63 protein-coding genes and 1 pseudogene (2 of these 64 only partly in view) are annotated in these 56,117 nt (G+C 47.1%); 33 read left to right on the plus strand and 31 right to left on the minus strand.

The window, feature by feature from the left end:
- A protein-coding gene (locus tag KNQ05_RS05670) for an NUDIX domain-containing protein (protein WP_088837061.1) crosses the window boundary here: on the minus strand, positions 1-163 show its 5' end (the start). It extends 275 nt beyond the left edge of the window; 163 of the gene's 438 nt are visible here — the first part of the coding sequence; its start codon is at positions 161-163; its stop codon lies beyond the left edge, outside the window.
- Positions 164-448: 285 nt separating this feature from the next.
- On the opposite strand from KNQ05_RS05670, the gene KNQ05_RS05675 reads away from it, so the two are divergent.
- Positions 449-1,132, plus strand: a complete 684-nt coding sequence (locus KNQ05_RS05675; RefSeq protein WP_214804653.1) for an ABC transporter permease subunit — start codon at positions 449-451, stop codon at positions 1,130-1,132.
- A 2-nt stretch (positions 1,133-1,134) separates the two neighbouring features.
- Positions 1,135-2,037 carry an ABC transporter ATP-binding protein gene (locus KNQ05_RS05680; RefSeq protein ID WP_088837059.1) on the plus strand — a complete coding sequence of 301 codons (903 nt, stop codon included), beginning with the start codon at positions 1,135-1,137 and terminating at the stop codon, positions 2,035-2,037.
- Between the two features lie 121 nt (positions 2,038-2,158).
- Here KNQ05_RS05680 and KNQ05_RS05685 read toward each other — a convergent pair.
- Positions 2,159-2,272 (minus strand): annotated as a pseudogene (locus tag KNQ05_RS05685) (helix-turn-helix domain-containing protein); the annotation flags it as partial.
- Positions 2,273-2,542: 270 nt separating this feature from the next.
- Here KNQ05_RS05685 and KNQ05_RS05690 point away from each other — a divergent pair.
- From KNQ05_RS05690 to KNQ05_RS05700, 3 genes are all read left to right on the plus strand, one after another.
- Positions 2,543-2,749 carry a helix-turn-helix transcriptional regulator gene (locus KNQ05_RS05690; RefSeq protein WP_088838481.1) on the plus strand — a complete coding sequence of 69 codons (207 nt, stop codon included), beginning with the start codon at positions 2,543-2,545 and terminating at the stop codon, positions 2,747-2,749.
- A complete protein-coding gene (locus tag KNQ05_RS05695; RefSeq protein ID WP_088837058.1) occupies positions 2,746-3,441 on the plus strand; it encodes a DUF3169 family protein in 696 nt (231 codons plus the stop codon). Before KNQ05_RS05690 ends, KNQ05_RS05695 begins: the two co-directional genes overlap by 4 nt.
- Positions 3,442-3,825: 384 nt before the next feature.
- Positions 3,826-4,269 carry a hypothetical protein gene (locus KNQ05_RS05700; RefSeq protein WP_088837057.1) on the plus strand — a complete coding sequence of 148 codons (444 nt, stop codon included), beginning with the start codon at positions 3,826-3,828 and terminating at the stop codon, positions 4,267-4,269.
- A 33-nt stretch (positions 4,270-4,302) separates the two neighbouring features.
- On the opposite strand, the gene KNQ05_RS05705 is transcribed toward KNQ05_RS05700, so the two are convergent.
- The 3 genes from KNQ05_RS05705 to KNQ05_RS05715 form a co-directional block, all read right to left on the minus strand.
- Positions 4,303-4,809 (minus strand): GNAT family N-acetyltransferase, encoded by a 507-nt coding sequence (locus tag KNQ05_RS05705; protein WP_214804655.1) that lies wholly within the window; start codon positions 4,807-4,809, stop codon positions 4,303-4,305.
- Positions 4,810-4,821: 12 nt separating this feature from the next.
- A complete protein-coding gene (locus KNQ05_RS05710) occupies positions 4,822-5,064 on the minus strand; it encodes a hypothetical protein (RefSeq protein ID WP_214765984.1) in 243 nt (80 codons plus the stop codon).
- 268 nt (positions 5,065-5,332) lie between these two features.
- Positions 5,333-5,512: a hypothetical protein gene (locus tag KNQ05_RS05715; protein ID WP_088837054.1), complete on the minus strand. Its 180-nt coding sequence runs from the start codon at positions 5,510-5,512 to the stop codon at positions 5,333-5,335.
- 70 nt (positions 5,513-5,582) lie between these two features.
- Here KNQ05_RS05715 and KNQ05_RS05720 point away from each other — a divergent pair, with 70 nt between their 5' ends.
- Complete coding sequence (locus KNQ05_RS05720) at positions 5,583-6,119, plus strand: hypothetical protein (protein WP_214804657.1); 537 nt, start codon at positions 5,583-5,585, stop codon at positions 6,117-6,119.
- A 16-nt stretch (positions 6,120-6,135) separates the two neighbouring features.
- Positions 6,136-6,621, plus strand: a complete 486-nt coding sequence (locus KNQ05_RS05725) for an NUDIX hydrolase (protein ID WP_214804659.1) — start codon at positions 6,136-6,138, stop codon at positions 6,619-6,621.
- A gap of 4 nt (positions 6,622-6,625) precedes the next feature.
- Here the strand turns inward: KNQ05_RS05725 and KNQ05_RS05730 are convergent, their stop codons facing one another.
- Positions 6,626-7,273 carry a hypothetical protein gene (locus tag KNQ05_RS05730; protein WP_214804661.1) on the minus strand — a complete coding sequence of 216 codons (648 nt, stop codon included), beginning with the start codon at positions 7,271-7,273 and terminating at the stop codon, positions 6,626-6,628.
- A 90-nt stretch (positions 7,274-7,363) separates the two neighbouring features.
- Here KNQ05_RS05730 and KNQ05_RS05735 point away from each other — a divergent pair, with 90 nt between their 5' ends.
- The 3 genes from KNQ05_RS05735 to KNQ05_RS05745 all read left to right on the plus strand — a co-directional run bounded on the left by KNQ05_RS05735 (position 7,364) and on the right by KNQ05_RS05745 (position 9,010).
- The gene (locus tag KNQ05_RS05735) at positions 7,364-7,660 is read left to right on the plus strand and encodes a hypothetical protein (protein ID WP_251131961.1); all 297 of its coding nucleotides are present in this window, start codon (positions 7,364-7,366) and stop codon (positions 7,658-7,660) included.
- Positions 7,661-7,682: 22 nt separating this feature from the next.
- A complete protein-coding gene (locus KNQ05_RS05740) occupies positions 7,683-8,549 on the plus strand; it encodes an NAD-dependent epimerase/dehydratase family protein (RefSeq protein WP_214804663.1) in 867 nt (288 codons plus the stop codon).
- A gap of 92 nt (positions 8,550-8,641) precedes the next feature.
- Complete coding sequence (locus tag KNQ05_RS05745; protein ID WP_214804665.1) at positions 8,642-9,010, plus strand: hypothetical protein; 369 nt, start codon at positions 8,642-8,644, stop codon at positions 9,008-9,010.
- Between the two features lies 1 nt (position 9,011).
- Here the strand turns inward: KNQ05_RS05745 and KNQ05_RS05750 are convergent, their stop codons facing one another.
- Together KNQ05_RS05750 and KNQ05_RS05755 are read right to left on the minus strand one after the other, a co-directional pair.
- Positions 9,012-9,443, minus strand: a complete 432-nt coding sequence (locus KNQ05_RS05750) for a DUF4362 domain-containing protein (protein ID WP_214804667.1) — start codon at positions 9,441-9,443, stop codon at positions 9,012-9,014.
- A gap of 49 nt (positions 9,444-9,492) precedes the next feature.
- The gene (locus tag KNQ05_RS05755; protein ID WP_214804669.1) at positions 9,493-10,128 is read right to left on the minus strand and encodes a hypothetical protein; all 636 of its coding nucleotides are present in this window, start codon (positions 10,126-10,128) and stop codon (positions 9,493-9,495) included.
- A gap of 123 nt (positions 10,129-10,251) precedes the next feature.
- On the opposite strand from KNQ05_RS05755, the gene KNQ05_RS05760 reads away from it, so the two are divergent.
- The 4 genes from KNQ05_RS05760 (at position 10,252) to KNQ05_RS05775 (ending at position 15,008) form a co-directional block, all read left to right on the plus strand.
- A complete protein-coding gene (locus tag KNQ05_RS05760) occupies positions 10,252-11,019 on the plus strand; it encodes an SDR family NAD(P)-dependent oxidoreductase (protein WP_088837043.1) in 768 nt (255 codons plus the stop codon).
- A 79-nt stretch (positions 11,020-11,098) separates the two neighbouring features.
- Complete coding sequence (locus KNQ05_RS05765) at positions 11,099-11,956, plus strand: SDR family NAD(P)-dependent oxidoreductase (protein ID WP_214803634.1); 858 nt, start codon at positions 11,099-11,101, stop codon at positions 11,954-11,956.
- 6 nt (positions 11,957-11,962) lie between these two features.
- On the plus strand, positions 11,963-13,009 hold the full coding sequence (locus tag KNQ05_RS05770; RefSeq protein ID WP_214769291.1) for a phosphotransferase: 1,047 nt from the start codon (positions 11,963-11,965) through the stop codon (positions 13,007-13,009).
- Between the two features lie 583 nt (positions 13,010-13,592).
- On the plus strand, positions 13,593-15,008 hold the full coding sequence (locus tag KNQ05_RS05775) for an NAD-dependent succinate-semialdehyde dehydrogenase (protein ID WP_029329917.1): 1,416 nt from the start codon (positions 13,593-13,595) through the stop codon (positions 15,006-15,008).
- Positions 15,009-15,054: 46 nt separating this feature from the next.
- Here the strand turns inward: KNQ05_RS05775 and KNQ05_RS05780 are convergent, their stop codons facing one another.
- Both KNQ05_RS05780 and KNQ05_RS05785 read right to left on the minus strand, forming a co-directional pair.
- A complete protein-coding gene (locus KNQ05_RS05780; protein WP_214765962.1) occupies positions 15,055-17,067 on the minus strand; it encodes a Na+/H+ antiporter in 2,013 nt (670 codons plus the stop codon).
- 83 nt (positions 17,068-17,150) lie between these two features.
- Positions 17,151-18,038 carry a helix-turn-helix transcriptional regulator gene (locus KNQ05_RS05785; RefSeq protein WP_214804671.1) on the minus strand — a complete coding sequence of 296 codons (888 nt, stop codon included), beginning with the start codon at positions 18,036-18,038 and terminating at the stop codon, positions 17,151-17,153.
- An 85-nt stretch (positions 18,039-18,123) separates the two neighbouring features.
- Here KNQ05_RS05785 and KNQ05_RS05790 point away from each other — a divergent pair, with 85 nt between their 5' ends.
- On the plus strand, positions 18,124-18,645 hold the full coding sequence (locus KNQ05_RS05790; RefSeq protein ID WP_214804673.1) for a dihydrofolate reductase family protein: 522 nt from the start codon (positions 18,124-18,126) through the stop codon (positions 18,643-18,645).
- Positions 18,646-18,754: 109 nt separating this feature from the next.
- Here KNQ05_RS05790 and KNQ05_RS05795 read toward each other — a convergent pair whose 3' ends face one another.
- Entirely contained in the window at positions 18,755-19,687 is a 933-nt protein-coding gene (locus KNQ05_RS05795) for an NAD(P)-dependent alcohol dehydrogenase (protein ID WP_214804675.1), read from the minus strand.
- Between the two features lie 143 nt (positions 19,688-19,830).
- On the opposite strand from KNQ05_RS05795, the gene KNQ05_RS05800 reads away from it, so the two are divergent.
- Together KNQ05_RS05800 and KNQ05_RS05805 are read left to right on the plus strand one after the other, a co-directional pair.
- Positions 19,831-21,042, plus strand: a complete 1,212-nt coding sequence (locus tag KNQ05_RS05800; RefSeq protein WP_088837036.1) for an MFS transporter — start codon at positions 19,831-19,833, stop codon at positions 21,040-21,042.
- A gap of 100 nt (positions 21,043-21,142) precedes the next feature.
- Positions 21,143-21,802, plus strand: a complete 660-nt coding sequence (locus tag KNQ05_RS05805) for a hypothetical protein (protein WP_214804677.1) — start codon at positions 21,143-21,145, stop codon at positions 21,800-21,802.
- A gap of 45 nt (positions 21,803-21,847) precedes the next feature.
- On the opposite strand, the gene KNQ05_RS05810 is transcribed toward KNQ05_RS05805, so the two are convergent.
- From KNQ05_RS05810 to KNQ05_RS05820, 3 genes are all read right to left on the minus strand, one after another.
- Positions 21,848-22,453: a GNAT family N-acetyltransferase gene (locus tag KNQ05_RS05810; RefSeq protein ID WP_214804679.1), complete on the minus strand. Its 606-nt coding sequence runs from the start codon at positions 22,451-22,453 to the stop codon at positions 21,848-21,850.
- 199 nt (positions 22,454-22,652) lie between these two features.
- The gene (locus tag KNQ05_RS05815; RefSeq protein WP_214765949.1) at positions 22,653-23,861 is read right to left on the minus strand and encodes an iron-containing alcohol dehydrogenase; all 1,209 of its coding nucleotides are present in this window, start codon (positions 23,859-23,861) and stop codon (positions 22,653-22,655) included.
- 219 nt (positions 23,862-24,080) lie between these two features.
- Positions 24,081-24,755, minus strand: coding sequence for a bifunctional 4-hydroxy-2-oxoglutarate aldolase/2-dehydro-3-deoxy-phosphogluconate aldolase (locus tag KNQ05_RS05820; RefSeq protein ID WP_214804681.1), 675 nt, complete (start codon positions 24,753-24,755; stop codon positions 24,081-24,083).
- Between the two features lie 189 nt (positions 24,756-24,944).
- On the opposite strand from KNQ05_RS05820, the gene KNQ05_RS05825 reads away from it, so the two are divergent.
- On the plus strand, positions 24,945-25,712 hold the full coding sequence (locus tag KNQ05_RS05825; protein ID WP_214769309.1) for an IclR family transcriptional regulator: 768 nt from the start codon (positions 24,945-24,947) through the stop codon (positions 25,710-25,712).
- A gap of 64 nt (positions 25,713-25,776) precedes the next feature.
- Here KNQ05_RS05825 and KNQ05_RS05830 read toward each other — a convergent pair whose 3' ends face one another.
- The 3 genes from KNQ05_RS05830 to kduI form a co-directional block, all read right to left on the minus strand.
- Positions 25,777-26,733, minus strand: coding sequence for a sugar kinase (locus KNQ05_RS05830; RefSeq protein ID WP_214804683.1), 957 nt, complete (start codon positions 26,731-26,733; stop codon positions 25,777-25,779).
- 41 nt (positions 26,734-26,774) lie between these two features.
- Positions 26,775-27,791, minus strand: coding sequence for a 2-keto-3-deoxygluconate transporter (kdgT, locus tag KNQ05_RS05835; RefSeq protein WP_088837029.1), 1,017 nt, complete (start codon positions 27,789-27,791; stop codon positions 26,775-26,777).
- 449 nt (positions 27,792-28,240) lie between these two features.
- Positions 28,241-29,071 carry a 5-dehydro-4-deoxy-D-glucuronate isomerase gene (gene kduI, locus KNQ05_RS05840; RefSeq protein ID WP_214765941.1) on the minus strand — a complete coding sequence of 277 codons (831 nt, stop codon included), beginning with the start codon at positions 29,069-29,071 and terminating at the stop codon, positions 28,241-28,243.
- A gap of 786 nt (positions 29,072-29,857) precedes the next feature.
- Between kduI and KNQ05_RS05845 the strand changes: the two genes are divergently transcribed.
- The gene (locus tag KNQ05_RS05845) at positions 29,858-30,469 is read left to right on the plus strand and encodes a hypothetical protein (RefSeq protein ID WP_214804685.1); all 612 of its coding nucleotides are present in this window, start codon (positions 29,858-29,860) and stop codon (positions 30,467-30,469) included.
- Positions 30,470-30,570: 101 nt separating this feature from the next.
- Positions 30,571-33,801, plus strand: coding sequence for an ABC transporter permease (locus tag KNQ05_RS05850; protein WP_214804687.1), 3,231 nt, complete (start codon positions 30,571-30,573; stop codon positions 33,799-33,801).
- Positions 33,802-33,849: 48 nt separating this feature from the next.
- Here KNQ05_RS05850 and KNQ05_RS05855 read toward each other — a convergent pair whose 3' ends face one another.
- The 3 genes from KNQ05_RS05855 to KNQ05_RS05865 form a co-directional block, all read right to left on the minus strand.
- A complete protein-coding gene (locus KNQ05_RS05855; protein ID WP_214804689.1) occupies positions 33,850-34,311 on the minus strand; it encodes a hypothetical protein in 462 nt (153 codons plus the stop codon).
- Between the two features lie 22 nt (positions 34,312-34,333).
- Positions 34,334-34,801 (minus strand): hypothetical protein, encoded by a 468-nt coding sequence (locus tag KNQ05_RS05860; RefSeq protein ID WP_088837024.1) that lies wholly within the window; start codon positions 34,799-34,801, stop codon positions 34,334-34,336.
- An 89-nt stretch (positions 34,802-34,890) separates the two neighbouring features.
- The gene (locus KNQ05_RS05865) at positions 34,891-35,190 is read right to left on the minus strand and encodes a putative quinol monooxygenase (protein ID WP_214804691.1); all 300 of its coding nucleotides are present in this window, start codon (positions 35,188-35,190) and stop codon (positions 34,891-34,893) included.
- A gap of 116 nt (positions 35,191-35,306) precedes the next feature.
- On the opposite strand from KNQ05_RS05865, the gene KNQ05_RS05870 reads away from it, so the two are divergent.
- From KNQ05_RS05870 to KNQ05_RS05880, 3 genes are all read left to right on the plus strand, one after another.
- Positions 35,307-35,699, plus strand: a complete 393-nt coding sequence (locus KNQ05_RS05870) for a hypothetical protein (RefSeq protein ID WP_214804693.1) — start codon at positions 35,307-35,309, stop codon at positions 35,697-35,699.
- A gap of 178 nt (positions 35,700-35,877) precedes the next feature.
- On the plus strand, positions 35,878-37,050 hold the full coding sequence (gene tnpB, locus KNQ05_RS05875) for an IS200/IS605 family element RNA-guided endonuclease TnpB (protein WP_214765931.1): 1,173 nt from the start codon (positions 35,878-35,880) through the stop codon (positions 37,048-37,050).
- Between the two features lie 287 nt (positions 37,051-37,337).
- Positions 37,338-37,541: a nucleic acid-binding protein gene (locus tag KNQ05_RS05880; RefSeq protein ID WP_214801519.1), complete on the plus strand. Its 204-nt coding sequence runs from the start codon at positions 37,338-37,340 to the stop codon at positions 37,539-37,541.
- 174 nt (positions 37,542-37,715) lie between these two features.
- On the opposite strand, the gene KNQ05_RS05885 is transcribed toward KNQ05_RS05880, so the two are convergent.
- The 3 genes from KNQ05_RS05885 to bglA form a co-directional block, all read right to left on the minus strand.
- Complete coding sequence (locus KNQ05_RS05885) at positions 37,716-37,880, minus strand: hypothetical protein (protein WP_157898474.1); 165 nt, start codon at positions 37,878-37,880, stop codon at positions 37,716-37,718.
- Positions 37,881-37,900: 20 nt separating this feature from the next.
- Positions 37,901-38,572 carry a 5'-methylthioadenosine/S-adenosylhomocysteine nucleosidase family protein gene (locus KNQ05_RS05890; protein ID WP_214804695.1) on the minus strand — a complete coding sequence of 224 codons (672 nt, stop codon included), beginning with the start codon at positions 38,570-38,572 and terminating at the stop codon, positions 37,901-37,903.
- A gap of 139 nt (positions 38,573-38,711) precedes the next feature.
- A complete protein-coding gene (bglA, locus tag KNQ05_RS05895) occupies positions 38,712-40,172 on the minus strand; it encodes a 6-phospho-beta-glucosidase (RefSeq protein ID WP_214804697.1) in 1,461 nt (486 codons plus the stop codon).
- 167 nt (positions 40,173-40,339) lie between these two features.
- On the opposite strand from bglA, the gene KNQ05_RS05900 reads away from it, so the two are divergent.
- Together KNQ05_RS05900 and KNQ05_RS05905 are read left to right on the plus strand one after the other, a co-directional pair.
- Positions 40,340-41,050, plus strand: coding sequence for a GntR family transcriptional regulator (locus KNQ05_RS05900; RefSeq protein WP_214804699.1), 711 nt, complete (start codon positions 40,340-40,342; stop codon positions 41,048-41,050).
- 13 nt (positions 41,051-41,063) lie between these two features.
- A complete protein-coding gene (locus KNQ05_RS05905) occupies positions 41,064-41,510 on the plus strand; it encodes a hypothetical protein (protein WP_214804701.1) in 447 nt (148 codons plus the stop codon).
- Between the two features lie 196 nt (positions 41,511-41,706).
- Here the strand turns inward: KNQ05_RS05905 and KNQ05_RS05910 are convergent, their stop codons facing one another.
- Entirely contained in the window at positions 41,707-42,909 is a 1,203-nt protein-coding gene (locus KNQ05_RS05910) for a cation:proton antiporter (RefSeq protein WP_214804703.1), read from the minus strand.
- A gap of 223 nt (positions 42,910-43,132) precedes the next feature.
- Between KNQ05_RS05910 and KNQ05_RS05915 the strand changes: the two genes are divergently transcribed.
- Together KNQ05_RS05915 and KNQ05_RS05920 are read left to right on the plus strand one after the other, a co-directional pair.
- On the plus strand, positions 43,133-43,762 hold the full coding sequence (locus tag KNQ05_RS05915) for an ArsR/SmtB family transcription factor (RefSeq protein ID WP_214804705.1): 630 nt from the start codon (positions 43,133-43,135) through the stop codon (positions 43,760-43,762).
- Between the two features lie 83 nt (positions 43,763-43,845).
- A complete protein-coding gene (locus tag KNQ05_RS05920) occupies positions 43,846-45,090 on the plus strand; it encodes an MFS transporter (RefSeq protein ID WP_214805067.1) in 1,245 nt (414 codons plus the stop codon).
- A 53-nt stretch (positions 45,091-45,143) separates the two neighbouring features.
- Here the strand turns inward: KNQ05_RS05920 and KNQ05_RS05925 are convergent, their stop codons facing one another.
- The 5 genes from KNQ05_RS05925 to licT all read right to left on the minus strand — a co-directional run bounded on the left by KNQ05_RS05925 (position 45,144) and on the right by licT (position 51,081).
- Positions 45,144-46,232, minus strand: a complete 1,089-nt coding sequence (locus KNQ05_RS05925) for a flavin monoamine oxidase family protein (protein ID WP_214804707.1) — start codon at positions 46,230-46,232, stop codon at positions 45,144-45,146.
- 75 nt (positions 46,233-46,307) lie between these two features.
- Positions 46,308-46,670, minus strand: coding sequence for a hypothetical protein (locus KNQ05_RS05930; protein WP_214804709.1), 363 nt, complete (start codon positions 46,668-46,670; stop codon positions 46,308-46,310).
- A 147-nt stretch (positions 46,671-46,817) separates the two neighbouring features.
- Positions 46,818-48,269, minus strand: a complete 1,452-nt coding sequence (locus KNQ05_RS05935; protein WP_214804711.1) for a glycoside hydrolase family 1 protein — start codon at positions 48,267-48,269, stop codon at positions 46,818-46,820.
- A gap of 17 nt (positions 48,270-48,286) precedes the next feature.
- Positions 48,287-50,122, minus strand: a complete 1,836-nt coding sequence (locus KNQ05_RS05940) for a beta-glucoside-specific PTS transporter subunit IIABC (protein WP_214804713.1) — start codon at positions 50,120-50,122, stop codon at positions 48,287-48,289.
- Between the two features lie 107 nt (positions 50,123-50,229).
- Positions 50,230-51,081 carry a BglG family transcription antiterminator LicT gene (gene licT, locus KNQ05_RS05945; RefSeq protein ID WP_214801500.1) on the minus strand — a complete coding sequence of 284 codons (852 nt, stop codon included), beginning with the start codon at positions 51,079-51,081 and terminating at the stop codon, positions 50,230-50,232.
- Between the two features lie 280 nt (positions 51,082-51,361).
- On the opposite strand from licT, the gene KNQ05_RS05950 reads away from it, so the two are divergent.
- Together KNQ05_RS05950 and KNQ05_RS05955 are read left to right on the plus strand one after the other, a co-directional pair.
- Entirely contained in the window at positions 51,362-51,949 is a 588-nt protein-coding gene (locus KNQ05_RS05950; protein ID WP_353049615.1) for a TetR/AcrR family transcriptional regulator, read from the plus strand.
- A 30-nt stretch (positions 51,950-51,979) separates the two neighbouring features.
- Positions 51,980-53,167, plus strand: a complete 1,188-nt coding sequence (locus tag KNQ05_RS05955; protein ID WP_214769333.1) for an MFS transporter — start codon at positions 51,980-51,982, stop codon at positions 53,165-53,167.
- Between the two features lie 50 nt (positions 53,168-53,217).
- Here KNQ05_RS05955 and KNQ05_RS05960 read toward each other — a convergent pair whose 3' ends face one another.
- Entirely contained in the window at positions 53,218-53,397 is a 180-nt protein-coding gene (locus KNQ05_RS05960; RefSeq protein WP_214765909.1) for a DUF2171 domain-containing protein, read from the minus strand.
- Positions 53,398-53,593: 196 nt separating this feature from the next.
- On the opposite strand from KNQ05_RS05960, the gene KNQ05_RS05965 reads away from it, so the two are divergent.
- Together KNQ05_RS05965 and KNQ05_RS05970 are read left to right on the plus strand one after the other, a co-directional pair.
- Positions 53,594-53,803: a helix-turn-helix transcriptional regulator gene (locus tag KNQ05_RS05965; protein ID WP_214769335.1), complete on the plus strand. Its 210-nt coding sequence runs from the start codon at positions 53,594-53,596 to the stop codon at positions 53,801-53,803.
- Positions 53,800-54,276, plus strand: coding sequence for a DUF2178 domain-containing protein (locus KNQ05_RS05970; RefSeq protein WP_088837008.1), 477 nt, complete (start codon positions 53,800-53,802; stop codon positions 54,274-54,276). Before KNQ05_RS05965 ends, KNQ05_RS05970 begins: the two co-directional genes overlap by 4 nt.
- A 12-nt stretch (positions 54,277-54,288) precedes the next feature.
- Here KNQ05_RS05970 and KNQ05_RS05975 read toward each other — a convergent pair whose 3' ends face one another.
- Positions 54,289-54,705 (minus strand): GNAT family N-acetyltransferase, encoded by a 417-nt coding sequence (locus tag KNQ05_RS05975; protein WP_214804715.1) that lies wholly within the window; start codon positions 54,703-54,705, stop codon positions 54,289-54,291.
- Positions 54,706-54,857: 152 nt separating this feature from the next.
- On the opposite strand from KNQ05_RS05975, the gene KNQ05_RS05980 reads away from it, so the two are divergent.
- Both KNQ05_RS05980 and KNQ05_RS05985 read left to right on the plus strand, forming a co-directional pair.
- Positions 54,858-55,394, plus strand: a complete 537-nt coding sequence (locus KNQ05_RS05980; RefSeq protein ID WP_251132436.1) for a GNAT family N-acetyltransferase — start codon at positions 54,858-54,860, stop codon at positions 55,392-55,394.
- Positions 55,395-55,603: 209 nt separating this feature from the next.
- Positions 55,604-56,117: the 5' portion of an alkaline phosphatase gene (locus KNQ05_RS05985; RefSeq protein WP_214769343.1), read on the plus strand. Its footprint extends 845 nt past the window's final position; only the first 514 of its 1,359 coding nucleotides appear in the window; its start codon is at positions 55,604-55,606; its stop codon lies off the right edge, out of view.

A 56,117-nucleotide genomic window follows, 5' to 3' on the forward strand; every position in this document is an offset into this window, starting at 1 on the left:
TCGCTTCGCGAATCGCTGCTTCCGGTAAGGTTTCACCTGCTTCGACCGTCCCGCCCGGTAGCGTGTAGTACGAATACGACGGGCCGATGTTTTTGACCATCAACAGCTGATCCCGCGTCTCATTGAATAAGACATTATAGACGATATTTTTCCGTACAGTCATTCCTTACTCCCCCCCCATGGACAGATGGTATTTTTTAACTTACTTACTATAACATATTCCATTTCAAATACAGCAAGGAGTTATCACAAAACGATAAAAGGTAAATTATCCCTAATACATAATGCTTATGGTACACTTATTCCATCTAAAATCAGGGTGTTGCCTTATCTGATAATACACTGGTGCAAACTTCCTGTTTTATTACGGACGACTAATAAGGTGAGCTGATTTTTAATTTTTTATCACATCCTGCACCCACTAACTCTTACTTAGAAGGAGCAAGCTATGATTCCAATCATTCGAAATGAATTTTTCCAGACGTTTAAAAGTTTTAAGTCCGTCGCAATCGTCCTATTTTTTACGTTAACCTCCTTTTTGACTGCCACTTATCTCGCGAACCATCCAGAACTGTTAGGAGATGGAGGCAATGACTCGGCTTATACATCAAGCATCAAGTTTTCAATTTTCTTTTTAGGTTTTCTGTTCGTCTTCGCTGTCTCGCATGACATCGTGAATCGTGAGCTCGATGATCAAACGGTTCGCCTGCTTGTCAGCAAAACGTCCCGTTTCAACATCATCGCCGGTAAGTTTCTAGGATCATTTTTGTTTTGGGTTTGTTCGATTTCCATCAGTTTTTTTGTTGTAACACTCTATGCCAAGTCCACATTTTTTCTTGATTACCTGACTGTCATCACAGTCCTGTTCTTCATCACTTGCTTAAACGTCTTGTTGTCGACAGTTCTTACTCGGCCAGGCATGACGATGTTCGTCGGTATTATATTGGGTGTTCTCTGTCCCGTCCTCGGGTTTTGGGCCGCTTTTTCGAACACCTGGTATTTGCTGTCCTTCAAGTATCTCTTACCGTATTATTATGTCGTCGCATCCGGCGGGTATCTCGTTGTTCCGTTTTTACTTGGTTTACTGTTTCTCGCAGCGTCATATTTCATGTTTAACAGAAGGGATTTGTAACGATGGTAGCAATTGAAGTGCGTGACTTACATAAGCAGTATGCGACAAAGGATGTCTTGAAAGGAATTCAACTCCGCGTCAAGCAAGGGGAAATCTTTGGTTTTTTAGGACGAAATGGCGCCGGCAAGTCGACGTTCATTCATATCTTGACCGGTATCACCCAGCCGACGCGTGGTTCGTTTACGATTTTAGGGGAAACGCATCACCACATGGATGCGATTAAACAGAAAATCGGGGTCATGCCGGATACGTCCAACCTCTACCAACACATGAAGGCACTTGATTTTTTGAAGTACATGGCGGCACTCAAAGGTGATAGAAGAAATACGACCAAGTTAAAAAAATTACTTGAACAAGTCGGGTTGCAGAATGTTGCCAAACAAAAAATCAAATCGTTTTCATTCGGAATGAAAAAGAAAATCAGCATTGCCCAAGCTCTACTCGGCAACCCGGAACTCCTTTTCCTCGATGAACCGACGTCTGGTCTTGATCCAGAATCCGCCATCGAAATTCAGCAGCTGATTGTCTCGTTAAAGGACCAAGGCAAGACAATTTTTCTGACATCGCATAATTTAACGGAAATCGAAAAGATTTGTGATACCGTCGCCATCATGACAAATGGTTTGATTGCAAAAATCGGGACAATCGCACAACTAAAACGCGTGGCGAACGAGACGATTCGTGTCCACCTTCGGACCAGTCCGTCACTTGACACGTCGATTTTACAGCATTGCAAAATAAACGACATCCGGTTCATCAAACATGAACAAGATTTTGCCGTTGTAGAAGTGAAAGAGGAAGAAGGTATTCCACTCTTGATTGAACAGTTGACGGCAGCGCGTATTAAAGTCTACGAAGTCAACATCGAAGCTATGTCTTTAGAAGATGTCTTCATGACGGTCTAGGAAACCCTCAACTTCTTACATGAAGGTGAGGGTTTGTTTTTGTAATGATCTGTCTTTCTAATATCCTACGTCTTCATATTTATCCAATCCTTGATAGATTGTTGAACTACCTCCACCTACGCTTCGCTAAGAAGTGGTTGAAGACGAAGCGCGAACAACCGACGGTCTTCGCGATCAGGATTTCCTGCTCTTTTGTCGGGTATGTTCTGAATTTGCAGGCCTTGTGTGTCAACATGATGTTCACATCCTTACAAAGGATATACCCGAAAGAGAGGGTGGCGATTCATCTCCCACTTTCACTAGGGCTTCACCCGGATCGTTTAGAAGTGGGCGTATTCTCGCCTAATTTTGATAAAGATCACGCTTTAAGTAATCATGCATGATGGCTTTTCCAAGCATATAGTTGCTCTAGAAGGAATAAAAAACGACTAATCCCTTTGTCTTTTTGACTAATATCATTGTCATCAAGACGAGTATTGGTTACAATTCAAGTGAGGTGAAGGAAATGAAATCAAGATTAAAGGAACTACGGGCACGCCATGGATGGAATCAGACAGAATTGGCAAAACGCGCCAACATCTCACGTCAGACTGTTAGTTTGATTGAACGGGAGGAATTCATGCCGTCGCTCTTGATCGCTACTAAAATTGCCCTAGTTTTCGAGACGACAATCGAGAATATTTTTCAATTCGACGAGGAGGAATTACTGTGAAAAAAACTCTACAAATGATCGTACGGATACTTGTTGGTGGCACCATTGGATTTTTCGTAATGTATTGGATTATGAATAGTCCGCTTGAAGGACTCGCCTTCTCACACTACAGTTTCATCGTAAACGGTCTACTGCTTGTGATACTGGTAGGATTACTTCTGTTTTCGCTGATTCGTTATCGTCAAATTCAACGTCTTCTCAACCAGTCACTGACGGGTGATGCTGAAGATGTGGCAGACCAACAAATGTATCGCTGGTTCAGCGATGGTACGCTGAGTTTAAACTTAACCCTCCCAATCAGTCTTGCTCTAGTCAGCGTAAATTTAGTACTCGATCAACAACTCCCACTAGTTGTGATTGGAACCACTTTGATTGTTGTCGGATTGGTCGGTTCAATCCATTTTCAAACGCTTGTTCAGCAGATGTATCCGGAACGGAACCTTCCTGACGTCAGTGAAACGGATTACGGAATGAAACTCCTAGCGGCATCTGATGATGGTGAGAAACATATCATGCTCGAAGGACTTTATAAAACACATTCTGTTGTTAACATGATGTTGATTGTCGGAATCATCTTACTGCTCTTTTATTCCTTGTTGACGTCGACCTCTCAGTTATTCAGTATTTTCGTGATCACCTTGATCTTAATCGTCAGCAATACAAAATATTATTTTTCGATTCGAAATCGTTAAAAGGAAAGGAAAATCATCATGCCAAAAAATTATTGCTGTCGTTCTGACATCAATTTTTGTTTCTAGCGTCTTGACATATTGGTCCTATACACCGATGTCGGAACGAGCAGACGATACGTTGTATACATCAGCAAGCGAATTATTCATCTTTCAACGGATTTAAAGATTTTTCTTCTGTCCGATTTACATTTATCTTACAAATATTTTATATGTACTATCAGGTGCCGTCATCGGAATAATTCTGATTTTACAGTTCACGAAAGGTGATTTTGATATTCCGAGTTCTCTGACGATTGCTGGATCATCAGCTATACTCTACTTCATCGTATCTTGGATAATCGAACGAACTGGGCGGCGTTCTACATAAGAAAAGGATGTTTTCGTATGTTCAACAAACTGATTGCCGCCGGACTGACGTCAATCGTAACATCGGGTCTGTTGACTCTGATTTTGTCCATCTACGCATTTTTCCAAGATTTCGGCGAAGATGTCTATTTTTCAGCCGTTGATCTTTTTTTAATCTACACCGTTTATTCGTTTCCAATAATTTTAATTTCAGGACTTATGGTTGACTTACTTATGAAACGAATCCTTTTGTTCTTTCCGACTAGTCGGAACACTTTTTTCATATCAGCTGTTCTCTATGGTTTGTCCGGCAGTCTAATTGCCCTAGCCCTCCTGCTGTTCAACCATGAGGGCAACTATGTATTCAGCGACCTCTATTTTTTGTTGCTCGCCATTTTGCTCGCCGGGTCATCGGCTTTCTGTTATTTTTGGACATCTTATCAGTTGCAACGAAAGCGACCGCTTACTCCCCCTAAAAAATGACTCCGCTCAACGGGAAAATTCGCTAAAAACACCTTACCGTCTCCAGCTGTAATGCATCAATTGTATCCGTTGACCGTCTAACACCGCTTCTTCTTTCTTGTCTATCGGCTCAAATCCGTTGTGCGCCAAGATTTTTTGTGAAGCGATGTTTGCATCCGTCGTTTTGGCCTGGACTTCATCAGTGTCGTGTTCCCGACATTGTCCGAGTAGCAAGCGGACGGCTTCTTTTGCGATTCCTTTTCCCGCATGTACTTGTCCGATCCGGTAGCCGAGTTGAGCAGTTTTTTCGATTTGGTTCCGGTCGACCAGATTGATCCGACCGAGAATTGTGCCGGCTTCGTCCTTGATCAGGTAAAAGAACGAACTGCCGTCTTGCTGTTCCTGCAGGAGCGCCGCGTGCCGTTCCTTAAACGTCTCCGGCAAGTAATAGGCGTCGCCCCGTGAAGGAATCGATTGTTCGAAGTAGAGACGGTTTTCGATTTCAAAGGCATATAGTGCTTCTGTGTCTTTCGCGGTACAGCTCGTCAGTTGGATGTTCATGTCATCCCCTCTTCATCTCAAGAATTGTTGCAACAAAAACACGAGCAGCCATAATAACAGGAGGCCCGTCGTATTGACAGCGATGGTTTTAGACAACGGATTTTTCGACGTGTCCCGAAAACTGAACACGTACAGGACGAACATTGTCACGTACAGGACAAAAAACCACTGCGTGACTATAAAAAGGAGCATTCCGGTAATCGTTACGTTTGTCGCCAGGCGATCTTGTTGTTGATTTTTGATTCTCGCAAACATCTAGTGTCCTCCGTTCTGCATCATCTCACTTTTTCTTTTAGTACATTATCCCTCGTTAAAAAATCCAATTATTCCTTCCGTTTCCTATATTTTATAATTATAATCATATAGAATGCCGTGCCTCATCATCGCTCAAGTCAGGAACATTCATGTTTATCAAACGAAAAGCAATTGATTTAGCCAACAATCATGCCGGTTGCTGTTGTGAGATCCGTTCCATGACTGATTGAAACATCCCGTCTGCTAAAAAAAGACACAACGCTAGAAATTACTGTGTCTTCGGTCCCTTTTGCTTTTTTCCGAGAAATAATAGTGCACACAGCAGGAAGAGCGTTCCTAAACCAGCGCCGACGAGCATCGCGGAGTCAAACAGGTTACTCAGTCCAAGTCCCCCCATGATGACGGCAGCATACAGCAGGAGAAATATGACTGTATAATTTTTCTTCAATTTGCATCAACCTCCTATATCACGAGTATACTCGGACATTCATTCATTTGAATACACGCAGCCTCAAGAAATGGACGTGATTCTAGTCTTTTACCGCAAAATCATCGCCGCCTCACTTGCAGGTTCACTGTTTGCGATCGTACTCGGACTGTTCGTACCGGATCCGAGTGCTGATATCGGTTATTCAATCCTGCGCTATCTCTCGACCGTGATCACCAGTATTCCTGCCTATTTGATGTACAGCTTTCCGGTCATCTTCCTTTATGGTGGGACGACATCGATTTTGAGTGAGACACTCAGTCGATTCATCTACCGAAACCAAGCAAAGAATGCAAAAGAAGTCGTTCTTTCCAGCATACTCCATGTATCGTTCGGTCTCGTTTTTCTTGTCCTCAACCCACTTATCGCTTTCCTCAGCGTGATTGCTGCCGTCCTGTTCTTTACGGTTGATTGTTATTTACAAAGAAGACAAGCGACGTACCGATGGACGCAGGCATTGATGAGTCTTGAAATCCCGCTTGCCGTCTGGATCCTGTTCTCGGGAACCGATTATCTCATAGGTCTGTTCCATTCCCTAATCACCATCTTGCAGCACACTATCAACTGAAAAGGAGTCGTTACATATGTCAGTAACCACCTGCCATCGCGCGTTTGGCGTCTATGGCCTGCTCGTAAAAGACCATCAATTATTAGTCATCAACAAAAACGGCGGTCCGTATATCAACCGCTATGACCTCCCGGGTGGCAGCCTCGAAGACGGTGAAGTATTAGCCGATGCGATGCGCCGCGAGTTCCGCGAAGAGACGGGTCTCGAAATCGAACTCCTCCAAAACATCGGCGTGATTGACTTCAAACTGCCGTGGCTTTGGCAAAGTTTCACCGACGTCCACCACATCGCCGTCTACTACACCGTCAAGGCAATCGGCGGTGCTATCACGGTCCCGGAACAGTTCGACGGACAGGACTCGCTCGGGGCTGTCTGGGTCTCGGAACAGGATGTGACGCCTGACAATGCATCACCGCTCGTCCTCAAAGCCTTCGACTGGATCCGGTCAGCGCAGTTAGGAATCGAGGCAGAAACGTATGATGCCTGGACTGTTTTGAAGTAACATTTTAAAACACTGCTTTCAATTCTTCCCCGCCTTCAAATACCTCACCATCTTCATCCACATATTCGACTTGAATCGTGCCATGCGGGAGGTAGTTGTTTGACTGCAGTGTTGTACTCAAGTTGTTTAAACGCTTTTTGTCAGTCGTTTGTTGCTTGCGGTGAAGGGTGATACTGATGGTCGGTGAAAGTTTCATATCACGATAATCCACCTCGGCACCCGGCTGAAGATTTAACGCCATCACGCTTTCTTCATCAAAATGGACAAGATAATCCGCATCGTTCCCGAACACCGCTCCAACTGACGGCTGGATGACCGCGACCACGTCGGCTGTCCACTGTTCGACGTAATAGGTATCCACAACTTTGTTTGTCGACTGATCGAGATAGACTAAAAACTCAATGCCTGTTTTGCGATCGATGACTTGAGCCGCGTAATCAAATGCTACATGGTTGCCCATGTTATCAAAGTAGACATCTACAACTTCGGCCTCTTTATAATGTTGTTCTAGATAAGCTTCTGCTTGGCGTTTGACGATTTTTTCTTGCTCCTCGTCTGGTTGCATCGACCGGATGAAGAGGACTCCGAGTAATATCGTAGTTACAAATATCAGTCCAAAACCGAATAACATACCTTTTACGAATCGACTCATCTGTCTCCTCCTGTAGTGAGCGTTATATCCATACGAAGCAAAGTTTAACGTGATGCCATTTCTTAGCTAAAGAAAGTGTAGGTGGAATCCTTGAAATACAAAATCCAGTTCTTGTTGGTTAGTTGCCTGACGTCATTCGTTTTATGTGCCTGTTCGGCAGACGACGCCTATGTCATCGTCGACATACAAGGAGATCAGATCTATTTAGGACCGGACGAACAGGACCCGGACGCCTCCTATGCGTTGACAGAAGTCACGGTTGACCGGAAAACACGGATTTATGGCAAGCGGGACAACCAATCCGCTTTAAAGAAACATGACGTCATCCGGTTCGACTATCGGACGGATCAGGAGCCGCTTGTCGAAACGATTGAGCACAGCAATTAACGACAGAAAGAGGGTCATCCTTATGGAGATTACAGGAAAACGGATTCTCGTCACTGGAATCAGCGGGACACTTGGCCCACGGGTCGCCCGCCGTTTTATAGAAGAAGCAACCGAAGTCCGCGGACTCGTCCGGAGCGAAGGACAAGCAGATTATTGCAAACAACTTGGGATTACGCCCGCGTTCGGTGACTTGACGGACGCCGCGGCGCTTGAAACAGCGATGCAGGACATCGACATCGTCGTCCACTGTGCCGCTTACCTCGGCGACGACATCGAACTTGCGGTAGCAGCGAACGTCACCGGAGTCGAACACCTCGCGGCTGCCGCGCTTGACGCGCACGCCTTGTTCATCCACATCTCGACGACTTCCGTTTACGGTGAACCGGCGGGCGGTCTCATAACGGAAGCGATGCCACTGAGCGACGATCATCCGGCACCGTACATCTTGACGAAGGTACGGTCCGAACGGATTTTACAACAGTATGCGGCTGACGGGCTTGACGTCATCATCCTCCGTCCCGGTGCGATCTGCGCCGAAGAAAACTCTTACTGGGGCGACCGTCAAGTCAAACGGATGCAGGAAACAAAAGTTGTCACATGGGTCCATCCGGACGATGTGGTCAACTGGGTCCACGCCGATAATTTGGCGGAGATGGTTCACCTTGCCGTCCGGCGCGCAACACCGGGAGATATCTTTCATGCAGTCGACACCAACATCCCCGAGACCGAATTTCGGATGCAACTGATAAAGGCGTCCGGTAAACCCTATCAGGTGCCGGACCGGTCGGTTGAACGCCCTCTCTACACAACGGATAAAATTAGGACGCTCGGCTACACACCTGTTCGTTCGTTTTCGGAGACGATGCAGCGATTGATTGAGTTCTTTTAAAGGAAAAACAGGATTTAAAAAACTAACCTTTGATTTTACCATATAACTGTAAGAAACCAATCATCGATTCTTAAGAAACGAGGTATCACTTTATGAAACGTATTCTCTCACTTGCCCTCGTAGTCAGTCTCATCCCGTTAAGCGGCTGTTCCGACGACACGACACGTGTTTCGACGACTGATACAATCGCCGCAGAAGCCCGTCAAAATAAAGATGCCGACTTAATCCGAATCAAAGACCGTGTTTACCAGCTATCCGATGCACCCGTGACGCTTACACAGGCAGACGTCAAATCGTTTGCGACCGTCACGAAACAATTGACCGCAAACGAGCCCTTAGCGGAAGGGATGGCGACAGACTGGCCGGCAGGAACGAAACTGTACCGGGGCGACACGACGGGTGTTCTCTACATTTTCGAAAAAAATCAAGCGTACTTGTATGAAGCGATTCCGGAAGGCTGATTTACTTTCCGAGTTCTGCTGCCGTCGCTTCGAGTAACGGATGATCTTCTCCTTCCGCACAATCCGTCAACAGATAGACGTGCGTTTCACCTGTTTGGTCTTTTTTCAACGCTTGACAGTTTTCCCCGTCCCGGTCGTCCGCTTGGCTGCCGAACTCATCCTGCGACGAATCAAGTGAATAACTGAACTGTTTTCCGTCATACGTGACGTCCTGAAAAATCGGGTCACCTTCTGTTGTATAGGAAGTGATCCGGATGCTGTCCTCGCCTTTTTGATCGACTTGATTCAAAAATGTCTGGAACCGCTCCACATTCTCACGACTTGGCGTCGTTACAATATCACCATTTTCGATTGCTTGTTCAATCGGATAACTTTTTCCACATCCGACAAGAACGACTACCAAAACAAGACCTACCCATCGTTGCTTCACCATTTGTCTGCCTCCTACCATAATAAGCTGTCACCACGCACAGTACCGTGCGTTAATTTTCTGGATGACGCCGCAACTGTTGCCGTAGTATATCGACGTCTGCCTGTTTAAATAATGTCTCATCCTGTTCCCCGTACCGTACGAGATGATAGAGCACCGGATCAACTGTCAGCCCAATCCGCTCTAACCATTCCTTCATCGTCTCTTCCGGTCGACGCCTAGATGAAGCGGGAAGGCGCTGGTCAAACATCTGAATCAATCGACGGACTTCAGAGGCATTGTTTGATTGGTAAGAATGTGTATCATTACTCGGCGACGTTGACGGTTTTGGTAAGATGTTCAGCTCCTCTTCAAAAGAGGTATCACCACTTTGTTTTACCGTTCGTTTGTTCCGTTTCCTCTTCAACACAGACGCCAGTAAAATCAACAGCCCGATCGTCACGATGGCGCCGACTGAAGCGAGTGCTTTCGGAAATGTCACATCAACAAAATGAGGCATCGGACCAGCGGGAAAAGGTTTCCCCCTCAAATCTGGTGAGCCGAGTGGCTTACGTGGTTTGATGTTGTACTTAAACGCATAGTCAGCCGGTTCATGAATATATGTCGTGTAGAGATACTGCCCGAAGACTTGAAAAGAGGCTGCTAAAAAACAAACGACCAAAATAGCTATCCCTACTTTCCGTTTCATCTCATCCCTCCTTTTTTCCCAAATAATAACATTAAAATTAAGTGCTTACAGCATTTTTCTTTCTTTTCAGTCAATTTAGACGTACAGTAAAGACAGACTTTTTTTAAGATAGGATGTGGCTAGATGTACTTACCGACGTTTCGACTTGATCAAACAACAGCCCTCGTGACCGGAGCCGGACGCGGCATCGGACGGGCGCTTGCCATCGGGATGGCAGAAGCTGGTGCTGACGTCATTCTCGTCGCCCGGACGGAAGCTGATTTACGGGAGACGGCAAGCCGGATTGAAGCACTCGGACGACAGGCGTTCGTCCTGACGTGTGACGTGACCGACCGGACGCAAGTCGTCGCGACGATCGAAAAAGCCTATACGCTCGTCGACCGGATCGATACGCTCGTCAACAATGCCGGGATGAACATCCGCTCGAAAGCGCTCGACGTCACGGAAGACGAATGGGAGACGATTCAACAGACGAACTTAAAGTCGGCCTTCCTGTTTTCGCAGGAAGTCGGACGCCGGATGCAGGACACGGGTGGCAACATCATCAACATCGCCTCGGTCGCAGGTCACGTCGCTTTGCGGACCGGTGTCGTCTATGCGACGACGAAGGCGGCCTTGATTCAGATGACGAAAGTCCTCGCCCTCGAATGGGGTCCGAAAAATATCCGCGTCAACGCGATTGGTCCGTGGTATTTCAAGACGCCGCTGACGGAGCCGTTACTGGCCGATCCGGCGTACTTAAAAGACATCGTCGACGTGACACCGCTCGGTCGGGTCGGTGAACTGACGGAACTCGTCGGTCCGACGGTCTTCCTCGCGTCCGATGCCGGATCGTACATCACCGGTCAGACACTGTTCGTCGACGGCGGGATGACGATTAAAGGATTTTAAGTACAACGAAGCAACAGGGACTTCCGAGCGTCATGGAAAGTCCCTGTTTGATGTATTACATATTTGATCGGAGGACTTCATGAAAGCATGGATTGGAAAAATCGCAGTCGTCACCGGTGCGTCACGCGGCGCCGGACGCGGGATTGCTTACGAACTCGGGCAAACCGGGGCAACGGTTTATGTGACCGGGCGCAGTACACAGAACGGGACGACCGACAATCGTCCGGAAACGATTGAAGAGACGGCCGCCGGTGTCACGGCTCGCGGTGGCCACGGAATTGCGGTCCGCTGTGACCATACGGATCCGGATGATGTTGCCCGATTGTTTCAACAGATTCAAGCGCAACACGGTCGGATTGATCTGCTCGTCAACAGTGTGTTCGGTGGTTCGGAAGCTTCGCTTCCTCCCGGACAGGGCAAACGGTTTTGGGAACGTCCGCCGGAACACTGGGACGCGATGATGGTCGCTGGACCAAAAGCCTATTTGCTGACGACACGGGCCGCTGTTCCGTTGCTTGAACAAAGTCCGGCAGCATTGATTGTCAACTTGACGTCGTTCAGTCCGAATCAAGCCGCCGGAAACCTGTATTATGATTTGGCGATGCAGTCGATCAACCGGATGACGGTTGTCATGGGTCAGGAACTTCAAGCGTCTCGAATCGCTGCCGTCGCCCTGTGTCCCGGTTTCATGCGGACCGAACGAGTCGTGGACGCAGGATTCGGCAGTGATGCGACCGAAACAACCGCTTACGTCGGCCGGGCCGTCGCCGCACTCATGAGTGATTCGACCGTGATGCACCGGACCGGTCAAGCCTTGTTCGTGTCTGACCTCGCCCGTGACTACGGCTTTACGGATCGGGATGGAACGCAACCGGCATCGTTTCAGCTTTCAGATGAACATTCCACATCTGCACCAACTGTCCGCAGAAAGGACTAAGCATGTATGTATCCAAGAAACGATTACCCCTTGATCGAACAAGCAGTCAAAAGTTTCGGTCTCGTTTTTCACTCACTGGAAGTCCACCCTAACACATTAACGACACACGGCAAACATGGCGATAAACACTACAAAATCTTGATTGATGGTCAATCCTATTCGATTCGTCTGTTACCAGAACAGCGTTATGCCGAATCTGCCCTGTCCCACTCTACACCGGATTTACTTACAGAACAGTTGCGATATACCGATTATTTGCGGGCAAATGGCATCCCGTTCATGAAACGCGTGCAACCAATACATGAGGGACTTTTCACGACAATCCGCGATTCAACCGGAAAGGAGTGGACATGTTGCCTATTTCACTGGCTTGACGGTCATCACGTGACTGTCAATACGATGCATTCCGCTGCTCAAATTGGAACATTAGCCCGTCAAGTGCATGATTTGTCACGCAACTATCAAGGGTTTCACTTTCCATTCGTCGACCATACGGTGGCCTATCAGCGTTGGTTCCATGATTTGCAAGAGCTTTCGTTTTCATCGATGCCGGAATCGGTCCGGGATTCGTTTCAGGAGTATCTGAGTCTTGTCCAACAAAAGATCGATACCGCGAGACCTACCAATCATTCTTCTTCTCAATCGGTCATCTCGACCGACTTGAATTCGCTCAACGTCTTATGGGACACCACTCAACAAATCGTCGGAATTGTCGACCATGAACATATCGGCGCAACGGACCGCGTGCAAAATTTGGCCTGGCTGATCAAATGGTATACCCGGACAGAAGGCATCGCGTCGCATGATGTGTCCGGTCATTTAGCGAAAAGTTTACTTTCCCACTACAACTCCCAGACCGTTCTCGTGCCGGAAGATGATCCGCGACTGGCTTCCTTGCTTTGGCTCTCGGGCTGCTTCAATTTACATTTCGTCGAACAGACGACACATTTGTTGCAAGAAGCCGGGCAACATTCAGAACAATATAATCCGCTGCAGCTTCACTTGGAGACATATCTTCTTCGGGGTGAGCGACTGACCGGTCTGCTAAGCTAAAAAGAAACAAGTCACAGGACTTGTTTCTTCAGTGTGTAAACAAACTTTGAACATGCGATATCGAGAGGCAATCCGTTCGCGCCTCCCTATCTCACCTCGTCTTTAAAGCGATGCAAGACAGATTGCGCGCTAAACCGCCTGCATGCCTGGATTTCATTCACGGCATGCCCTAAGGAGCGTCACGTTTCGTTGACTCCTACGGGAAAAAGTGCGTGTTTAGCGCACTTTTCAGAGGAAGGCAAGACCCTGCTCCTTGTACGTGAGGACAAAGGAGCAACGGCTTGCGCCTCGCCCGAGGAAAGCAACGAAAACAGACGCTTGATCTCCCAGGTAGCACGTTGTCTTCAGACCACACGGAACGGGCTGACAATATTGGATTTTTCAGGCGGTATTCGGCAATCGGCTTAAAGTGAATGTTCAGTGTCTTCTCACGAAATCTGACTTGAATCAATCCATTATTGAAAATCGTAGTTTTCCTAGGTCATTCCATTCCGTTATGTCCCCCCTCCAAAGCGGAAGTACACAAATGCGCCTTCCGGGTGTTTAATTAGGGACGTAATGAAAACACATGGAGGTGCAACACATGATTGAAAAAAATGTAGTGAACGGACAATGGTACGAAACAGAACAAACGATTCCGGTCTTTAACCCGGCAACAAAAGAATTACTCGGGCATGTCCCAAGCAGTTCGGCAGATGACGCTCTACGGGCAGTCGACGCGGCGAGCGATGCCTTCGTCACCTGGTCAAGCTTAACGGCGGATGCGCGTGCCGATAAAATCGATGCCTGGTACCGCCTGATCAATGAACACCGCGACGAAGTCGCTGACATCATGACACGCGAACAAGGGAAACCGTTTGTCGAAGCACTCGGTGAAGTCGATTACGGCAATCAATATGTCCGCTGGTATGCAGAAGAAGCACGCCGGATTTACGGGGAAACAATTCCGGCATCGGTTCCGGGTAAACGCCTGTTCGTCGAAAAAGAACCGGTCGGCGTCGTCGCTGCGATCACGCCGTGGAACTTCCCCGCTGCGATGATCACACGAAAACTCGCCCCGGCTCTCGCAGCCGGTTGTACGGTCGTCTTAAAGCCGTCGGAAGAAACACCTTTCACAGCTCTTCGCCTCGTCGAACTTGCTGAAGAAGCAGGCATCCCGGCTGGTGTCATCAACGTCTTGACAGGTGACGCCGCAACAATCAGCGGTGTCTGGCAAGCCGAACGCCGTGTTCGCAAAATCACGTTCACCGGCTCTACTGCCGTCGGTAAATTGATCATGCGCCAGGCAGCCGATACGATGAAAAAACTATCACTTGAACTCGGGGGTCATGCACCGTTCATCGTCACGGAAAACGCGGACATCGACAAAGCCGTCACACAAGCAATCCGCTCGAAATTCCGCAACGGTGGCCAGGCCTGCGTCGCAACGAACCGCTTTTACGTCCAAGCCTCTGTGCTCGACGCGTTCACGGAGAAGTTCGTCGCGGAAGTGAACAAACTAAAAGTCGGGAACGGTCTTGACGCCGATTCAACGATCGGACCCTTGATTAACGCAAAAGCCGTCGAGAAAGTCAAAGCACACATCGACGACGCGGTTGCGAAAGGTGCCACGATCTTAACAGGCGGTACGATCGATGACTCGGTCGGTTACTTCGTTACACCGACAGTTCTCGCGAACGTCACGGAAGACATGATTTGTATGCAGGAAGAAACATTTGGTCCGCTCGCACCGATTTCGGTCTTCGAGACACTTGACGAAGTCATCGAACGGGCGAACAACACACCCTACGGTCTTGCGGCATATGCGTTTTCTGAACGGATCGATGAAGCGCTCCTGCTCGGTAAAAAACTCGAGTACGGCATCGTCGGCTTAAATGACGGCGCCCCGTCTGCTGCCCAAGCACCATTCGGCGGCTACAAAGAAAGTGGACTCGGTCGTGAAGGCGGCGTCTACGGCATCGAGGATTACCTCGAAGTCAAATACTTGTCACTCGGTTAAACCAAAAAGTCCCGCTTCTGAACCATCAGAGGCGGGACTTTTTTAATTAATCGACATATTCATAGAGAACGACGCTTTCGATGTAGTGGATGAAACGGCGCAACTCTTTTTCTTTTTCCGAAGAAAGGTCCCCTTCCTTCGACATTTCGGCAATTTCTTGACGCTGGACTTCGATCGCCCGTAAGCACAGTTCTTCTTTTTGCTGTTCGACGTCGCCCTTACTGCCGACCGGTGACGCCCACTGCGTATGTTTACCGCGGAGGCGGAAGTAATGTCCTTTGACGCTTTGGACGACTTCCGTCGGATACTTGTCGCGGCACGTCTCGAGCCGGTCGATGATGTCGCCGATGACATGTTCATAGAGGGCATGTTCCATCTCCGTCAGACGAATCAATTCATCCGGTGACAACGTGAACCGTTTACGTTTTCGCATCAGCTTCCGTAATGGCTGATAGAGCCGGACCGTCGATTCGGAATGAATCGCCCGGCGCCGGTGTTCAATCGAGGCAACCGTTTCTTTTTTCAATAAATCCGGCACGTCATGGTTCTTAAAGAACGCTTTGACGAATTCCGTTTCCCACGCGACGGCTTCAAGGCGCAGTTCCTTCAACTGTTCGTTGTAGACGTTGAGTTCCTGTTCGCTCTTCTCTTCGGCACGCAACAACCGCAACATGACATGGTATTCGTTCAGCAGGTCAAACGCGACCGGGGAATTATCGGAATTCGTCGCCTGTTTGACTTCCTGAATCGCCCGTAACATCATTCGTTGCTTTTGGGCATTCAATCCGAAGTCCGTTTGACTGACCGTCTCTTTTTGACTCAACAACGGTAAGGCAATCGTCGCGAGCACTAACGTAAAGATGATGACGCCCGCCGCGAGGAAGATGATCAACGACCGTTCCGGGAACGCAACACCAGCATCCGTCAAAAACGGCAGCGATAACACACCGACCATCGTGATTGTCCCGCGCACGCCGACGAGCGTCGTGATTAAGTCGCGCTTGAACGAAGGTGGCCGTTGCTCCTCTTTACGAAGAAAGCGATGATCAAACCAATTAAAGAACAGTGTCCAGACTAAGCGGATCCCGAGGATGACAAGACCGATTAAGCTGACGTACCCGAGTAGGCGCCAGTTGTTGATGGCGTCATCAATGAAGATGGCCTGCGTCGCTCCGGGCAACGTCAAACCAAGCAATAAGAAAATGACCCCGTTCAAGATATAGGCAATCATCGTCCAAATGTTATCCGTCAAGACTTGTTCCTGGGCAAAGAACGTCTCCGTCCGTTCCTTAATCAAGGCATGAAGTAAACCACCGGCGACGACGGCGATGACGCCAGACGCATGAAGCAGTTCTTCCGAGACGAAAAAGATGATGAACGGCGTCAAGATTTGCAGGAGGGCATAAAAGACGACGTCATCAATTCCTGACCGGCGGAGCCGGATCTTCAGCCAGTTCATCACGACGATGATGACAAGGCCGACGACGGCACCGACAGCAAACATATAAACGAATTCAAACGAAGCTTCACGTAAAGAGAAATAGCCTGTCATGACGGCCGTGACGGCATAACTAAAGGCGACGAGTCCCGACGCATCGTTAATCAACGATTCTCCCCGGACAAGATTTAAAATCGGTTCCGGAAGCCGGACACGTTTTGCGATCCCGTTGACCGCGACCGGGTCAGTCGGTGATAAAATCGCGGCTAACGCAAAGGCGGCAGCGAGCGGAATGACCGGCAACATCCAGTGGATGAAGTATCCGCCGATCACGGTCGTCAATAAGACGAGCACGATGGCGTTGCCGAGGATCGCCCCGCGCATCTTCCACAGTTGTTCCCGCGGAAAATGCGAGCTGTCGTTGTACAGTAAGGGAGCGATGAACAACAGTAAAAACCATTCCGATTCGACTTCAATCGACAGTTCTTTGATTGATAAAGCAACGAGCGTACCGACGATGATTTGAATCAGGGCCGTCGGAATAAAACGGATGTAATGTCCGATGACGTTCGTCAACAAAATTAAAGCCAGTAACAATAAAATCAATGATAACGTTTCCATAGTAAATCACTTCCATTCTTTCACTTTTCTCTAGTTTTATCGTACCATAATTTCTTGCTGGCATAGGAGAATCACTCCTTTTTTCAGGCATCATAGGACGCGAGCAGGTCCCTTGCCTGTTTCAGGATTTCTTCCTTTAGTGTTGACGGTTCAAGGACTTTTACGTTTTCGCCCAGTCCAAACAACTGCCGTCCGAGAAACGGTAACTCGGTAACCGGAACAGACCACGTCCGCTGTGCGTTCAGTGGTAAAATCCCTTCAAGCAACCGTTCCCCGAGTGACGTCATTTCCAGTCGGATCGTCACCTGTTCACCTGACTTCACCTGACATTCTGCCTCCTCGAACGTCAGCTGTTCGGACGAAATGGTCGTCGGTAAGACCTGCTCCATCCGGTCGACCCGGTACTGCCGCAGTCCCCGGTCAGTCTGGGCGAGCAGATACCAGCGATTGCGTTCAAACGTTAAACCGATCGGATCCATCAAAATCGTCCGTCGTCCGCTTGTCGTCCGGTAAGTGATTTCCCCTTTGACTTCCGCTTCCAACAATCGCAACACGTCTCGCGTCAACGGAGACGGCGGCGTATCGGGTCGGGCAAAACGGACCCGTCCTTTCAGGCGGTCCATCTTCGCTTCAAGGTCCGGCGGCAGTTCATGGAGATACCATTCAGCAAGATCCCCCCGTAACGGACCGAACGGCAGATCGGGAATTTGACCGACCCAGTCGAGCATTAAAAACAAAGTGATCGCTTCCTGTTCCCGTAAGGCAAGTGGCGGCAGCAAACGGTTCGGCAGGACCCGGTATCCGCCCTCTGCTCCCCGCTCGCTGTAAATCGGATATCCGTTTGCTTCAAGTTCGAGTACGTCCCGTTGAATCGTCCGTAACGAGACGCCGCACGATTCCGCCAGTTCCCGCGCCGTCAACAGCTGTTGCCGATTAAGCAGACGCATCAGTTTCAAATGGCGACCTTTCATACAAAATCCCCTCTCTAATTACGACATCTTTTGTCATAATTATAGCGTAGACTAGAGATAGATCGAACAAAAGGAGGAGTTATTGATGACTAAAATCGTTTTATATATCGCCTGCAGTTTAGACGGAAAGATTGCCCGATCAAATGATTCGCTCGATTGGCTGTTCGCTGTCGAAGGGGACGGTGATAATGGGTACGCGGCGTTCATGGAAGATGTCGATGCCGTCATCATGGGTCGAAAAACCTTTGACGAAGTCTTGGTCCTCAGTGAGGACTATCCGTACAGTGGACTCGAGAACTACGTGTTGACCCGGCAGAACGATCAACAGTCCGAATACGCGACCTACACGAATGAGCCACTCGATGTGTTGATTGACCGGATTAGTCCGACCATCAACGGCAAGATTTGGCTCGTCGGCGGCGGCGAGTTGATTCAAGAAGCCTTACGGTTACAATTGATTGATCAGCTCGAACTGGCGATCGCGCCTGTCGTCCTCGGCAGCGGGATTCCACTGTTTCCGGAAGGGACGCTTGAGACACGGTTCCGGCTGACCGGCTGTCGTCCGTCCGGTCAGTTCATCATGGCGACGTATGATGTCTTGAAGTGACGTTCCACGCAGACAAAAAACACCTTTGAAACGCTGCAGGCAAAGGTGTTTTTTGTTCTACTTTGTTTTTTGCGTCAGTCCGACGGTGTCTGTCATGACGAAGTGGCATCTAATCCGTTTTACCGGAATCCTCCACGACCGACACGATGACATTGCCGTATTTCCGCCCAGAATCGACGTAACGGTGGGCAGCGACGATCTCTTCGAGCGAATATACCGTATCGATGACCGCTTTGATCTTCCCAGTTTCAAACCACTCATTCAGTAGTATCAAATCTTTTTTCAGCGCCCGCGCGACGCCTTGTCCGGCGACTGAACGAAACGCCCCTTTCGCTCCGACGTGCTTACGTGCGGTTCGTTTGTCAATTTTTCCGGACGCGTCAAATACTGCGTCATACGTCGTCAGGTGCGCATCATATCCTTCTGCTGTATAGTCGACGACACCATCCGCGCCAAGACCTTCCACCAACTCAACGTGCCGTCCGCTGCAGACCGCCGTCACATGAAGTCCGTATTGTTTGGCGATTTGGACGGCAAGCGAACCGACGGCGCCCGAGGCTCCGTAAATCAAGATCGTTTTCGCCTGCTTAAGGTTCAGCTTCCGGAAAAAGTGGAGGACGGTCGTTCCGCCAAACGGAAGACTGGCTGCTTCCGTGAAGCTTGCATTGCGCGGCATCTGCCCGACACAGCTCGTTTCCTTGATACAGGCATACTCAGCGTAACCACCAAAGCGCATCCCGGTCAGGGCATAGACACGGTCGCCGACTTTAAAATCCTGGACACGATTGCCTGTCGCGACGACTTCGCCGGCTAAGACAACCCCTAAAATTGGCTGTCTCGGTGCTTTAAACCCGATGACGACACGCATCGGAAGTTTCCCTGCTGCCGGTACATCGAGTGCCCGCAGACGACGATCACCTGAATGCACGGCGGAGGCATGGACTTTTATCAGTAACTCAGATGCTTTTGGGACAGGCTGTTTCACTTCTCGCAGCTTCAGTACATCCGGCGGACCATATGCAGTACAAATGACGGCTCTCATCGTACCCCTCCTCAAGCTTATTTGTTACTTAAGTAATACGACAGATCGGTACAAAAAACCTGCACGGTTCAGGCATTGTGAACCCTGGAATCATCCGATATACTATTGGTAATATATGTATACAAAAAGCGGGTGGATTCCCCTTGTCTCGTGCTACGACGCTCCTAGCTTCATTCGGCATTTCGCAATTCGGTGACTTTATTTACCTTGTCGCAATCAATGTCTACCTCTATCAATTGACCGGCTCTGCCACCGCTGTCGCCGGACTCTGGATCATCGGTCCGTTTGCCGCCCTGTTCACGAAATTTTGGGCCGGCAGTCTGATTGACCGGGTCGATGTACGCAGGTGGTTGATCGGGACGGACTTCATCCGGGCGTTGCTCGTCGCACTGATTCCGTTCCTGTCGACACTGCCGTTGATTTATCTGACGCTGTTTGCGCTCGCCCTTGTCAAAGCGTTTTTTGAGCCTGCTGCGACGACCTACCTGACACAACTCGTGCCGGACACCGGTCGGAAAACGTTTAATGCCTACCGTGGTCTGATCACGTCGAGTGCTTTTTTGATTGGTCCGGCGTTAGCCGGCCTGCTGTTACTCGTCGCGACCACCGATGTCGCGATTTGGATCAATGCCGGCTCGTTTGTCGTTTCCGGGGTTCTACTAGCTTTCCTGCCCTCCGTTCCCCGTCCCCCTGATGTCGAGAAATTACGATTCACCGACGTCGCAGCGGACTGGCGCACCGTCGCCCGATTCAGTCGGTCGAACCGGTTTATCATCGTGATTTACGTCATCGGATTGTTGACGATGAGCCTTGCGCTGGCGATGGACGCCCAGGAAGTCGTTTTTCTGCAGACTGTCGTCGGACTATCGGTAACCGATTATGGACTGTTGATCAGCTTGACGGGCATCGGTTCCGTGCTCGGCGGACTGACCGTTGCCCGTTTCTCGCGTCGCCTGCCGCTCAAAACGTTGCTCGTCAGCGGTTATCTGTTCGTCGCAATCGGTTACTTGATCTATGCGACGGCCACCTCTTTTTTACTCGTCGCGACCGGTTTCATCTTGCTCGGCTTTTTTAATGCCTTTTCCGGGACCGGCTTTATGACGTTTTATCAAAACAATGTGCCCGATGAATTGATGGGTCGTGTAACGAGCCTTTATGGACTTGGGCAAAGCATGCTCCACATCGTGTTGATTTTATTCGTCGGTTTTACGGGTGACCTGTTCCCGCTCCGCTTCACCGTGTTGACGGCTGCCTGTCTGTTGGTCGGACTGAGTCTGCTTCAAAGCATCGCTGTCCTCCTGCCGGGTAAACAACTATATTTTAAAGAAGATTTGCCGGCGAAACACATTTCCTAAATCAGACGGCGTGACGTTCTTCTTTTGAAATTGACAAATTATGCTAAACTTAAACCCATCTACATAATCAATGACATAATACGAACGGAGTAAATGCCACATGCACATTTTGATTGGACAACCGAAACAAGAAACAGACTTACAACAGTTACGACGAGAGATTGCCGCCTATCCTGACATCGACATCGTGTTGTATCCGGAAGGCTACTGCCGGCAGACCGATCTCGCGACGCTCTGTCAACTAGCAAAACAGTACACGACGATGATCGTCACCGGGTACCGGGACGCCGACCGGTTAGATCGGGCCTTGATCATTAACGAACACGGGGAAGTCATCCTCGACCGGGCAAAAACGCCGGAAGCCGGTCCGCTCTATCAACCGTCGACCGTCGACGATGATGGACAACGGTACGGGTATCTGCTCTGTCGCGAAATCTTCTTAGGACTGGACGGGCTGAAAAACGATACCGTTGAGTTAATTTTCAATCCGATCGGCGTCGGAATGTTCAGTCCGGAACAATATGCCGAGTGGTCCGGCGAAGCAGCCCGCATCAGCCGCCAGCAATCCGCTATCGTCATCGGGACGAGTCATGCCGACGGGTCTTACCGCAACTGCGGCTTTTCGATTCCGACGGCGTTTGCGTATGACGCGACCGGCGAAGCGATTTTCCTGTCAAAAGACGATCGACGGACACGGATTCTCGATACGGTCAAAAACACGGTTACCGTCATCGATTCGTTGATTGAGAACAGAACATAATCAAAAAGCCCTCGACCGCTCAAAGTGGTCGGGGGCTTCATTCGTTCATTGATGTTGTTTTTCGTTCTGTTCCGCTGCCTGACGTTGCGTCACGTACTCCTCCCGTAAAATGGAGTACATCTTGACATCGTGAAACGTCCCTTTGATGAAAATCAAGCGGCGTAACGTGCCTTCGTACGTCATCCCGACCTTTTCCATCACCCGTGCTGAACCGACGTTCGGTTCCATGCACCGCGCCTGAATCCGCTCCAGCTGTAACGCCTCAAAACCGAAGTCCAGCACCCGTTCCACGGCTTCTGTGACGATGCCTTCGCCCCAGAATTGCCGCGATAACGCGTACCCGAGCTCGGCCTGTTTGTTTTCATCAAGCAACAGATGAATGAAATCAATCGTGCCGATCATCTGTCCCGTCGCCTTCCATTCAATTGCCCACGGTGCCTGTTTTCCCTGTTCGTAGTTCGACAGGACGTGCGTCAGGAACTGCTGCGCCTGACCAATCGTCTGATTTGCACTCCACGTCACGTAACGCGCCGTCTCCTCGTCCTGGGTATAGGCGAACAAATCGTCTACGTCCTCTTGGCGCATCGGCCGCAAGAGCAAGCGGTCCGTCTCAAGTGTTGGTAACGTCTTGTAAAATTGTTCAGTAGTCATCCAGGATTCTCCGTTTCTTTTTTTACATTATATACAAAAAAACGAGACAGTACAATTATTGGATAAAAACCGTTTAATCCTTGCACTGTATGTGTACTTCTACTCGCTTGATCGCCGTAGCGTATAATGAAGACATTCAAAAACCCCCCGAATCGGAACTTGTATCAAGTGTCCGTCATTCGGGGGTTCCGTACATTATTCAACTATATGTCAAATGACTATTTTGAGACATCTCGTAAATTTTGATGATTTCCTCTTTCGTAATCGGTCGTGGTCCAGTTGTCGTACTCGGTTCACTTCCCGGGAACATTCGTACTACATCTTCGGCCATTCTTTCGAATTGGTCAGACGGGATGTCAACATCTTCAAGCGTCAGATAAGATTCTGTATCTTTCAACCATTCCACGACTTTAACTGAAAGTAACTTAGCTGCTTTCAAATCATCTTCTTCCGTTACACCGAAACATCTTCTAGCTAATTTTGCCCATCTAGCAGGCATCGCTTCTGCCATCACTTTAAGATATGGTGGAATAATGATTGTCATCCCTCTTGCATGCGGTAAATCATAAACAGCACTTAAAGGCATTTCAATTGAGTGCATCGGAATTGATCCCATTCTCCCTAGCGCCTGGAAACCAGACCATCCAAAGATTGAACATAACGCGATTTGCCCTCTGACATCGATATCGGTCGGATCTTTAATGATTTTATCAAAATTTTCTTTTAGTGTTAAAATCATTCCTTCTGTTGCCCGATCTGCAAATTCCGATTCTGCCTGGCTTGATAAATAATGTTCGATCAGATGAGAGAAAATGTCGACACAGCTGTCTTTAGTGATCGAAAGTGGTACAGACGTCAATAACCCTGGATCTACGATGGCAACTTTCGGGTAACGATATGCTGATCTAGAAAAGCTTTTCTCATTCGTTTCAGCATTTGTTAAAACACCACCAGCATTACACTCTGAACCCGATGCCGACATCGTCGGAATCGCAATGATTGGATAAGCGCCTGTGTACTCACGCGGAACTCTGTCCCCTAATACAACATAGTCCCATGACTTACCGCCAGAAAAACCTGTAGCAGCGATATATTTTGAACCATCGATTACACTTCCACCGCCTAGTGCAATGACGAAGTCACACTGCTCCGACTTAAATATCTCAATCGCTTTATCGATTGTCTGCGCTCGTGGATTTGGTTCGATTCCAGTAAACGTCACAAATTCAATTCCCGCTTCTCTTAACAGGGATTCCACGTTATCAATGATCGGGTCTAAAAATCCACCTCTTTTATACGTCGCAATCATTGCCTTTTTTCCGTACGACTTAGCGATTTTACCGATTTCATTGACTCTACCTTCACCATAAACGATTTCTGTAGGGAAATTCCAATTAAAATTATCCATTTTCAATCTCCTTTATTTAAAAGATTTTTAACGTAACAATTTCTTTTTGTTTCACAATACGGAACAGCGTTCCATAAATTAATTATAACGTTTCTTAAAATAAAAATCTACATAAATCCCTTGTATTTCGCGAAATTTCAAAAGCTTTATTACGATATTTAGTTTAAAAACCGCATCTTTTTCTTATAAACTGCCCTCTACTATTTGACCGGCTTCCCTTTACACTCTTACCTTTTCAACTTCTTCGCCATCCCGTCGCGCACTTCTGACTTTTTCTACATATTGTGCGGCGTATTCACTAATCAGGTTATAATCCCCGCTCTTCGCCGGGGTTATAAGATTCCCCCCCACCCCTACGGCTACACATCCGTTTTTTATCCATTGATCTACATTGTCTAAACTAACACCGCCGGTCGGCATTATATTTACTTGGGGCAGTGGTGCATGGACCCCTTTAATGAATTCCGGTCCAAAATTGTTCCCTGGAAACAGCTTTACAATATCGACTCCTGCCTCTAGGGCCTGTTTCATCTCTGTAATTGTCATGCAACCTGGCATATACGGTACCTGATACAGATTGCACAACTTTGCCGTAGCTTCGTCAAAACAAGGACTTACGACGAACTGTGCACCTGCTAAAATAGCAATCCTTGCCGTAGTAGAATCCAGAACAGTCCCTGCTCCAATCACCACCGAATCATCGCCAGTAAAGAGTGATCTTAATTTTGAAATGACACTATCTGCTCCATCAACTGTAAACGTTATCTCAATGCCTTTAATCCCTCCCTCCACGCAGGCTTCTGAAATTTTAATAGCTTCTTCTTCATTGTCTGCTCTTATTACCGCTACTACACCACAGTTCGTAATGCTGTTTAAAATCTTTAGTTTATTCATTAAGTTCCCTCACTTTTCAATAATTTTTCATACCACTTAAAAATTTTCAAATTTAGTTTCATTTCCTGTTATTTAGTAAGCCAAATTTTCATCAATCTTTGGTATACTTGAGAAACTAAACAAGTCTTGAAGAGACTGATTTTAAACAGTCCCTAAAACAAAAATACTAAAATAAAGAGGTTGAAGATTTTGTCTAACGTTCAATCATTAGAAAGAGCACTTACTATTTTAAACAAACTGTCAGAATATCCTGATGGCCTTAAAATTTCCCAATTAACTGAACAACTGGACTTATCTAAAAGTACTATTCACCGGTTGTTAACTACGCTGGGAAGCATGAATTATATCGCTAAGGATGCCGAAACAAACAAATACAAACTGGGGTTACAAATTCTTTTCCTCTCTAGAAATATTTCGGACAGCAACGAAATAATACGTGCTGCAAAACCTTTCATCGAAAAACTGTCCAAAGACATAAATGAAACGGTTCATTTATGCATAGAAGATCGTGGTGAAATTGTTTATATTGATAAAATCGAAAGTAACCACACAGTCCGAATGTTTTCACGGATTGGTACACGCGGCCAAATGTACTGTACAGCCGTAGGTAAAATCCTGCTTTCCGGAGTAACTCCAAGTTATTTTGAGGAAGTTGTTGAAAAAATTGATTTTGCTCCACGAACTCCAAACACGATTACATCACAAGGAGAATTCCGGCTAGAAATCGAAAAAGTAAAACAGCAGCAATATGCACTGGATAATATTGAAAACGAAGAAGGTATTCGTTGCATCGCTGCCCCGATCTACAACCATAAAGGTGAAATCATTGCTAGCTTTAGCGTATCTGGTCCTAGTAACCGGGTAACGATGGATATGATCGAAGATACTTTGATTGATAAAATGAAAGATACGAGTTTAAACATTTCGCAAACACTTGGTTTTACGAATGTTAACTAGTTTTCAATGATTCATACGATAAAAGTAAAGAAAACCGTTGAACACGGTCATCTTTACTTTTTTTCTACATTGTCAAATCAATTGCATTGCCTGCCATAAATTCTCCTAAACGTTTACGATCAGGCAATCCGTCATTGTCCCCAGGTGACATTACCGCCAACGCACCGATAGCAGTTCCCCGTCTTACTGACTCTTCCAGTGATAATCCTTCCAAGATTCCGCTTATCACACCTACTGCAAAACCATCCCCGGCACCGACAGTGTCCACCACTCGATCAACCGGATAGCCATCTGTATAAAATTGATTTCCTTCCGAGCTAGTGTAGGCTCCATCAGCTCCAAGCTTCATCACGACTGTTTTAACCCCGAGATTATGATAAAATCTTGCAATGGCTTCAATTGACTTTTGTCCTGTCAATATTTCCCCTTCGCCAACACCGGGTAGTACGATATCCGCCAAAGAAGCTAACTCATTGACGACTTCAACCATCTCTTCTTTACTGGACCAAAGACCGGGCCGTAAGTTTGGATCATAAGAAACTTGAATACCTTTCATTCGTGCTTTTTGCATCAAGGTGTAGACCATTTCTCTGCAGTCTTTAGATAACGCAGGTAAAATCCCTGTCACATGAACGTGATCAATTGCTTCCAAATCCAAGTGTCGGATGGTTTCCGCATTCATATGTGATGCTGCAGAATTTTTTCTCGCTGAGAACACTTCTGGATCAAATTTGCTTACCTTTTGTTTCCACTGCATTCCTGTTTTATAGGTTTCGTCATACGTTATATGACTCGTATCAATTCCATTCTCGAGTAAAAAATTCTCAATCGTTTTTCCGAACGGGTCTTGACCTAGTTTCGTGACGTATGTCATCTCATGTTCAAGACGAGACATCCCGATTGAAAAGTTAACTTCCGCCCCAGCCACAAAGCGGCTAAAGTTTTCAACATTTTCAAGTGGACCTTCTTGTTCGGCAACAAACAATGCCATAGGTTCTCCAATAGTTACAATTCTACTCATCATAATCTCTCCTTATTATTTAAAAGGTTTTTCTCTGAATTTTACGATTGTAAGACTTCTTTCATCTCTTCCGGATGATTTTGAGGGTCTTGGTGATCCTGATTTTTGTTTTTATTTTTCATATACTTGGCCCAATAGGCAGTTAAAATCGGTACTAAAATCGAAGTTACGATAACTGAAGCTGCAACTAATGCTGTAGCAGATTGTGCAATAGGAAGGAACTCCGGCTTCATCGTCGCGATAATCATCGGGTTTGCAACTGCAGCTCCCGCCGTACTAGAAGCTGCCAATCCTGCAGTACCGTTACCTCCCCCAATGAATTTGTCTGCCAGCATCAATGGAATACCAGTCACAATGATGACTAAAACCCCTAATATCACTCCACCCAGTCCTGTCTGCAGAATTACTTTTAAATCGATTGCATTACCTAATGCGAATCCAAAGAAAGGAATCATTACGTGTGATGCTCTACTGAAGAAGTCTCGCACATCACTATCCAGATTCCCCAGTATAAAACCAACCAGGAAAGGCAATACTGCGCCTACAAAAACATGCGGTTCAAAAGCAGCTACTCCTGTAGATCCTAAAATCAGCATGGTCACTAATGGACCCGACTCGATTGACATTAAAACAAATGCACCGGCTTCTTCTTTAGAACCGTATTGTTGCATGATTGATGCGTACAGTCCTCCGTTTGTCATATCCATCGCCGCAATTAAAGCTAAAACCGAAAAACCTGCAAAAATGCCTGTTTGGATACCATCAACCGGAATAAAGGACGATGCAATAACAGCAACTACCCACGCTACGGCAATTTTAGTTAGTACAAGAGTTCCAGATTTTCTTAATACTGTACCGGTTGCTTTAATATTTATTCCTGTTCCCATACAGAAGAACCAAACCGCTAAGATTGGAACGGTCCCCGTCATTAAGCCGTTCGTAAAGGAACCAAAATATTCACCGGATCCCGGGGCGAACGTGTGAATAAGTGCTCCGAGGAACAACGGAACTAACATTAAACCACCGGGAATTTTATTAAGTGTCTTCATAATTTTCATTTTTTACACACCTTTCATAATTGATTTAAATGCTAAATTTCATTGAAAAGATTATTTGGTTACTCCAATGCAGATTACCGCCAATATTGATAACGCTTTCAAAAATATGTTTTTTAAAATTTCAGCCGCGAGTGACCACCCATGATCTATCCGGTGTATGTGACTCCTTCTCTACAACAACGTTTTTAACTTTAAGAACGAAATAACTACCTAGGTATTTTTGATCTGCTTCCAAAAATTCTTCTACATTCATCAATTCAGATTTATTTAAATAGAAAAGCGTATCTTCTTCATCATAACGACCAACTGAATACGGAGAAAAACCTGTTATTTCTAAATCGGCTAAGACTGTTTTTAATTCCTCTTCTAGAATATCCGTACTTTTAAGTCTGTTAATTTCCAGTAATCAAGTTAGCATCGTCTCACATGAACCTTTAGCGTTCAGACACTCATCGCATTTCCTCTAATTTTACTGGAATCGCGTCACTGATTGTTTTATTGTCGCCTGCCATCCCCCAAACAAATGCATAATTACTAGTTGCCGTACCGCAATGAATTGACCATGGAGGTGAAATCACTGCTTGCTCATTTTTCAGAATGACATGTTTTGTATTACGCGATTCCCCCATGAAATGAAATAACCGTGCATCCTCGTCCAAATCAATATACAGATACACCTCAGTTCTCCGATCATGTGTGTGTGTAGGAACGGAATTCCATACACTTCCTTTATCGAGTTGAGTCATGCCCATGACAATCTGGCAACTTTGAATGCCTTCCTCGTGAATAAAGCGACGAATCACACGTTGATTGGCATTATTTACAGTGCCCAACCGATCTCCCTCAATTGAACGAAAAGATACATGTTGAACGGGGTATTCTTTATGCGCCGGTGCTGAAAAAATGTAATACTTTGCTGCGTGTCCAGAAGATTCGCTTGAAAATACTAGTTCTTTTTTTCCTAACCCTACATAAAGGCAGTCCTTGTTTTCCATATCGAAAGTTTCACCATCGACGACAATCTTTCCTTTGCCCCCAACATTAAATATTCCGACTTCTCTCCGATCTAAAAAATATTCTGATTGCATCTGATCCGTACCTTCTAATAAAATCTGAGCATCCTTCGGTGTAATGCCTCCAATGATTATACGATCATCCATTGAATAAACTAGTTTAGTTTCATTTGATACAAATAACTCCTCGATCAAATAATTTTCCCGTAACTCCGCTGTACTAAAATCTTTAACTTGGTTTGGATGAGTCGAATATCTTGTTTCCATAAAAAAATACATCTCCTTTAGTTTCTGAATTTTAAACGCGAAAAGACAAATCTAATTTAAAATGAAGGCGTTTACAAAAAAGATTAAAAAAATAGTTTTTGTTCCGTATTGTGAAACGCCGTTCTACATAATGATTATATAATGCTGTTTTAAAAAAAGCTAGCGAATTAATATTGTCAAAATTATGAATGTAACTTGTGTATTTTTTCACTAATACGTAATTAATTATCCATATATAGGTTTTAAAAGGTGAGCTACGTCCTCATCAAACCTCTCTTGAATGCAAAAAAACAACAAATCTTTTTTAATGGATGATTGGTCGGTAGGAGATTGTTTTACTTAATCGTTACTTTTTTAAACAAGCATATTTGCTTGCTGTTAATAGTAGAACTATTTCGATGTAAGTAAAAATCCGGTTGGAAGTGATCATATAACTCTTGAGTACATAAAACTATTTTTTACAATGCGTGCTAATTCAAACTAAAATGAACGGGGCTTCTGTATGTTTTATGTAAATAGAACGCTGTTTTGTTTTTTTTATTGTTAAGCAATAAAAAAATAAGAAATACACATTCAAGTGAACCTCTAGATTAATTATTTTTTAATTTTTTTACCTTTCATGAATAAAAACGTGAATCATAATTTGTACTTTTCTAATTTCTTGTTTTCTTATTTCTCATTTCCCATCTATAAAAAATCCGTTTGCGTTTGGAAATAATAAACAGTATATTTAGACTGAGTATTCTGATAATTATTTCCAAATTAAACAGGAGAAGGAGTGTTTCTATGATGACGACTCAAAAACGCTTGCTTTCACTCGCTACAATCACCGTCCTTACCGGAGGAGCTGTCTTTGCTTTTACGAATACAGATGGATTCAATACGCAGGACGAAACGGTATCCGATGTTGTAGCGACTGACACTACCGTCACAAAAGTCAGCACTTCCCGAGTATCGGGTACCCCGTCAATCCAAAAATTAATGAGTGCCGGGATGGTCCAGACGTATCCGGGCGATCCTGCACTAAAGAAAAACTCTTTCCGTGTTGATCCAATCGTTTTATCTGCCCCAAAAGAATTGAAGCTGAAAGAAAAAGACGGGTACCGCTACATTACGGTTCCGCTCATTTTACACAATAAAGAAGGTACGTCAGACGGCTATAGCGTCTATCGTCCGAATGCTTTCTCGATTAACGACGGTCACGGACATGACTATGCTCCGGTCGACTACATCAGTCATAACAAAAAAGCCTGGAAGTACGAACATCAATACATCGCTCCGAACCGACTCGTGATGGATGTCGTCTACCACGTCCCGAAAAATGCCAATACGTTTGTTATGTTTGCGTCAAGCGATGCTTTTCCGAAGACATATACCGTCAAAATCAGCATCGATTAACATGCTGATCTTTTCTACCCTGATCGGTTAAAACGACGGCCGGTTCCGATTTGGAATGGGCCGTCTTTCATGTCGTTACACGTAAAAGGAGGTGGACGCCTATGATGTCCTTCATTTGGAACTCATGGTGGCGAAACAAGGAGCGGTTCATCCTGTTACTCGTCGGTGTCCTGATTGTCAGTACAGGACTCAGCTATTTAATCGGGACGACCCAAGCGAACAATGGGACCGTCGTTGACGAACTGCAAAAACGCTGGAACTCGTCATATGATATCGTCGTCCGGCCGCCGGGAAGCCGGAGCGTGACGGAAGACTTACATTTACTCGAGCCGAATTATATGAGCGGTCTCGACGGCGGCATCACGATGAAACAATACAAGACGATCAAAGACATCACGGACGTCGAAGTCGCAGCCCCAATCGCGATGATCGGAAATAACTCGACACGCTCATCCGTCGGGACGCACACGTTTGATGACCCCGGCGTCTATAAGCTGACGATCACCGATTATCAAAATACCGGTCTGCAAGTCGACAAGTCGACGACGGTCCGTTATTTAGCCGCCGGCTGGGACGCGAGCGGCGATACAAGACAATCCGGCGTCTCACCGGTCGGTCTCGGAAAACAACCGCTCGACGAGTATGGCAGTGATACGATGATTGCCGGGATTGATCCGGAAGCGGAAGCACGCCTCGTCGGGCTTGATCAAGCGACGAAAAAGTCGGACCACAGCCGTTATTTCACGGATGAAGACGTCGTGACGGCGCTCGAGAACGTCGATATGATTCCGGTTTTAATGAACGAACGGGATTACATCGATGCGTCCCGGACCTATAAATATGAAAAACTTGATTTACCGCTGATTGATGACTCGATGGTACCGACGATTCAAGAGGTCACGAAAAAGGGCGGCAAAACATACTTAGACAAGCTCCCTACCGTCGATGAAAAGCCACAGAAGTATAAAATTACGACGGCGCAAGTCCAAAAACAATTCATTCATGATATTTTGAACAATTCATTACCTGAAAAATACAGCGGCTACTCGGAATGGCTGATTCTCAAGCCTTCACCAATCACCTATCAATCCGTCAAGAGTCCCTATCCGTCCCGGTGGCCGTTCACCTATCAGGTCGAACCGAAGCTGATCAACCCCGATTCCCTGCTTGCGAAACGCAGCATGTACCGGGCAGCACGCGAGTTCGGGACGTCGAGCGATGACTGGCCGCGGATCAATCCCTATTACATCGGGGTGTTTGATCCGAAGAAATTGAATTTATCGAAAGATCCGTTGACGGAACTGCCGATGGAAACCTATTTCCCGGCGAAGGCACAGTGGGTCATGGATAAAAATGAGACACCGGTCAACCCGCCGCGTGACGTCAAACCAACAAACGACCCGTACGACTTCATGACGAAACCGCCTTCGATGTTGACGACGCTAGACGCTGCTTTCAAGATTCGCGGCAAAAAAGCCATCTCCGTCATCCGGGTCAATGTCAAAGGCATCGATACGATGAATGAACAAAGCGAGAAAAAATTACAGGCCGTCGCGCAGGAAATCGAAGACAAGACCGGACTGATCACGGATGTGACGCTCGGTTCGTCACCGCAGCTCGCACTGACGTATCTGCCCGGACTTAAAGACCAACCGGCACTCGGCTGGGTCCAGCAGCCCTGGATTAAACTCGGTTCCTCAATGGCGATCTTCCAGGAAGCAAAAGTCGGGATGAGCGGTGTCATCGCAAGCGTCATTTTGGTGGCACTCGTCTATGTCTTCAGCTCGAATATCATCCTGCTTTACGCCCGGAAAAAAGAATTTGCGATTTTACTGGCCCTCGGCTGGCGTCCGCGCCAGCTGTCGAAGATGCTGTTCCTCGAAGCAACGTTACTCGGGTCTCTCGTCGCCTTGATTGCCTGGGTGATTCTCGGGACGTTTTGGCTGACGACGGATCATCCGATCGCCCTTGCCCGGATCGTTCTGATCGGTCTCGCCGGACTGTTGATTTACTGGGGCGGCACGTTCGTCCCGATGCTGTTGATCCGGAAGATTCAACCGTACGAAAGCATCCAGGCGGGAGAAGTCTCACGGGGACGTCGTTTCGTCCGTTCGCAATCCGCCCTCGGCATGAGCATCAATCAATTGGCGACGTATTGGCAACGAACATTACTATCGCTTGTCGCAATCGCCTTACCGACCAGTTTGTTCATCTTCTTCCTGTTCGTCACATTCCGGCTCAAGGGGGTCTTGTATGCGTCCTGGCTCGGCGAATTCGTTGCCCTTGAAGTCGGCATGATGCATTATGTCGCGATGGGGGTTGCCCTGCTGATCGCCATCTTGACGACGACGGAAATCATGTGGCAGAACGTCAACGAACGGAAATCACAGCTCGCCGTGCTGAAAGCGACCGGCTGGCGTGACGGGATGATCCGTCAACTCGTCTTGCTTGAAGGGGTCATGACCGGTCTGTTTGCCGGATTGATCGGTCTTGCCGTCTCACTCGGATTGATTTACAAGATGTACAATCAATTCCCGACGGCCGAGCTCGGATTCCTGAGCCTGACGCTGTTGATTCCGATTACGACAGGAATCATCGGTGCCTTATTACCCGCCTACCGCGCGGTTAAAATCACACCGAATGCAGCCATCGGGAGCGTCGCCGTCAATGCCAAGGCGACGGAACGCCGCTTCAAAGTCGCGCTTGGAACAGTCGGGACCGCACTCGTCGCGGGTGTCGCCGGACTATTCTTCTTTGCGACGACGAGTGAAGTCGAGCAACCGGCGGCCGAGCCGACAAGTCAAACAACTGAAACGACGACAGGGACGAAGCTCGCCGATTTGACCGCCAAAAAATCGACCGCCATACAACCGTCGAAACAGGAAACGGCAAAAATCGAAAAGCTGATGAATCAGGGGCTGCTCAAAACGTATCCCGGTGACCCGAAATTAAAGGATGCCACCTTCCGTGTCGGGAAACTGTTAGACCGCCCGCCGGCTGAACTCAAACTGACACAGCAAGCCGGTAAACGCTACATCACGCTCCCGTTGTTTTTGCATGACCCGGATATTTCAGAAGATGTACTCGGTGCCTACAGTCAATATAAACCGGACCGGTTCACGCTTCAGGATGGAAATGGGCATGTCTATGAAACGGTCGACTATGTCAACCGCAATGAGAAGGCCTGGAAAAACAGTTACCAGTACTTTGCTCCCTATCAATCAAGGGTCGATCTCGTCTACGAAGTACCGGAAACGGAAAATGTCTTCGTCATGTTCGCGTCAAGTGATGCATTCGCAAAACCGACTACTGTTAAAATCGAACTCAATTAAAAAACAGTACTTCTACCCGTTGCTTGATGCGCGAGTAGAAGTACTGTTTTAGTTTGCCATCCGTGTTTTTTTGCGTAGCTCGTCGTCCGTCGGGTGACTCGGATCCGTCCGCATGATCCGCAATTCCAGATATTGTTTCAAAAAGGCAATCAACAGCAGAGCCAGCAGAAGAACGATTAAAACAGATATACCCCAATAATTAGGGATCCATGCCTGAAGCGCAATCAATAAAGGAACGGGAACGAAACCGAACTCGACCGCGTAACGGAAACGAATCAGCCGTCGTGCTGCTTTGATGCTTGATAGGGCACTGATCCGCCTTGCCTCGCCGAGCAGTAACAGTCCATGGATGAGGACGAGGAGGACGAGCAGTGGAACAATCCATTCGTCGGCACCTGTTTGAACCAAGCCGTACAAACAAAGTGCGACGACTCCTGCCAATGCCAATCGTTTAAAAAGATTCCGCTTGCTTTCCTGCTGCATGATTAGAATTTTCGTTTGTTTTTCCATTTTGTTCATCCCCTACTCAAAGTCATCTGGCTTTCAGGACAGGTGTTTTACTTCGTAATTCTTTTTTCGTCGGATGGGCTGGGTCAAGCACCGTCTGCGTTCGCTCGAGATAGATGTCACCGATAACGAAGGCTGCAAGTCCGATAAAGTAGCCGATAAAACTTGGCAAAGGTGGTAGTTCGAACCGGATTAATAGCGGGAAGAAAAAAGCAATCAGTCCGATTAGAGCAAAATCAACCGCGTAACGGAGTCGGATGATGTTGCGTGCTGGTCGGCTGTCTGAAAATACACTGATTCGTTTCGCTTCAATCCAGTGCAAAACACCGTGTGCCAGGAAGCTCACCCCGACGAGGATTTTCGGCCAAATTGCTGTCTCATATTGAAGAAGTGCAAAGATACTAAAACCAAGCATTACAGCAAAAATAATGCGAACGAACGCGATGCGTTCCTTTTCTTCCCGGATACGTTGAATTCTTCGTCGTTTTTCCATCATACTCACCTCATGTATACTCTACGTCAATCGGTAAAAAAAGTTCTAATTTTTTACAAACTTTCGACTAAAACATCAAAAATTACCCTTTATAACCCTTTTCCGCCTTGCGGGTTAAATGTCAATAACCGCTCCATTCCCGTGACTAACGGGCGTGCCTGCTCAATCAGGCGCCGCGTCGTCGGAAGCTCGAGTGACGCCTTGTGCGACGCTTGATTCGTCCAAATTTCGTGGACGATGACCGTGTCCGCTTCTTCTGATACGCTGACGATATAGTGGAGACATGACGGCTCGTCTTCGAACGAGGCTGCTGCTTCAAGTAACAGCTCCACCAATTTTTCTTGCTGTCCCGCCGTCGTCGTAAATTTCCCAAAAATCCCGTAACTCATCCTGATTCCTCCTCATTGTTTCTTAAGTTCCTTTTGTATGCATTCATAGCTTGAAACATTTTCCTTGCCGTGCCGTAGAACAGAGTAGCATCGACTGACTTTCAGGAGGACTTACTTTGACGACACGTACGAAACGAATCGTATCAGCACTCTACTTACTCCTGTTCGGGATGACCCTATTTAGTATCTTCTTTGAACAGACAGGCGCTACCTTCTTTTCGGTCGTCCAACTCGGCGTCCTCAGTTATTTTTATTTTGAATTACTGAGTCAGAATACGCACTACTCCAGTCCATCGAAAGAACAGGACATCATTCACCGGAGTACACGGCTCCGTTTTCGGATCATCCAGATTTTGTTATTTCTGTTGATCGGCATCGATTATTTATTCTTCGAGCAGACCGATTTGTTGCTCGTTAGCGCTTTTTCGATTTCGATTGCGGTACCGGCCATCATCCGTTATGTCCGTTTGCGGAAGAATAACCACTTAAAGGAGGAGAACGATGTCTAACCGCAGTTCGCTCGTCAGCTTGACGACCATTTTGACCATCATCCTGCTCAGTTTATTTTTATCAAAATCAGGCGAGAATACGCCCACTTCTAAACGATCAGAGTGAAGCCCTAGTGAAAGTGGGAGATGAATCGCCAAGCTCTCTTTCGGGTATATCCTTTGTAAGGAGGTGAACATCATGTTGACTCACAAGGCCTACAAATTCAGAATCTATCCGACAAAAGAGCAGGAAATCCTGATCGCGAAGACGATCGGTTGTTCACGCTTCGTCTTCAACCACTTCTTGGCGAAGTGGGATGAAACGTATAAAGCGACAGGTAAAGGGCTGTCTTACGGGTCTTGCTCGAAAGAAATTCCGTCGTTGAAGCAGGCGTTCGACTGGTTGAAAGAAGTCGATAGCACGTCTGTGCAAGCGAGCGTCAAACATCTTGCTGATGCCTTTGACCGCTTCTTCAAGAAGCAGAACGAACGACCCCGCTTCAAGTCGAAGTGCAACCCTGTTCAATCGTATAAGACGAACATTCAAGGCAAGTCTCAACTTCCAGAAGTCTCGATCGTCGGCACCAAAATCAAAATTCCAAAGCTGAAGTGGGTGCGCTTCGCTCATTCGAGGCAGGTCGTCGGACGCATCTTGAACGCGACCATCCGGCGTAACGCTTCAGGAAAATACTTCGTCTCCCTGCTCGTCGAGCAGGAGAGCAACGAAATGCCGAAGACGGGCTCATCCGTCGGCGTCGATGTCGGGTTGAATCACTTCGCCATCCTGTCGGACGGCACGGTATACAAGAACGACCGTTACTTCCGTTCGCTTGAGAAAAAGCTGGCACGTGAACAACGTAAACTTTCTCGTCGTCAACGATTGGCCTTGGACAAGAAAGTAACACTTTCCGAGGCGAAGAACTATCAGAAGCAAAAGCGGAAGGTCGCCCGCATCCACGAGAAGATCGCGAACAAGCGAACCGATTTCCTGCACAAGGTATCGACCGAGATCGTCAAAAACCACGACGTCATCGGGATCGAGACCTTGCAGGTGAAGAACATGCAGAAGAATCGCAAGTTGAGCAAGTCCATCTCCGAGGTCAGTTGGTCGGAGTTCTTCCGCATGCTCGGATACAAGGCGGAATGGTACGGGAAGACCGTCGTGAAAGTCGGAAAGACCTTCGCCTCTAGTCAACTGTGCTCCCGTTGCGGACATCAACACAAAGACGTGAAGCATCTTGGCTTGCGTGAATGGACATGCCCGAGTTGCTGCATCCATCACGACCGTGATGTGAACGCAGGACTGAACCTCAAACAAGAAGCTGAACGCCTCTTAGCTTCTTCAACCGTCGGGACGACGGGGTTAGCCTGATCAGATTTCGACCGTTAGGTCGGATGACTCAGGAATCCTCCACCTCTAAGCGAAGCGTAGGTGGAGGTAGTTCAATGGATGCCATAACGACACTATCGTTTTTAGTATTCTTCATACCACTTTCGCTTTGTATGCTGATCCTTGGCGTCAGCGAACTCCGACACGTATTAAAGGACAGTTGAAGAATATTTATCAAAATCAGGCGAGAATACTCCCACCTCTAAGTGTCTCAGGGCGAAGCCCAGCGCAGGTGGAGGTAGTTCAAGCTAAATAGGAGGACAAGTTACATGAACCGAACCTGTACCCAATGCGACACCCGACTAGTCGAAGACTGTGAAGTCCACGTCAAAGGTGCCATGTATGGCTTAAAGATTAAAAAACCGGGTCGTTTTTTCAGCAAGGCATCTGCTGAAGCGAAAGCTGCCGTTTGTCCGAAGTGCGGACTGGTCCAACTTTATATCGATCAACCAAACGTCTTTCTAAAAACGTAACAATACATTGAAAGGAAGGAACGTTTTAAGTGAGTACATACCACATATCTAGTATCCGCCTCCTTCTAATCATGATTGTTTTTACGATTTTCTGGTATTATTTTTTAGGATTGCCGCTTGGGTATGGAATTGTCATTCTTCCTGTCACTGTCGGTTATACGATTTATCGCAACTTCAAAGCGGCTCAGTCAGAAAAACATGAGTCTGAACAAAATTAGCAGCCGATGCACTGATCATAAATAAGACGCAGTTCCGGGATTTCATCCGAGACTGCGTCTTTTGTGTCATTAAGCTTTTAGCGTTGACGGTCAGCAGACAACCAACCACTAATGTTTTCATGCGTTGCCCCTCCTGATGTTCTAAATGAATCGTGTCAGATAGTCACTGAATATTTTGCGCATCACTTTTGGCGTATTCGCTATGTAGACGTTGATTTGTTCTTCGTTCGACTGGACTGGATCGCGGTCTGTCTCGTCCGCCGGAAAATCGGAGATGCCTTTAATGATGATACATTCGACCCCGTTTTTCTGACAGATATAGGCGATTGCGCCGGCTTCCGTATCGGCGACCGTGATGCCATTTGCTTTCAGCTCCAAGTAATCGTTCCACATCACGACGGCCCGGTCTGCCGTACCAATCGTTCCGGTGTGACAATCTGTTTGGTAAGCCGCAACAGCGAGTTCAACGATGAAGGACGGTTTAATCAACGGCTCGACTTCTTTCACCGTACAATCATACTGGACCGCGCGGTTTGGCACGATGATGTCGAGGACCGCAAACGACTCGTCAATGCCGGCACAGGTCCCGGCAACGATAATTTTTGTAAGCGGGAACTGTGCCATCATGTACTGATTGGCCCCGACCCCGTTTACTTTCCGGACACCGGTGCTGTAAAACAACACACGTTTTCCGGCAATCGTCCGGAAAAAATATTCGCCGTACGGGTACTTAGTACGTTCTAATTCTTTTACATCAAAATATGCGAGTGTCGCTTCGAACTCCCATATCGTCGCAATACTGACACCAATCATTCATTCATCCCCTTAAACGTCCCTCGTCACTTTTGGATAATATATACATTCTCATCATCGCTTGTTTTCATATTTCAAGCAAGCGTGATTTGACAGACAACAAACAACCTCCACCCGGTATAGGTGGAGGCTTATCGATTTACTGTTGTGTCGCTTTGTCGTACGACAACTCCCGTCCGTTCGTCGCAATGACCTGTTTGTACCAGTCGAACGAATCTTTTTTCATCCGTTCCATCGAGCCGTTGCCTTCATTATCGCGGTCGACGTAAATCATCCCGTAGCGTTTTTTCATCTCACCCGTCGTAAACGAGACGATGTCGATGATGCCCCACGGTGTGTAGCCCATCAGTTCGACGCCGTCCTCCGTGACCGCTTCAGTCAACGCTTCGATATGTGTTTTCAAGTAATCAATCCGCGCTGCATCGTGAATCTTGCCGTCCTCAATCGTATCGACAGCCCCAAAGCCGTTTTCGACGATGAAGAGCGGGAGTTGGTAGCGGTCATACAACCGGTTCAGGACGTAACGGAGTCCGACCGGATCAATCGCCCAGCCCCAGTCGCTCGACTGGATGTACGGATTCTCGACGCCGTTCGCGAGGCCGCCGTTGACGATGTTCCCCGTATTGTTGACCGTCGCATCATGCTTGACCGTTGTCGACATGTAATAACTGAAGCCGATGTAGTCGACCGTCCCGTTTTTCAGAATCTCGTCATCGCCGTCGAGGATCGGAATCTGATAGCCTTCCCGTTCGAACTCTTTTAAGGCATAGTTCGGATAATAACCGTGTGCCTGAACATCCGGGAAGAAGTAACGTTGACGCATCGATTTTTCCGCCAGCATGACGTCTTTCGGATGTGAGGAATACGGATAGACCGGGACGTGGGAAATCATCGCTCCGATTTGGAAATCGGGATTGATTGCTTTCCCTTTCGCGACAGCAAGGGCGCTGGCAATCAGTTCGTGGTGACCGGTCTGGTACATGACTTCCATCGCATTTTCGCCCGGTTCGACTTTGACACCGGAGTTCGTCCAGAGGAACAACGGATTCTCGACATCCATCTTGTTGTTGATTTCATTAAACGTCATCCAGTACATGACTTTATCTTTGTAGCGTGTGAAGCAGACTTCAGCAAAGCGTTCGAAGAACTCAGCAACTTTCCGGTTGCGGAACCCGCCGTATTCGCGCGCGAGGTGGAGCGGCATTTCAAAGTGCGATAACGTGATGATCGGCTCGATGCCGTGTTTAATCAACTCGTCAAAGACATTATCATAAAACTGCAGTCCCGCTTCGTTCGGTTCAGTTTCGTCCCCGTTCGGGAAAATCCGGCTCCAGCCGATCGATGTCCGGAGACACTTCAATCCCATCTCGGCGAATAAGGCAATGTCTTCTTGATAGCGGTGATAAAAATCGATCGCCTCATGGTTCGGGTAAAACGTCCCCTCTTCAATCGTATCGGTAATTCGGCGGGCGACGCCATGCGCGCCTGCCGTCATGACATCGACGACACTCGGCCCTTTGCCGCCGGCGTTCCAGCCACCTTCAAATTGATGCGCAGCCAGTGCGCCGCCCCATAAAAAGTCGTTTGGTAATGCTTTCATCTTCAAGTCCTCCCTAACAATCGAGATGTATACCTTTATTATCATCATAATTGTACATGCACAATTAATCAATACACATTTAATCTTAAAAAACATGTTTACAAATATCGTCTTTTTATTATGATATAGTTGCGATATAACAATTTTTATATAAATGAGGGTGAACCATGCTGAAATATGAACAAACGGCGACGGAAATCGAAGCCTACATCGAACAGAATGCGTTACAGCAAGGCGATAAATTACCGGTTCTCGATCAATTGATCCGACAATTTGAGGTCAGTAAAACGACGATGACGAAAGCGCTCGAACTGCTGGAACGAAAAGGAATCATCTTTCAAGTTCGCGGCAGCGGCATTTTTGTACGCAAAAGTAATCGGAAAGGGTATTTTAATCTCTTCTCGACACAAGGCTTCAAGCAAAACTTGATCGATTATGATATCACGTCGCGTTTACTCGAACTTGAAGTCATTGCCTGCCCGGAGGATCTCGCTCATAACCTTGCCATTACACCTGGGACAGACATCTATTTCGTCAAACGGATCCGCTACATTGACGGACGGCTTCTCTGCCTCGAAGAATCCTATTACGTAAAAGCACTCGTCCCATACTTGAACCGGGAAATCGTCGAACAATCGATTTTCGAGTATCTTGAGACGGCACTCGGACTGAACATCGGCTTTTCCGACATGTACATGCACGTCGGCAAATTGCCGGAGACGATTGCGGAACATTTGGAACTTGAAGCCGGTGATCCGGCATTGACGGTCGAGACGATCTTCCACTTGTCGAACGGTCGTCCGTTCGATTATTCCGTCATCACCTATCATTACGAACACTCGCAATTCGTCGTTCAGGCGAACGGGTTGTATTTATGAGGGTGATGATCGCATGAATGAAGAAGTGCTTTTCTATTACGCGCTTTTCGCAGGTGGTATCGTCTGTATAGTGCTGAGTGTGTTGTTATATTTTTGGCTCCGTGAGGATACCGGCATCGAATTTTCCACGTTCGACCGACTCGTTTTAATGTGTTTATTCGGTGTGGGACTGGTTTGGTATACGGCTCCAAGCCTGAAGTACGTCTTTTATCATGACTATGCGACAACTAAAGGAATGTGTACGGTGGAATACGATGATCAATCCAGCCCGCGGACGATTGATCTTTATTATGATGAAACAGGTGACTATTTCAGTTTCTTTGATCGGGCCGATCTCGGCGCTTACGGACCGGACGTCCCGTATACCTGCCACGTGACGACGACAAAAGATCATGCATTTGAAATTTTTTACCGGATTTACGATTTCAAAACGGGCAAGTTATTATATTCGTCTGAATGACTGGTCATGTTAGAGAAAACTGCATGATTGCGGATTTGATGATTTCCGTTTTTGGAACAACTTAAGATCATCCGTTTTTCTTGTCTTTATGAACACTCAAAATGTTGAGGCGAACGGCTTGTATCTGTAAACGCAAAAAAGCAGACACGATCCAAGTACTTTTTGGACAGTGTCTGCTTTTTGATTTTCTTTTTTATTATCGTTTATGCCGCTTACTCAAGAAAATCGTCAGCGGATAAATACCGATACTTTGGACAATCAACGACAGGACGATGACAGCAAACGATAAGGAAATCAACACATCATATTGCGCTGAGACCGTTTTTTCGAGCCATAGTAACAACGCGACAGACATCGAACCTTTAATCCCGGCTGCCGTAATGATTGAGATCGTCGAAAAGTCGTCGCGAAATTCACCTTTCCAGGCCGGTACGGCATAAATGAAGCCGCTGACCATGATGAACCGCGCCAACAAGGTGAGACCAAAAATGATCAACGCCAGTCCCCATTGTGAAAAAACTAAGTATCCAGCTGCTTGAATCCCAATCAGTAAGAATAAAATCGATAAAAATGTTGGTTTGATGATGTTCCAAAATCCATCCAATGATGCTTTAATTCCCTTCTCCTCATCCGCTTTTTCGATTTCGTAAGACAAGAAAATCCCCAAAATGACGGTGGTGAGAACACCTGAGACACCAAGCGCTTCTGCAAGATAAAATCCACCGTACGACATGACGATACTCAACATCACTTGATATTCTTTTTGCGTCGTCAAGTGAATAATTTTACTTAAAATCCATCCGAGCAGTAAACCAATCAGAATTCCGCCAAACGAAACAAGCATAAATTGTTCGATGAAGGTCGTGAAATTAAAACGTTCCCCCGTTTGAAACATCGATAATAAGATCGTAAACAAAACGATACTCGTCCCGTCATTGACCATCGATTCTCCTTCCACGATATCGGCGAGTTGTTCATCCCCTGTACTTTTTTTGATGATGGACGTCACCGAGACCGGATCGGTCGGAATCAAGATGGCGGCAAGGAGCAGCGAAGCCGTCAGCGAAAGTGAAATGAACAGATTCGAGATCCAGTAAATTGAGACACCGAGCAATAAGGCCGTCACAATCAACCCAATCGTGCTGAACGCCGTAATGATACCCCAATTATTTTTCAACTGTTTAATCGGAAACTGATACGCTGCCGTAAACAGGAGCGCCGGCAAAAACACTTCAAATACGATTTCCTTTGATAGATGAAGCGAAGAAAAATAGGGGATAAATGAAAGACCCAGTCCAATCACGACGAGCACCATCGGAACAGGAATCATTTTTTGTTTTAAATCGATTGTGTAAATTACGTAGCCGATAAGTAGTAGAATCAAAATTTGATACGTCATACAGTCACCCTTCCCTTACATGTCGCACTAAAATATTCTATGTGCCCTTATACCTTTTCAATAATTAGTTAAAACAAATCCTTCACTCGATTTTCCAATCTGTCAAGTAATACCTCATCCAAGAGAATGTAATGCCTTGCAAAAAATATTAACTGTTAAAAGTAAATCTATGTTATTCTATTGTCAAATAAATTAGACCGGTCAAATAAAAAGGAGTCTTCTCATGAAATCTATTTTAACATTAACCACTTTAAGCCAATTAAAGGCGTTGAGTGTTCCGATCCGAGCTGAAATCATGATGCGGTTAATCGAAAAACCACTCACGGGTCAAATGTTGTCTGAAAAACTTAACTTATCGCGTCCTAAAGTACATTACCATTTAAAAGAGCTCGAAAAGAATCACTTAATCACGTTAGTCAAAACGGAAGAAAAAGGCGGAATCATCCAAAAGTTTTATCAATCGGTGGCACGGGGGTTCACACCATCACTTGAGCTCTTGCCGCATATGGAAGACGTCAATGAATCCAATCGGCAATTGCTTTTTCAGATGGCCGAAAAAACAAAGCAAGTTATTTTATCTGCGCCCGAGCATGCATTTACCCCTCAACGAGCCAGTGAATCGCCTGCTGACTGGAATCACGTCGGTTCAATGTGGCAAATCTCTGCAACGGAGGAACAGTTTAACGATTGGATGAAAAAATATTTTGCTTTGATGGAGGAACTTAGACACCTCTCAAAAGAACCAAGTGAAGAAACCGCTCAAAAACTTTATTTCTTTTCTACGATGGCGTTTGAAGTGGATGAACTCATCATGGAAACGATTGAACATGAGGATGAAGAAAACAAGGCTTGAACGTATAGCCTTTTTCTTTACCCTTCATTGTCAAATTAAATTGACCGGTCAAAATAATAAATAAACTGGAGGTTTTACGCATGATTGAACTTTTGAAAAACCGTAATTTCATATTTTTACTGTCCGGTCGACTCGTGACGAATATCGGAGACAGTCTTTATTACATCGCCGCGATGTGGCTTGTCCATGACATTGGACAGAGTGCATTTTATACAGGGCTCGCCGGGTTTCTGATTTTATCACCAAAAGCCCTGCAATTTCTTGCGGGTCCGCTGGTCGACCGCTGGAGAATCAAAACGACGTTAATCGTCACCCAAGTCGTGCAGTCGATTTTGATTTTGCTCATTCCACTTGCTTACCTGCTCGATTTTTTAAGCATTGCTTTAATTTTATCCGTCATGCCACTCCTCGCCTGCGTCGAAGAGTTTGCCTATCCGACGCAAACTAAAGCCCTCCCCTTGTTTCTAAAAGAAAAAGAACTGCTGCAAGGAAATTCACTTTTTGCATTTGCTTATCAAGGCGTTGATCTTGTCTTCAATTCATTGGCAGGATTAGCAATTGCCTTCTTTGGTGCCATCACGATGTTTTTCGTCGATTCAGTGACATTCGCACTCGCCGCGATGTTTTTCTCATTCCTCAACATGGATTTTGTAAAAACGCCAACACCAAAAACGCAACACTCCTTAAAACTCACCTTCACGGACTATATCGATGATTTAAAAGACGGCTTCGTTGTCGTCTTCACGTCATTACTTTGGGTCTTTCTGATTGGTTCGTCTGTCGCAAATTTTGCGATTGGGATGACGGTTGCCGTCCTTCCTGTCTTCGCGGATCAAATCGGCGGTGTACAAACATACGGTATTCTGTTAGCCGCTATGTCAGCGGGTTCGTTGCTCGGTGCACTCCTCGGTTCGACCCTCGGAAAACTGCGCGTCGGCATCGTCACAAGTGTTTGCTTTTTAGTCGGATCCATCTGCTGGGTATTTGCCGGGTGGCTCTCAAGTCCACTGGTTACACCGATTTTATTTGGTATCGCCTGGATTCCAATCGGTGCCGTAAATGTTTTGTTTGCCGGTGTTACGCAAACCATCATCCCGAACCAAATACTCGGGCGCGTGAATTCAGTCGCGTATAGCTTAGGAATTGCCGCGATGCCGATCGGTTCGTTACTAGGTGGATATGTCGCGACCTTTATCGATCCTCACTTCATTTTCATGTTCGCCGGACTCGGTATTTCGTTGATTGCATGTGTTTGGTTCTTCCATCCCAATCTCCGAAAGTTACCACAGGTGGAACAAATGACTGCTTCGACTTTTAAAATCAGTTAAAAACGCCCCCGATCGTCGAGGACGTTCATGATTAACATTGTGCGCGTCACAAATCACCCATGCCGCATCGTCCATTCAGCGACGACCCGCTTCGCCGACCGGAGCGCCCCTTCGACATGGCCACCAAACGCACTATCCGTTTCCGTTCCGGCAAGATAAAGTTGGCCTTGCCAGTTCGCGTCGACTGCGATGGGCCGATACTGCGGAAATTCCGTTAACGGACGGGCATCTGCAGGCGTCGCCGTATCAAGGTCTTGCGCCCAGTCATAATAGAACACTTCCCGCGGATGACGGGCTGCTTCGCCGTACATCGTGATAAGTTGCTCGAGTATGCAGGCTTTAACCGCTTCCGTCCCGAGTGACTGACGCTCTTCTGCCGTCAGCCGTAGGAAACCGAACAAGGCACCCGGTCCGCGCTGCGGTGATGCATCATGAATTTCCTGCATGGCGCCGACCCAGCTCATCCCAAACCCGGACAGACCCGCTTCGCGCCAAAACGGCGTGTCATAGACGACAAGTGCTTTTGCTTGTCCGGCCATCCAGGTCGGGGTCGTTTGCAGTTTCTCCCGCGTCGTCTCGGAAAACGGCGGTTCGATTGCGACTCGCTCGACAAGACGGGGTGGAAGGGCAACCACGACACTATCATACGTTTCTGAAGTCGTCCGTCCGTCTTTGATTGACGTAACGATTACTTGCTGTCCCGTCCGCTCAAGTTTCGTGACGCGTGACTGTAAGCGGAGCGATGCCGCCGGGAGTTGTGACGCAATCGCTGTCACGAGTGCTTCCATTCCTCCCGCTAACCGTTTCGACGGGACGATACTGTCCGGTGCCAGCAGATGATGTTCGATGGCTCCTGCTTGCCGTTCGAGTACCATCGCGCCCGTCGTGTGTTGTTCATATGCCGTCAGGCCGAGTTCGGCGACAAGATCCGTGATGACCGTTTCCGTATCCGGCCAGTACCATGTCGGTCCGAGGTCAAAGCGGTCTGCCTCGTCTCCATGCGTACCCGCCACGCTTACAATACGTCCGCCGATCCGGTCCCGTGCTTCATAGACGGTGACCGCTTGTCCCATCTGCTGTAAAAGCGATGCTGTATAAAGCCCGCTGACGCCTGCTCCGATGATTGCGATGGATTGTGTCATCTTGATTCTCCTTTGCTACGAACGGACGAATTGCTCCTGTCCTTACTTATTGTAGCAAGTGTACCTTGTTCCGACTCAATCCTCCAAACGCTCGAACTCGACTAAACGGACAGGCTTAACATATACTTCCTCGTCGAACGTCGTCAGCGAAACGAATGTCTCGCCTTTGCGATAGAGAATTTTAGCTCCTTCTTGATTCACTTTCTTCCAGCCGTCACGATTCAAGCGTGCTGCATACAGGAGTCCCGGTCCGTCTGTTTCTGAAGCAAGTTGCGTCGCGTAGTGTTGCCCGTTCGCACCCGTTTGCTCCGTCGCAAAGCGCGGGATCGGGAACGAACTGACAGATGTACCTTCTTTGAACAATAGGGATATCACCCCGTAATACGTTCCTCCTAGTAGAATTATGATCAAGATAACCGATAGTACTTTTTTATACATTTTGCATCCTCCCATTTTTACCCATCTATATCCATTATCTCCAACCCCTTATCTTTTTACCATCTTTTTAAAGTCTAATTTTTTGAACATTTCATTCGAAAAAAAGGAAAGACCTGACTTCGCTTAGCGAAATCAGGTCTTTTCTTTTTATGAACGCGTTGAAATTGAATCTTTGTACAAAGCTTGTCCGTTCGTCGCAATCACTTCCTGATACCAGAAAAATGAATCCTTCCGCGAGCGGTCGAAAGTACCGGACCCGTCATCCTGCTTATCGACGTAGATAAAGCCGTACCGTTTGCTGTACTCGCCGGTCGAAGCACTGACTAAATCAATGCATCCCCAACTTGTATAGCCCATGACCTCGACGCCGTCCTCCATCGCTTCAACCATTGCTTGAAGATGTGCTTTAAGATAATCAATCCGGTATTCGTCATGAATTGCACCGTCTGCTTCCACCTTATCGTAAGCACCGAGTCCATTTTCGACGATGAACAGCGGTTTTTGGTAGCGGTCGTGCAGCTTATTTAAAATGATCCGCAGTCCACCCGGGTCGATTTCCCAGCCCCAGTCACTCGCTTTCAAATAAGGGTTTTTGACACCGTTCATGATATTTCCGGCTGTCATGTCTGTCGTTTTATCAGCCTTTTCCGTCCGTGACATATAATAACTGAGAGAGAAGAAATCAACCGTGTATTCTTTTAAGATTGCCGCATCCGTTTCTTCCTGTTTAAGTTCAATCCCGTTCTCGGCAAAGAAACGTTTCGCGAATGCCGGATACTCGCCGCGGACATGGACGTCGCCGCAGAAGTAATTCATCATCCGCTCTTCATCGAGTGCAACTTGGATATCTGCTGGATTGGAACTATACGGGTAAACTGGTGCTGCGATTAACATGCATCCGATTTTCATTGACGGGTCGACTTCCCGTGCTGCTTTCGTCGCAAGACTACTCGCAACGAGCTGGTGATGTAACCCTTGGTATGTCGTTTGAAGATGGTTTTCTTCATCCTGTAATGCGACACCGAGGCTGAGCATCGGCATGAACTGCGCCCCGTTGATTTCGTTAAACGTCAACCAGTATTTCACTTTTCCTTGATAACGCTCAAACAGAACCCGGCTGTATCGTTCAAAGAATGTTACAAGACGGCGATCGCGCCATCCGCCGTATGCTGTCGCCAAATGTCTTGGCAACTCATAATGCGAAATCGTCACAAGTGGTTCGATCTCCTGGGCAATCAATTCATCGATGACACGGTCGTAAAACGCGAGACCTTCCTCATTCGGCTCTGTCTCGTCGCCGTTCGGGAAAATGCGTGACCAGGCAATCGACATCCGGAAGGTCTTAAAACCCATTTCTTTAAATAAGGCGATATCCTCTTTGTACCGGTGATAAAAATCGACACCTTCATGGTTTGGGTACGTGTATTGCTCATGTAATTCAAAGTCAAATGCCGCATCATGAATCAACTGCATCCGTTGTTTCCCGCCTGGCATCACATCGGCGATTGACAACCTTTTACCCCCTTGATCAAATCCGCCTTCAACTTGATTGGCGGCAGTAGCGCCACCCCATAAAAAGTCTGCTGGTACATTCTTCATTTTCCTTTACCCCTCTCTTATACTAAGATACGTAACACGTCACGTGACGGTTCAACCGATCCGACATACGTCGGAAGAACATCCAAATAGCTGGCTGTGTTTGTCACGATGACCGGCGTGATGATGTCATATCCCGCTTGCTCGATTTCTTTTAAGTCAAACGCGATCAACCGATCTCCTGCTTTAATGTTCTGTCCACTCGAGACGAACGATTCGAAATGCTGTCCGTTCAACTGGACCGTATCGAGTCCGATATGAATCAGGATTTCGACACCTGTATCTGAACGTAAACCAATCGCGTGCATCGATTGATAAACAGTCACGACTTCACCATCGAACGGAGCGTAAACGACTCCTTCGTTCGGAATGATTGCCACACCTTTGCCCATCGCGCCACTCGAAAAGACTTCGTCATTGACTGACTCCAGAGAAATGATTTCGCCTTTGATTGGCGCGAGGACGGGTAACCCGACTTCTTTTGATAAAGATGGTGTTGTTTCAGTCGTTGCGATCTCTTCCTTCGTCAGGAAGTACGTCAAACTGAAAGCAACCGCCGTCGCCACGAACAAACCGATGAAGGCACCCCAAAACGAGAGGTCAACACCACTTTGAGGAATCATGACTGGCACAGCGAATATGCCAAGTCCGCCCATCGTGTAAGAAGCTGTACCTAGTGCACCCCCAACAAGTCCACCTGCTGCTCCACCGATGACACCAAAGATAAACGGCTTTTTCCGCGGCAGCGTCAAGCCGTACATCGCAGGCTCCGTGATTCCGAAGACACCGGCAATCGTTGAAGATGTACCGAGTCCCTTCGTCTTCTTATCTTTCGTTTTAACAGTAATCGCGAGGACGGCACCGACCTGACCGAACGTTGCCATCAGTACACCGACGCTGATCGTATCAAACCCGATGACGGTAATGTTATTGATGAGAATTGGTACAAGACCCCAGTGCAATCCGAACATGACGAAGATTTGCCAAAACGCTCCGATGAAAGCGATCGCGAGGACTGGACTTAGGTTGTAAATGAACGAGTAAGCACCCGCTAGTCCTTGACTCGCGTACGTCGCAAGTGGTCCGATTGCGAGGAACGTCAACGGGACAACGATTAAGAGCGCGAGCATTGGCGTCGTAAAGTTGCGGACGGCCTCATGCGAATGTTGATTAAAGAACTTCTCGAGTTTCGCTGATACATAGGTCGCTAGGATAATCGGAATGACGGACGATGCGTAACTCATCAAGACGACCGGAACCGTCAAGAAACTGAGTGCTTCACCTGATGCCTGCAAGGCGACCATCGAAGGGTAAACGAGCGCTCCCCCGATGACCATCCCGATATAAGGATTCCCACCGAACTTTTTGGCAGCTGAATGACCTAAAATGATGGGCAGGAAGTAAAAGAGCGCGTCTGCTGTCGCATTGAGGACGATGTATGTCCCCATGTCTTGCGTCAACAGTCCAAGGGCAACTAAAATCGCCAGTAAGCCTTTCAGTAAACCGCTCCCTGCCATCGGTCCTAAAATCGGCGTGAAGATTCCGGCAATCGTATCGATCAGCCGGTTGAACACCGTCGTTTTTTCACCGTCATCAACCGTCGTTTCAAAACCACCAATCGCGACTACGTCTTGATAGACTTCACTGACATTGTTTCCGATGACGACTTGAAATTGTCCGCCACTTTTGACGACAGTAATGACACCGTCCTGTTGCTTGAGCTGTTCAGCGTCAGCCGCTTGCTCATCTTTTAGCTTGAACCGTAAACGCGTCGCACAATGAAACACACTTTTTACGTTGTCTTGTCCGCCAATCAATCGTACGATGTCTTTTGCTAACGCTTGATATTTTCCCATTCGTCTCACTCCCGGTTTAAATAATAGGATAAAAAAAACCTAAACCACTACAAGTAACACCATACTTGTAGTCATTTAGGTTTGGCCTGCATCATCAGTAACCATCCTTAGGATTGACTTTGTTTCATTAAGTTTTCGATGTGAATCATCAAATATAATCGTTCATCCGTCGAAACATGATAGTCGTATTTCGCTTCAATTAAATTCGCTATTTTCAATACACATTCAGCAGCTGCAGGGTACCGATTTTTGACCATTTCGAACAGTGTTTCATCGCCCCCCGCCTTCAAGGCTGCTTTAGAAACGATTCGTTGCACAAAGTACTTTAAATGAGTTAAAAAGCGGGAATAAGCATGTGCTTCTTCATCGAGTTCGACTTGAAAGTGATAGGTGATGATGGTCAAAATCGCTTGTGTCGCCTTCGTCATTTCCGTGACGACGTGTAAGCTCTCTCCTTTTACGCCAAGCATCGAGGCATTGACGAGATGAAGCGCAATCGCGACTGCCTCATCTTCATCGAGCTTGACATGATGCCGCTCATTGATCAGGTGAACGGCTTGTTTGCCAATCGAAAACTCTGGTCCGTAAAAACGTTTGACTTCCCAAACCAGAGGGTTTCGAATGATGATTCCTTCCGCATACCGTTCGAGGGAATAGTGAATATGATCGGCCAGCGTTACGTAAATCGTGTCATGCAACTCGTTGTTCAATTGATGCTCTGCTACCTTAACGATTTCTTTGACAGTCTCGATTTCGTCTTGTGGCATCTGATTCAAAAAATCGATGAATCGTTCCTGTGTTTCCTTACTTTCAAGTGTAAAAATTTTTTCGATACGATTCTCTTCAATCGTATCCCCAGTCCGTTTTTGGAACGCAATCCCGCGTCCCATCACAACATGTTCCTGCCCTTTTGATTCAATCGATACAACGTTGTTATTAAACACTTTTACGATCTGCATGGAATCCATCACCTCCACCCACAGTCTGATGAAAAGAAAAAACCTAAATTCATATCCATTGCCGCAACACGCAACAGATATCAATTTAGGTTTTGCCTGCTTGACCAGTAACAACCCTAACGGTTTATTCTTTTCGTAATTAGAATACAATTTCTTGAAGACTGCGTCAAGAAAAAGTTAAGCGTTTTCATTTTAGGTAAATATTTTTTTAAAACACAGTCCTTTTAAATCCCATACATTGATGATATAGTCATTTTGTAAACTAACGACCGTTAGGAAGGTGAATGATTTGAAAGCTGCACAATTAATCCCGACCGCTTTGCGTCACTTCGCGACTCATGGTTACGAAGGGGCCTCCTTAAACGACATCGCCCAGGAAGTCGGTATCAAGAAACCATCCATCTATGCCCACTATTCCGGAAAAGACGATCTCTTTTTGAAGACGATGGCGTACGCGCTCGGTGAACAGAAAAAACACCTCGCGTCCTACTTCGTCGAGACACGGCAGTTGCCGCTCGAAGCATCGCTAAAAGGATTTTTCGACTGGTTCATCGAGGAAAGCAACCAAAACGACCAAATGAAGTTCATCCTTCGCATCGCGTACTTCCCGCCCGTCAAACTGGAGCATGAAGTGACAGCGTTGATCAATCCGTTTTTCGATTCGATCCATCGTCACCTTGCACGCTTATTTCGCGAACGCGACCGGACGGAGCAGATTCTCTACTCCGAAGACTATACGAGCGGCGCACTCGCCTATTTGACGGTTGCGGAAGGAACGATGACAGAACTCGTCTATAACGGGATTGACGCCTACCAACAACGACTCACTGCCGTCTGGCCGATTTTTTGGCGCGGACTCGTCCGTTAAGAAGTCAAATCAGAAACTGAGGTTCAAATCATGCAAAACAACAAACTCATTTTAGGTACACTTTTACTCAATCTGTTCATCGCCTTTTTAGGGATCGGACTCGTCATTCCCGTCACCCCGACGATCATGAATGAATTGAACATCTCCGGCTCGACGGTCGGCTATATGGTGTCGGCGTTCGCCTTTGCCCAACTGATTCTCTCGCCGCTTGCCGGACGCGCCGTCGACAAGTATGGACGAAAGCCGATGATCATCATCGGCTTGTTCATCTTCAGCATGTCGGAACTGTTATTCGGTCTCGGACAGACGGTCGAAGTCCTGTTCGCTTCGCGCATCCTAGGGGGAGTCAGTGCCGCCTTCATCATGCCGGCCGTGACGGCGTTCATCGCCGACATCACGACGAATGAGACGCGTCCGAAGGCGCTCGGCTATATGTCGGCCGCCATTTCGACCGGCTTCATAATCGGACCGGGGATCGGCGGCTTTCTCGCTGACATCGGGACACGGGTTCCGTTTTTCTTTGCCGCGACGTTCGGGATGATTGCGATGATTTTGTCTGTCTTCACGTTACGTGAACCGGAACGTCATTATGCCGATGCGCCGACTGTCAAACAAGCGGCCGGCTTCTCAAAAGTCTTTTCCCCCCTCTATTTCGTCGCTTTTTTGGTCCTGTTGATTTCGTCATTCGGTCTCGCCTCGTTCGAATCGCTGTTCGCCCTGTTCGTCGACCGGAAGTTCGGCTTCACGGCGAAGGACATCGCTCTCGCGATTTCCCTCGGAGCGATTGTCGGTGTCATCGTCCAAGTCGGCCTGTTCGACCGCTTGACGCGGTGGTTCGGTGAGATCCGCCTGATCCGTTACAGCTTAATCGTCTCGACCGCCCTCGTCCTCGTCATGACGTACGTGACGAGTTACTTCGCAATCATCCTTGTGACGATGGTCGTCTTCGTCGGATTCGACTTGATGCGTCCTGCCGTCACGACCTATCTGTCAAAGATTGCCGGCGATGAACAAGGTTTCGTCGGCGGAATGAACTCGATGTTTACGAGTGTCGGGAACATCCTCGGACCGATTGCGGGTGGACTCCTGTTTGATGTCAATCTCAACTACCCGTTTTATTTCGCGACGATCGTCCTGACGGTCGGCATCATCTTGACGTTCTTTTGGCGTCAACCGAAACTGTCGGTCGACTCGGGCGCAACGAAACTGTCATCGTGAACATGAAGAAGCGTTCCCCTGAACTAAGGGAGACGCTTCTTTTTAATGCATTAAGATGATTGCTGATAACTAGTATTCGATAAATTATCTTCGACTGATCTGACCCACTCGACCGGGACATATAATGATTTTGCAATGGCTTCATCCGTTTTTCCAAGCTTCCGTAACGTTTTGACGATGCGCATGCGGCGTGCGAGCTCCCTTTGATCCGGAATACATTCAGGCAACATTTAATTCCCCCCCTTTTTCTGTCCCGATGCCGTCGAAGTGATAAAGTACATATTACCCGAATTTTGTCAGACTATTCTGTTTTAGTCAGACTCCGCGAATTTTCGATAAATGAGACGAAAAAATAAAAAGTATAGTTCACTTTACAAAATGTAAAACGAACTATACAATATGTTCATGAAAGAAAGGAGTGTCCCGATGAAACTTTCGAATCGCGTCAAAGCATTACGGCGCCAAACGGACTGGACGCAAGAACAATTCGCTGACTTGATCGGCGTCACGCGCCAGACCGTCATCTCACTCGAAAAAGGAAGCTATACCCCGTCCTTGTTACTGGCGATGCACATCGCCCGGATCTTTGACCGACCAATCGAAGACATCTTTTATTTGGAGGAGGAATCACTTTGAAACGTGTCATCATTCAATCGAGCTTAAACATTTGTCTGTTCTATCTGTTAGCTGCTTTCGTCAGTTCTGTACACGATCAACTTGAAGTGTTTAACGATGATCCCGTCCGCGGTACCGGATTCAACATCACATTGGAACTTCCGCTTGTTCTTCCGATGATACTCATCGCTGTTTTACTAACCGTTATGGGGTATCTGACTCGGACCAACAAAAAAAGTACGTTTTCCGAATGGTCCGTCGGGATGACTGAATTTTCCGATCAGGACGAGCGCGAGGAAGTCATCACAGGTAAGGCGACACGTGTTGCCTATTCAACATTTTTGTCCACACTCCCTGTCCTGATGATTCCGTTTTTATTTTACGTCCAACTCGTTGAAGGTTTTCCGAACTTTCCCTTCTACGCCATCGCGACCGTCTTATCGCTCGGCACACTGTCCTATCTGATTGCTTGGATTTATTATTACAAGAAATAAGGATCAACTCATTTAAAGTAATTTTTTATAGAAGTATTGTGTCATCCCTTCGACCGGATGATCGTCTAAACGCCCGTATTCGACGTACCCGTTTTTTTCATAGAAGCCGGGTGCCTGAAAACTGAACGTGTCGAGGATGACTTTGCTGCAGGCACGTTCGTTGGCATAGGCTTCGACCATACTCAATAATTTGCTGCCGTATCCGCCGCCTTTGACGGACTCGTCGAGCCACAAGAAAGAGACGTGGACGTGGTTCCAGCTGTATTCACCTGTCAATCCGCCTTTAATCTCGCCACCTTCCTTTAAAAGAAAACAGATTTGTTCCGTCTCATGTTGAACCGCTAGCGGAACTTTCGTTTTGTTGAAGCCGATCAATTGTTCGCGAATGTATTCGCGGTCCTCCGTTGAACCCTGTTGTATCTCTAACATCTCTATCCATCCTTTCCAATCTGTTTCTAGTCTATCATGTGTCGATCTAGACAATCTTCGTTTGTCTTAATGGAAATACTTTACATTTTTAAATTATTTATGGCATTCTTAAGGGGGACGATTTTGATTTTACTAGTTTGGAGGCGAATATGATGGATCCAATTGACGCGAACATTCAATCTGTTACGTACACGATTCGTCCGGCAGAGCCTACGGATGCACGACAGCTTGCTTTACTGCGCGCGAGACTCGATGCAGAAACGGATCACTTTGACCGATTCCCGGGCGAAGACGTACTTGATGAAAAGGGATTTCTGCAATTGATTCAGCATGAGACCGGTATTCCCCACTCCCTGCTCGTCGCTGAAGTGGATCGACAACTCGTCGGTTATGCCCGCTGTGTCGGTTTCCCCTTGCGTCGGTTCGCACATAAAGCCGACTTCGGCGTCGGGGTCGTCCGTGACTGTTGGGGGCAAGGCATCGGGCGGGCTCTCTTACAGACGACACTTGACTGGGCACGGTCGGTCGAACTGCAAAAGATTCAATTGACCGTCGTCGAGACGAATCAAGGGGCCGTTCGTTTATATCAGACAACCGGGTTTCAAGTCGAAGGACGACTCAAGCACGACCGACTGCTTGCGGACGGCTTGTATTATGATACGATTTTGATGGGCTTACTCCTCGTTTAACACGCTTCACACTAACTAGCCGGCGACTTCGCTGACTAGTTTTTTCATATTTTTGTTTCGTAAGACATGCCAACTCCTTTTTCATAGCTCCTTGTCATTACTTCTTCATAATTGTTTACATTTTTCTCATATTCCGTTCATATTCCTTCAGTAGGATGATGAATGTAGGCAATACATACTGTTCTTTAAATGACCAAGGAGGAATTATCATGAAACTGAAACGACTGATCCCGATTCTCGCCCTATCAACCTTATCGCTCAGCACGATGGTATCGACACCGGATGCCGATGCCAAAAGCAAATACAAGAAGACGCCGGAAATCCGCAACGTCATCTTTTTAATCGGTGACGGGATGGGTGTTTCCTATACGTCGGCGCACCGCTACTTAAAAAATGATCCGACGACGACCGTCGCCGAAAAAACAGCCTTCGACCAGTATCTCGTCGGTCAGCAAATGACCTATCCGGAAGATCCGGCACAAAACATCACCGACTCTGCCTCTGCCGCAACCGCGATGTCTTCCGGCGTCAAGACGTATAACGCAGCGATTGCCGTCGACAATGATAAGTCTGAAGTCAAGACCGTCCTTGAAGCGGCGAAAGAACGCGGTAAGTCGACGGGACTCGTCGCGACGTCAGAAATCACCCATGCGACACCGGCTTCGTTCGGCGCTCATGACGAAAATCGGAAAAACATGAACGCGATCGCAGATGATTACTTTA

Origin of the sequence: Exiguobacterium sp. s125 (genome assembly GCF_018618605.1) — a bacterium.
Taxonomy (GTDB): Bacteria; Bacillota; Bacilli; order Exiguobacteriales; family Exiguobacteriaceae; genus Exiguobacterium_A; species Exiguobacterium_A oxidotolerans.

Coding starts and splice junctions, on each gene's coding strand:
- KNQ05_RS05765 (WP_214803634.1), top strand. CDS start 11,099: ATGAAAGCATGGATTGGAAAAATCGCAGTCGTCACCGGTGCGTCACGC.
- KNQ05_RS05925 (WP_214804707.1), bottom strand. CDS start 46,232: ATGACACAATCCATCGCAATCATCGGAGCAGGCGTCAGCGGGCTTTAT.
- KNQ05_RS05745 (WP_214804665.1), top strand. CDS start 8,642: ATGAAACGTATTCTCTCACTTGCCCTCGTAGTCAGTCTCATCCCGTTA.
- KNQ05_RS05865 (WP_214804691.1), bottom strand. CDS start 35,190: ATGAGTTACGGGATTTTTGGGAAATTTACGACGACGGCGGGACAGCAA.
- KNQ05_RS05680 (WP_088837059.1), top strand. CDS start 1,135: ATGGTAGCAATTGAAGTGCGTGACTTACATAAGCAGTATGCGACAAAG.
- bglA (WP_214804697.1), bottom strand. CDS start 40,172: ATGAAAGCATTACCAAACGACTTTTTATGGGGCGGCGCACTGGCTGCG.
- KNQ05_RS05815 (WP_214765949.1), bottom strand. CDS start 23,861: ATGGATAATTTTAATTGGAATTTCCCTACAGAAATCGTTTATGGTGAA.
- KNQ05_RS05975 (WP_214804715.1), bottom strand. CDS start 54,705: ATGTTAGAGATACAACAGGGTTCAACGGAGGACCGCGAATACATTCGC.
- KNQ05_RS05710 (WP_214765984.1), bottom strand. CDS start 5,064: ATGTTTGCGAGAATCAAAAATCAACAACAAGATCGCCTGGCGACAAAC.
- KNQ05_RS05820 (WP_214804681.1), bottom strand. CDS start 24,755: ATGAATAAACTAAAGATTTTAAACAGCATTACGAACTGTGGTGTAGTA.
- KNQ05_RS05855 (WP_214804689.1), bottom strand. CDS start 34,311: ATGGAAAAACAAACGAAAATTCTAATCATGCAGCAGGAAAGCAAGCGG.
- KNQ05_RS05910 (WP_214804703.1), bottom strand. CDS start 42,909: ATGACGTATCAAATTTTGATTCTACTACTTATCGGCTACGTAATTTAC.
- KNQ05_RS05775 (WP_029329917.1), top strand. CDS start 13,593: ATGATTGAAAAAAATGTAGTGAACGGACAATGGTACGAAACAGAACAA.
- KNQ05_RS05675 (WP_214804653.1), top strand. CDS start 449: ATGATTCCAATCATTCGAAATGAATTTTTCCAGACGTTTAAAAGTTTT.
- KNQ05_RS05730 (WP_214804661.1), bottom strand. CDS start 7,273: ATGAGTCGATTCGTAAAAGGTATGTTATTCGGTTTTGGACTGATATTT.
- KNQ05_RS05980 (WP_251132436.1), top strand. CDS start 54,858: ATGGATCCAATTGACGCGAACATTCAATCTGTTACGTACACGATTCGT.
- KNQ05_RS05740 (WP_214804663.1), top strand. CDS start 7,683: ATGGAGATTACAGGAAAACGGATTCTCGTCACTGGAATCAGCGGGACA.
- KNQ05_RS05905 (WP_214804701.1), top strand. CDS start 41,064: ATGAATGAAGAAGTGCTTTTCTATTACGCGCTTTTCGCAGGTGGTATC.
- KNQ05_RS05890 (WP_214804695.1), bottom strand. CDS start 38,572: ATGATTGGTGTCAGTATTGCGACGATATGGGAGTTCGAAGCGACACTC.
- tnpB (WP_214765931.1), top strand. CDS start 35,878: ATGTTGACTCACAAGGCCTACAAATTCAGAATCTATCCGACAAAAGAG.
- licT (WP_214801500.1), bottom strand. CDS start 51,081: ATGCAGATCGTAAAAGTGTTTAATAACAACGTTGTATCGATTGAATCA.
- KNQ05_RS05725 (WP_214804659.1), top strand. CDS start 6,136: ATGTCAGTAACCACCTGCCATCGCGCGTTTGGCGTCTATGGCCTGCTC.
- KNQ05_RS05810 (WP_214804679.1), bottom strand. CDS start 22,453: ATGACTACTGAACAATTTTACAAGACGTTACCAACACTTGAGACGGAC.
- KNQ05_RS05885 (WP_157898474.1), bottom strand. CDS start 37,880: ATGAAAACATTAGTGGTTGGTTGTCTGCTGACCGTCAACGCTAAAAGC.
- KNQ05_RS05955 (WP_214769333.1), top strand. CDS start 51,980: ATGCAAAACAACAAACTCATTTTAGGTACACTTTTACTCAATCTGTTC.
- KNQ05_RS05860 (WP_088837024.1), bottom strand. CDS start 34,801: ATGGAAAAACGACGAAGAATTCAACGTATCCGGGAAGAAAAGGAACGC.
- KNQ05_RS05845 (WP_214804685.1), top strand. CDS start 29,858: ATGATGACGACTCAAAAACGCTTGCTTTCACTCGCTACAATCACCGTC.
- KNQ05_RS05760 (WP_088837043.1), top strand. CDS start 10,252: ATGTACTTACCGACGTTTCGACTTGATCAAACAACAGCCCTCGTGACC.
- KNQ05_RS05770 (WP_214769291.1), top strand. CDS start 11,963: ATGTATCCAAGAAACGATTACCCCTTGATCGAACAAGCAGTCAAAAGT.
- KNQ05_RS05780 (WP_214765962.1), bottom strand. CDS start 17,067: ATGGAAACGTTATCATTGATTTTATTGTTACTGGCTTTAATTTTGTTG.
- KNQ05_RS05915 (WP_214804705.1), top strand. CDS start 43,133: ATGAAATCTATTTTAACATTAACCACTTTAAGCCAATTAAAGGCGTTG.
- KNQ05_RS05785 (WP_214804671.1), bottom strand. CDS start 18,038: ATGAAAGGTCGCCATTTGAAACTGATGCGTCTGCTTAATCGGCAACAG.
- KNQ05_RS05795 (WP_214804675.1), bottom strand. CDS start 19,687: ATGAGAGCCGTCATTTGTACTGCATATGGTCCGCCGGATGTACTGAAG.
- KNQ05_RS05830 (WP_214804683.1), bottom strand. CDS start 26,733: ATGAGTAGAATTGTAACTATTGGAGAACCTATGGCATTGTTTGTTGCC.
- KNQ05_RS05755 (WP_214804669.1), bottom strand. CDS start 10,128: ATGAAACGGAAAGTAGGGATAGCTATTTTGGTCGTTTGTTTTTTAGCA.
- KNQ05_RS05705 (WP_214804655.1), bottom strand. CDS start 4,809: ATGAACATCCAACTGACGAGCTGTACCGCGAAAGACACAGAAGCACTA.
- kdgT (WP_088837029.1), bottom strand. CDS start 27,791: ATGAAAATTATGAAGACACTTAATAAAATTCCCGGTGGTTTAATGTTA.
- KNQ05_RS05750 (WP_214804667.1), bottom strand. CDS start 9,443: ATGGTGAAGCAACGATGGGTAGGTCTTGTTTTGGTAGTCGTTCTTGTC.
- KNQ05_RS05940 (WP_214804713.1), bottom strand. CDS start 50,122: ATGGGAAAATATCAAGCGTTAGCAAAAGACATCGTACGATTGATTGGC.
- KNQ05_RS05900 (WP_214804699.1), top strand. CDS start 40,340: ATGCTGAAATATGAACAAACGGCGACGGAAATCGAAGCCTACATCGAA.
- KNQ05_RS05880 (WP_214801519.1), top strand. CDS start 37,338: ATGAACCGAACCTGTACCCAATGCGACACCCGACTAGTCGAAGACTGT.
- KNQ05_RS05960 (WP_214765909.1), bottom strand. CDS start 53,397: ATGTTGCCTGAATGTATTCCGGATCAAAGGGAGCTCGCACGCCGCATG.
- KNQ05_RS05690 (WP_088838481.1), top strand. CDS start 2,543: ATGAAATCAAGATTAAAGGAACTACGGGCACGCCATGGATGGAATCAG.
- KNQ05_RS05790 (WP_214804673.1), top strand. CDS start 18,124: ATGACTAAAATCGTTTTATATATCGCCTGCAGTTTAGACGGAAAGATT.
- KNQ05_RS05965 (WP_214769335.1), top strand. CDS start 53,594: ATGAAACTTTCGAATCGCGTCAAAGCATTACGGCGCCAAACGGACTGG.
- kduI (WP_214765941.1), bottom strand. CDS start 29,071: ATGGAAACAAGATATTCGACTCATCCAAACCAAGTTAAAGATTTTAGT.
- KNQ05_RS05935 (WP_214804711.1), bottom strand. CDS start 48,269: ATGAAGAATGTACCAGCAGACTTTTTATGGGGTGGCGCTACTGCCGCC.
- KNQ05_RS05850 (WP_214804687.1), top strand. CDS start 30,571: ATGATGTCCTTCATTTGGAACTCATGGTGGCGAAACAAGGAGCGGTTC.
- KNQ05_RS05700 (WP_088837057.1), top strand. CDS start 3,826: ATGTTCAACAAACTGATTGCCGCCGGACTGACGTCAATCGTAACATCG.
- KNQ05_RS05720 (WP_214804657.1), top strand. CDS start 5,583: ATGGACGTGATTCTAGTCTTTTACCGCAAAATCATCGCCGCCTCACTT.
- KNQ05_RS05930 (WP_214804709.1), bottom strand. CDS start 46,670: ATGTATAAAAAAGTACTATCGGTTATCTTGATCATAATTCTACTAGGA.
- KNQ05_RS05805 (WP_214804677.1), top strand. CDS start 21,143: ATGCACATTTTGATTGGACAACCGAAACAAGAAACAGACTTACAACAG.